We start from the raw sequence: 57,671 nt of genomic DNA, 5'->3' as shown, positions 1-57,671 counted from the left end.
AAAATACATCAGATAGATTAAATAAGATAAAAACATTATTAAAAAATCTAAAAAGTGAATGAGATTTCCTTTCTGATTCTATTAAAGAAGATATATTACCAAGATTAGATAGAATTAACAAAGATTCTAAAGAAAATTTAGATAGACTAAAAAATGGTACAGATCCTTTACCTTCTGCTTCTAGAGATCAAGGTGGACGTGGTGAAGCAGATCATTCATCAGGGCAACCAGAAAATATGCTATCTTAGAAAAAAAATAATTTAATAAAATAAAAATTAACAAACCTATAAAATATTGGAGGATTAAAAAATGAAAAAACATTTATTACCTATAATTGGTAGTTTAATTATCGGAGGAATAGCAACTGGTGGAACCATGTATGCTGTTAAAACAATAAAATATAATAATCAAGTAGAAAGATTAAAAGTAGAATTAAGAAATCAAATAAATGAAGCTCAAAATTTAATTAACCAAATCACAGGACATTTAAATTCTATCGCAAGTAAAAATAAAGAAATAAATGATGAGCTTGATAATTTAAAATCTAGAACAGAAGCAAATTTCAATGAAGCAAAAGAGCTTTATAAAAAAGCTGTTGCTTTAACAACTTATACTGTTAAAGATACTGAAAAAAAAGATGTTAATTATTATCTAGCTTATTTAGACACAGAAGCAAAAGAAGTGAAAGCTTTTGCATCAGTTACTACTCAGTTTAAAGATAAACAACAAGCAATCCCATCTGATTTTGATCAACTATTAGAAATTAGTGGTTTTAAGGTTGAGGGTAAAGAAATAATAAAAGCAAAAGAAGATTTTAGTAAAGAAACATTTGTTACAAAAGATTCAAAAATAGTTAAAATAATAGATGAAATAGTTAAAGTTACACAACAAGGTGGACAAAAATTAATTGAATTTTTCCAAGAACAGTTAAACGATCTAACAAATCTTAAAAAAGACCTAACTACATTGGATGAAGATGGCTTCTTCAAAGTTCTTAAAGAGTTTGAAAAAACACTTGAAAAAGATGCGTGAGTTAAATCACCAGCAAAAGAAAAACTTGTAAAAATCAAAGGATTCTTAACAAATATTAAATCTGAGTGAAACCTTCTTTCAGGGGCAATTACTTCAAAAATTCTTCCAGAATTAAGAAAACTAGATGAACAAGCAACTGCTATATCAAATAGAATTAAAAATGACGGTGAAAACCCACCTTCAAGACAATAACTAAAATTAAAAAACAAACAACTAAAACACATAAATATATTTCATATTAAGTTCATGATTGTTCATTATTTGATAAGAATATATCTTTATATATGAACTTACTATTGAAATTTATTTTATTTATAGTAATATTTTTAGGTATGATACACTTAAAGAAGTAAGAGGTGAAATTTATGGCAAGAAAAGATGCATTAACAGGTAAATCAGCATTATCAGGTAATTCTAGATCTCACGCATTAAATGCAACTAAAAGAAAATGAAACTTAAACTTACAAAAAGTTAGAGTGATGGATGAAAAAGGTAATGTGTTCAACATCAAAGTTTCAGCTAGAACTTTAAGAACTTTAAAAAAACAAGAAAAATTAGTTTAATAAATAATAATAAGATATGTCCTTTCTAGGTCATATTTTTTTGTTTTATAAGATATAATAATTATTGTTAAGCCCTTTTGGCGGAATTGGCAGACGCATCAGACTCAAAATCTGACGAGGAGACTCGTATCGGTTCGAGCCCGATAAAGGGCACCAATAAGAAATCAACAAACTTAGAGAAATCTAAGTTTTTTATATGTATGCTTTAGTATAAAATAATATTAAAGATTAAAGGGTATTAATATGAATTGAAGTATATCAAAAATTAGTGAAAATAAAATAGCTGTTATGCCTACCAAATTAGGTAATTTTAAAACATTTGCTCAAGCTGTTGATACAGCTGTTAAAATGGCTAAAAGTGAAAAATTATATTTAGATATATTTTCAGAAGACAATATTTTATTAGAAAGTTTAAATTACACTAAAACATTATCTATTCAAGAAATATTTCAAAAATCATTAAGTGATCTTAAATTAACTTATGCTGAAAAAACAGTAGCTAAAATAGAGCTAGATAAAAGAAAAAAAGATTATAAAGATTGTTATGATCTAGAACAAAAAGAACAATTAAAAGAATTATATATTAATGCTAAATGAAAATATAAACATAAAAAGAAACGTATTAAATATGCTAAATTTAGATATAAAATGGCTAAAAAGACATTTAAAAAAGACTTATAGTTGTTTTTAAAATATTGTAATTTTATAACATAGAAACAACAAAAAAATAACCTTAAACAATTAGCTTATATTTGTTATAATTTTAAAGTTATTAAAAGTTTAAAAATAACTGATTTTAAAGGGGAAGAACAATTTAAAATGAAACAAAATCAAACTACATCAAAAATAAAAAAGTGATGTATAAATTTTAAAGAGATTATTGTTAATAAAAGATTATTATTAATATTTATTTTAATAATAGCTTCTATTTGCGGTTTATGAATATGAACTTTTTCAAAAAGCAATAATACTATAAGTATTGGTGGAAGTGCTAGTGCTGATCCTATTATGCAACAATTAACAAATAAATATAGACAAAAAACTGGTCAATCATTTATTTATTCATCAACTGGATCTGGAGCAGGTGCTAGAAATGTTATTAATGAAACTTATAGTATTGGTTTTATTTCTAAATCTGAAACTGATAATTCTATTCCAGAAGAAATAAGAAATAACTTAGTTAGAAAAGATGGTAATGGTGATGGAGAGTTATTTGAACAAATAGAAGAAGGAAAATTAAATAAAGAAGAAACTTTTAAACAAATAATGAGTGATAAAAAAACTAAAGATGGAAAGCAAAGTTATCATTTTGTTGATTTTGCAAAAGACTCAATCGTTTTTGTTTATAACATTAAAGGAACGGGATTAACTGAACAACAAGAAAAAGATATTGCTTTTAATTTAGGGAAAAACGGAACCGTTGATAACAAAGCTAGTGAGGCATTAAAAGAAGTTTATTCAGTTAATGATCAAACTAAGTTAGTTAGTTGATTTGATTTCTACAAAGATATAACAAATAAAGAATTATCAAATATAAGCAAAAATGTGAAAGTTACCCCTTACTCAACAAACTCAGGATCAGGAACAAGAAGCTCATTTGAACACATTTCTGGTTTTAAAAACAATAATACAAAAATCGGAACAGCTGTTAATCAATATAATTCAAACGGTGCAATTTTTACTCAATTAGATAAATCTGATGGAGCATTTGGATTTGTATCAATGGAATATGCTCAACAAATTCAAAATCACAAAAATTTAAGAGCAGTTATTATTAATGGCGATAATAAACAATGAGATATAAATGAACATCCTGAAGATTATGAAGATTACCCTTTAAATAGACCGTTCATTGCTTTATATAAAATGACAGATGATAATAATAAAAATAGACAAATTTTAGAATTTATGCAATGAGTATCTTCATCAAATGAAGTTATTTCATCTTATCAACATCTAGGATTAGTTCAAAGATGAAAAGTTAATAATAATTCAAATCAAAATAATAGTTTAATTAACGAAAACAAAAATCGAATAGATCTTTTAAAAAAGCTAGTTTAGCACTGAGGGGAAGACATGTTATTTAAAAAAGAAATAAAAAATGATATTGATTTTAAGATTCCTAAACAACGTAATGGACTAGCTTTAAGTTCATTAAAAACAGGGATTTGAGCTTTAACACTATCAGGGATTTTAACATTGATCCTATTAGTGGTTTTTGTTGGTTTTAAAACAAAAGATATTTTTAGTTTTGAATCATTTTGAAAATTTGTTTTTGGTAAGAATTGAAATCCAGAAGCTAATGAATTTGGTATTGGAATAATTACATTAATGACAATAATTTTAATGAGTATATCAATGTTATTTGCTGTGCCGTTAACTTTATTTACTACATTATTTATTTCTGAATACTTATCTAAAAAATCTCAAAAAATAACAATGACTATTATTAAGTTATTAGCTGGTATTCCTAGTGTTGTTTTTGGATTATTTGCAAGAGAACAAATTGGTATTTTATTTAAAGCTATGGGAGCAAAAACAAATGATAACTTAATGGTAGCTTCTCTTACAATGGCATTTATGGCTATTCCTATTATGGTTAGTTTAAGTTATGATGCTATTCAACAAGTTCCTGCAGGTTATAGAGATTCATCATTAGCTTTAGGAATATCAAAAGAAAAAACAACATTTTCAATTGTAAGAAAATCAGCAACTCCAAAAATTATTTCTGCAGTTATTTTAGGAATGGCTAGAGTTATAGGTGAAACTATGGCTATTATGATGATTGCTGGTAATGCTACTGGATGATTTAATACAAATGATGGTGTATCTGGATTTTTATTCTCTTCAGTTAGAACATTATCTTCAACTATAGGATTAGAAATTTTAGAAAATAGTGGAGTTGTTCATGAATCTGGATTATATGCAATTGGATTATTCTTATTCTTATTAGTTTTTATAATTAATATTTCAATATTAATGGTTTCAAATAAAGATAAAATCTCAGCAAAAATAAGATTAATGTTGCATTCTAAAATCTCAAAAAATAAAAAAGTTGAATATTTAAAAATATATGATGCTGAATCATTAAATTTAATGATAAAAAATAGAAGTCAAAATCAATTATTTAAAAAGATGTATTCTTCTATTATGTTAACTTTAATGTGATTATCAACTGCATTTGTAATTGCATTTACATTCTGAATTATAGGAACAACAACGGTTCACGGGTTATCAGCTTTAACTAAATATTCTCATGCATTTGTTGAAATTGAAGGTCAATCAGGAATATTAGCAGCAATGCTTACTACATTATTATTAATTGTATGTACTTTATTAGTTTCAATTCCTTTTGCTTTAGGAGCTGCTATATATTTAGCTGAATTTGCAAAACCTAGATCATTATTTGCTAGATTCTTTAGATTCTTATTAAATATTACAGCTTCAACTCCTTCAATTATTTTTGGGATATTTGGATTATCGGTATTTATTCAAGTATTAAAATTACCGTTTAGTATTTTATCAGCTGCTCTTACAATGACTATAGTTGTTCTGCCGATGTTAATAAAAAACTTTGAAGATGCAATTACTGGTGTACCTAAAGCGTATCGTGAAGCTGCTTCAGCACTTGGATTAAGTAAAGTTGCAATTCTATTTAAAATAGTTATTCCTAATGCTATGGAAGCTATTATTACTGGAATCATTCTAGCTATGGCTAGAATTATAGGTGAATCAGCTCCAATTTATCTAACACTTGGAACAGCAATAAGAATGCCAAGCGAAGGATTTATGTCATCAGGAGCTACACTAACAACTGGTATATATATGTTAGCTAGTGAAGCAGGACCTGGACAAGGTGAACAAATTGCTTGATTAATGTCATTTACAGCTATTGTATTTGTTTTAACATTAAACTTTACAAGTGGTAGAATATCATCAGCTTTAGTTGGAGCTAAACATAAATCAGAACATAAAATTAAGACATTATTTATTAATCTAACTAAACGTCAAACTTATACAAATTCATTTAAATCTATAATTTTAAAAATTAATTTATCATTTAAAAAAATATTTAAATCAATTATTAAATTATTTAACATTAAATTATTTATTAAAAATATCAATCAAACTATAGAAAAAAGAAAAGAATATCAAAAAACCAAAAAAAGAGGTAAAAAATAATGAACGCAACTATTAATAAAAATTCAACTTATCAAAAAAAAGAAAGACCAACTGTAATAGAAATTAAAAACTTTAATTTCTATTACAATAACGGTAAAAAACACTCTTTATTTGATATTAATATGGATATTAAAGAACGTACTATTACTACATTTATTGGACCTAGTGGTTGTGGTAAAACTACTTTATTAAAATCATTAAATCGAATGAATGATTTAGTTGATGGTACAAGAGTTACTGGTGATATTCTAATTTTTGGTGAAGATATTTATGGAGATAATTCTGATATTACTAAATTAAGAACTGAAGTTGGTATGGTATTTCAAAAACCTAATCCATTTCCTATGTCAATATATGAAAATGTAATATATGGTCCTAAATCTCAAGGAATTAAAGATAAAGATGTTTTACATCAAATATGTCAAGAATCATTAGAAAAAGCAGCTTTATGAGATGAAGTTAAAGATATATTGCACACTCCAGCATTAGGATTAAGTGGTGGTCAACAACAAAGATTATGTATAGCAAGAGCAATAGCTATGAAACCTAAAATCCTTTTAATGGACGAACCAACTTCTGCTTTAGATCCAATTGCTACTTTAAAAGTTGAAGAATTAGTTTTAGATCTTAAAAAAGAATATACAATTGTAATGGTTACTCATTCAATGCAACAAGCAACAAGAATTAGTGATTACACTGGATTCTTTTTAAAAGGTGAATTAGTTGAATATAATAAAACTAAAAAGATCTTTACTAACCCTAAAGATTCAAGAACAGAAGATTACATTTCAGGTAGATATGAGTAGGTGTAAGTTATGATAAATAAAATTTTAGATAAAGATGTAGAACAATTACGTAATATGATCGAAGAAATGATCGAAGAAACTAAAATTCAATATGCAGAAAGTTTTGCAATCATTAGAGATAATAAAGAAGTTGAACTTGAAATGGTTATTGAACATGACAAGATCATTAACGATATGCAAAATCAATTTACTTCAGTTGCACTTTGAAAAATTGCAAAGCAAAAATTAATTGCAAAAGATTTAAGATTAGCAATTGGTGGAATTTTAATTACTCGTGAGATTGAAAGAATTGCTGATTATTCAAAATCTATTTCAAAATTCTTTACAAAATTTAAACCAAGCCAAGATCATGAACAAATGATTGTTGAATTATTTCAATTAGTAGTTGATATGCTTGATACTTTTTCTCATCTTTTCCATAATAATCAAAATGTTGATACAGCTAAAAAAATTACAGAATTAGAAATTAAAACAGATGCTAAATTTAAAGAATTTTACTCTATTTTAATTGAGCATATTCAAAAAGCAAAAACATCAGAACAAGCAAAAGAAGTAGCTGCATTATTAAAACAATTAATTAATTTAGAACGTGCAGGAGATCATTTAATCAACGTTCAAGAAATAGTTACATTTATAAATACAGGTAAATTTATTGAATTAAAAGAATATAAATAAAATATAAATCCTAGTTAGGATTTTTTATTTTATAGTGATGAAAATTTATTTTATTTAACTTTTTATATTTGTTAAAATTGTTATAGACAAAAGGAGAATTTTTATGGGATTTTGATCTAAATTAAAAGAAAAAATAACATCAACTTCATCTGAAACTAAAACAGAAAAACAAACCGAAAAAGAACTTAAAAAGAAACAGAAACAAAAAGAAAAAGAAAAAAAAGCAGAAAGAGTAATGGCTAAATCTGCTTTAGATTTTTCAAATGATATTAAAAAATTATCTAAAAAATATAAACAAGCTGATGATGACTTTTTTGAAGAATTAGAAGAAATATTAATTAAAACTGATATGGGTATGAAAATGGTTTTAAAAGTTTCAAATTCTGTTCAAAAAAAAGTTAAATCAAATTCTAGTTTTGAAGATATTAAAGAAATGTTAGTTGAATCACTACACGATGCTTATACTGATAATGATTGAACTAAAAGTAAATATAAGATTAATTTCAATGATAAAAGATTAAATATTTTTATGATGGTTGGTGTTAATGGAACAGGTAAAACTACTTCTTTAGCTAAAGTTGCTAATTATTATGCAGAACAAAATTATAAAGTTTTAATAGCAGCTGCTGATACTTTTAGAGCTGGAGCCGCTAAACAATTAGAAGAATGAATTATTCATCGATTAAACAATAAAGTCGATTTAATTCAAGCAAATAAACCTAACGCTGATCCTGTTAGTGTTGTATTTGATGCAGTTAAAAAAGCCAAAGAAGAAAATTATGATCTTTTATTAATTGATACAGCAGGTAGATTACAAAATAAAGTTAATTTAATGGCTGAACTTGAAAAGATGAACAAAATTATTCAAAACACACAAAAAGATGCTCCTCATGAAATTTTATTAGTAATTGATGCAACAACAGGACAAAATGGAGTTATTCAAGCTGAAGAGTTTAGTAAAGTTGCTAAAGTTAGTGGAATTATTCTTACTAAAATGGATGGAACGAGTAAGGGTGGGATTGGACTAGCTATTAAAGATCAATTAAATATTCCTATTAAAATGATTGGAATTGGTGAACAAGTTGAAGATATTAGTTTATTTGATATAGATCAATATATAGTTAATTTATCTAGTGGGTTTATGGAAAATGAAAAATAATATTATTGATAAAACAGTTAATTTATCTAACTTATTTGAAATATATAAACACTTATTAACTGATAAACAACAAGAGTATTTCACACTATATATTAATGAAGATCTATCTTTAAATGAAATAGCTGAAGAATTTGAAATATCAAAAACTGCAGTTCATGATTCAATTACTAAAACTATTAAATTATTAAATCAATGAGAAGAAAAACTTAATTTAAAAGAAAAACAAGATAAACTTATTTCTTTAGTAGAAAAATTAGAAAATAATAACATTAATAATTCTGAAATTATAAAAATAATAAAAGAGGTGATTTAATGAAAATATTAATGATAGGTGATGTTTATGCAAGTTGTGGTAGAAATATCTTAGCTGAACATTTACCTAAAATAGTTAAAGAACATAATATTGATTTTGTTGTTGTAAATGGTGAAAACACAACTCATGGAAAATCACTTTCAAAAAAACATTATGATTTTTATAAACAATTAAATATTGATGTTATAACTAGTGGAAATCACATTTTTAAAAACAAAGAAGTTTTAGAATATATAAATTCAACTTCTGATTTATTAAAGCCAATGAATATGAGTGATCATACTCCGGGTAAAGGTTATGTAATAGTACATAAAAATAATAAAAAAATTGCTGTTGTAAATTTAATGGGACAAAGCTTTATGGATCAGTGTGATAATCCTTATAAAGTTATGGATGAATTTTTATCTAAAAAATACCAATACGATATTTTATTAGTTGATTTTCATGCAGAAACAACTGCTGAAAAAATAGCATTTGCTTGAAATTATGATGGAATTATTACAGCATTTGTAGGAACTCACACTCATGTGCAAACTGCTGATGAAAGAATATTACCTAAATCAACTGCATTTATAACTGATCTTGGTATGACTGGAGCTATTGATTCAGTTATTGGAGTTGAACCTGATGATGTTATATTTAAACAAAAAACAGGACTACCTGTTAAGTTTAGACCTGCAAGCGGTAGAAGTGTATTAAACGCTGTTGTTATTGAAATTGATGATAAAACAAATAAAGCAATAGATATAAAAAGACTATCAATTAAACATTAATAACATAAGATTATAAACTTATATGTTAATTCATGATAGAATAAAAAATGTAATAAACTTAATATTAAATTCTTATTAAGAATCACAGAGAGATAAAACTTGATGAAGTGATGGCAACCTATTAGATTAGGTGCTCAAATAAAGGCCATATGGTAACAATAAGATTGTCTATTAAACACGACAATTTTATGTCGTGTTTTTTTATAAAAGTGTAAGAATTGTATTAAGAACAAGGAGGAAAAAATGAAAAGATTATTTACAAGTGAAAGTGTTAGCGAAGGGCATCCAGATAAGATTTGCGATCAAATATCTGATGCTATTTTAGATGCTTGTTTAAGTCAAGATAAAAACTCAAAAGTAGCATGTGAAGTATTTGCTACAACAAATTATTTATTAATAGCAGGTCAAATCACAACAACAGCTGTTGTTGATTATGAAAAAGTAGCTAGAGATGTTTTAAGAAATATTGGTTATACTAATGATGATTATGGTATTAATGCTGATACTTGTCAGATTGATATTAGAGTTGAAGGTCAATCTCCAGATATTGCAATGGGTGTTGATTTAGAAAATGATGAAATTGGTGGTGGAGATCAAGGTATTATGTTTGGTTATGCTACTAATGAATCTCAAACTTATCTACCTTTAGCAATCACAATGGCTCACGAATTAGTTTTTAATGCAACAAAACAAAGAAAACAAGGTTTATTTAAATGAGCTAGACCTGATATGAAATCTCAAGTAACTATTGATTATACTGATATAAATAATCCTAAAATTGATACTATCTTAATGTCAATTCAACACGATCCAGACTATAATGAAGCTGAATTTAAAAAATACATAAAAGAAAACATTATGGATTTAGTTGCTGATGAATTTAACATGAATAAAGATTATAAAGTTTTAATTAATCCAACAGGTAGGTTTGTAATAGGTGGACCTCAAGGAGACACTGGATTAACTGGAAGAAAAATTATTGTTGATACATATGGAGGCTATGCACGTCATGGTGGTGGTGCATTTTCTGGAAAAGATTCAACTAAAGTAGATAGATCAGCAGCATACATGTGTAGATATGTTGCTAAAAATATAGTAGCAGCAGGATTAGCTGATAAAGTTGAAATTCAAGTAAGTTATGCGATTGGATTACCTAGACCTATATCTATTTTTATTGAAACTTTTAACACTGAAAAAGTTTCATTAGATAAAATATATCAAGCAGTAGAAGAAAACTTCGACTTTTCAGTATCTGGAATGATTAAAACATTAAAATTACGTGAACCGGTATTTTTCAAAACATCAAAATACGGTCATTTTGGTAAAGCTGATTTTAGTTGAGAACAAACTGATAAAGCTGATATTCTAAAGGAGTATAAATAATGTTTTTAGAAGTAGTAGCAACAAGTCTTGCTGATATTAGAAAAATTAATAACTCAAAAGCAGATAAAATACAATTTTGTAAGAATTTAGATGTAAATGGACTGACTCCAAACATTGATGATATTTTAGTAGCTGATCAAATAGCTTTAAAACCAATTGATATTATGATAAGAACTTCAGATGATAATTTTATTTTCACTGAATATGAATTAAGAAAACAAATTCAAATGATTTCAATGATTTCAAAACTATCTAATATTAATGGTGTTGTAATTGGAGCATTAAACAATGAATCAGCTATTAATGAAACATTTTTAGAACAAGTAAATAAAGTTAGAGCAAATTTAAAATTAACTTTTCATCAAGCTTTTGATCAAGTTAGAGATTTCAAACAAGCATTAAATATTTTAGAAAAACATAATATAGATAGTGTATTAATAAGTGTTAGTGAAGATTTAGAAAAATCATTAAAAGATATTAAAGAATTAAAAAACGCTTATCCTAAAATTAAATTTGTAATTAATTTAGAAACTAATCAAAATATTAAACAATATATTAAAGCTAGAGATTATGTTCATATTTCAACTTCTGCTAGAGTGGATCAAAATTTAAATTCTGAAATTTCAATTGAAAATATTAACGCATTTAAGGAAAAATAAAAATGATAAAAAAAGTAAAAATAATTGGAGCTGGATTAGCTGGTTGTGAAGCTGCTTGATTTTTAGCTAATAACAATATTCAAGTTGAATTATATGAAGCAAAAACTATTAAACATAATGAAGTTCAAAAAACTGATGATTTGTGTGAATTAGTTTGTTCTAATACTTTTAGAAGCCAATCTTTATTAAATGCTGCTGGAATATTAAAAAGTGAAATGAGAATGTTAGGTTCATTAGTTTTAAAAATAGCTGATGAATGTAAAATTCAAGGTGATGATGCTTTAGCTGTTGATAGAGTAGAATTTTCTCAAAAAGTAACTCAAGCTATTAAAAATCATCCTAACATAACATTAATTTCTAAAAATGTAGATAGTATTGATGATGAAAATGATATTACTTTAATTGCTACTGGACCTTTAACTACTGACGAATTAAAACAAGATATACAAAGATTAATAGGAAAACAAAAACTATTTTTTATGGATGCATCAGCTCCAATTGTTAAAAAAGATTCAATAGATTTTAATAAGGTTTATTATGCTGGAAGACATAATAAAGGTAAATATATTTGTTGTCCTTTTACTGAACAAGAGTTTAATAATTTTGTTGATGAATTAGTTAATGCAGAACAAGTTCAATTAAAAGATTTTGAAAAATCTATCTTTTTTAAAGGTTGTCAACCAATTGAACAACTTGCTAAAACAAGTAAAAAATTACTTTTAAAAGGACCTATGTCACCTAATAATTTATTAGATGAGAATAACAATCAACCTTATGCTGTTGTTCAACTTCGTCAAGATGACGCTAAAGATAGTTTATATAATATAGTTGGATTTCAAACTAATTTAAAATGACCTGAACAAAAAAGAGTGTTTAGCTTAATTCCAGGATTAGAAAATTTAAAAATTGTTAGATATGGAGTAATGCATAAAAACTATTATATTAATTCTCCTAAGATTTTAAATTTTAAACTACAAACTAAAAGAAAAAGAAATGTCTTTTTTGCAGGACAAATTACTGGAGTTGAAGGTTATATTGAATCAGCTAGTTCAGGTATTTGAGTAGCAATTAATATCTTAGCTTTTATAAATAATAAAAAACTAAAACCATTATCAAACAAAACTGTTCTAGGAGCACTAACAAACTATATAACAAATGAAAAAATATCTAGTTTAAAACCAATGAAGTGTAATTTAGGGATTTTAGATCAAGATAATAAAAACTCTCAAGAACAATTTTATTCTTACAATAATTCATCTAAAGAATTAGCTCAATATATAGCTCAATTAAAAGAAATTATGAAAGTGAACATAAGATAAATTATGAAAATATTAAAATTAAAACCTCATTTTTCTGAAAGATTATGAGGTGGACAAAATTTAAAAAAATTCGGATTCGATATTGATGAAAATAAAAAAATAGGTGAAGCTTGAGTAATTTCAGCTCATGAAAACGGTTTAAGTTATGTTGTTAGTGATGATGAATATAATAATTTAAGTTTAAAAGAATTATTTGAAAATTATAAACATCTTTTTAATAACTTTAAAGGAGAATATCCTTTATTATCAAAAATTATTACAGCAAATGATAATTTATCAGTACAAGTTCATCCAGATGATAATTATGCTTTAACTCATCACAATCAACTAGGAAAACCTGAAAGTTGATATGTTTTAGATTGTGATGATGATGCTCAGCTTGTTTATGGACATAACGCTAAAACAAAAGAAGAATTAATTGAAATGATTAATAGCAATAATTGAGATCAATTTTTAAAAAAAGTTGATATTAAAAAAGGTGACTTTTTATATGTGCCTGCTGGTAAAGTTCATGCAATAACTAGTAATGTTACAGTTTTTGAATTGCAAAGATCTAGTGATATTACTTATAGGTTTTATGATTATAATAGAGTTGATCCAAAAACTGGAAAGTTAAGAAGATTAGACATAGAACATTGTTTAAATTGTACAACTATTCCAGATTCTCAAATTGATATTATTAATAAAAAAGAAGGTTTATTATTTAGTTCTGATGTGTTTTCATTATATGTTTTAGATTGTAAAACAACAAAAGAATTTAATATAGTTGAAAAGTGTGATTGATTACAATTAACAGTTATTCAAGGACAAGGAAAAATTAATGGCATTGATTTTAAACAAGGCGAATCAGCTATTACAATTAATGGTATTGAACCATTAAAAATAGAAGGACAAATCAAGATAGTTATTTCTTGAATTAAGAATAATGAATAATTTAAATAAAAGTTGAAATGAACTATTTGAAAAATTAAATTTAAATCAAGAAATTAATAATTTAATTGATCAAATCTATAGTGACAAAGAAACTATTTTTCCTAAAAAAGAAGATGTTTTAAAACTATTTGAACTAAGTGATTTAAATAATGTTAAAGTTGTTATAATCGGTCAAGATCCATATCATAACTATAATCAAGCTAATGGAATAGCTTTTAGTGTAACTAATCAAGTTAAAGCTCCTGCAAGTTTAAAAAATATCTTTAAAGAATTAAAATCAGATTTAAATATAGATCATTTTACTAATAATTCATTAGAAGAATGAGTTAAACAAGGAGTATTACTAATTAATACTTGTTGAACAGTTCAAGCACATAATCCTGGTTCTCATAATAATTTAGGTTGACAAAATATTACTAAAATCATTTTAGAAAATGTTATATTACATAATCAAGATGTTATATTTTGTTTATGAGGAAACTATGCAAAACAAGTTTATGAATCATTAAATATTAAACCTAAACACGTTATTAGTTCAGCTCACCCATCACCTTTTAGTTATAAAAAAGGTTTTGAAAACACTAAACCATTTAGTAAAATTAATAATATCTTAAAAGAGTTAAACTTAACAACTATTGACTGAAGTAAATAGTTAAAAACTAATAAGAAAAGGATTTTATATATGAAAAAAATAAATGAAATATCATTAGATAAAAACCCTATTAATGCTATTGTAAGAATTGAAAAAGCAATCATTTCTACAGGAAGTAGTGGTGCAAATTATTTAATATTACATTTAGCTGATTCAACTGGAAGAATTGAAGCTAGAAAATGAATCGTAACCGAAGAAGATAAACAACTTTTAAAACCTAATGCTATTATTTTGTTAGAAAACACAATAATATCTGAATATAGAGGCGTTTTACAATTAAAAATAGATGATTATAAAGTAATTGATGAAAGCCAGTTAAGTTTTTATAACATTAAAAAAGAAGATCTATTCATCTCAGCTCCATTAGATATAAATAGAGAATATAATAATTTATTAAAAATTCTTTCTTCAGTTAAAAACGATACATATAGACAAATAACTACTAAATTAATTGAAAAATACAAAGAACAATTTTTAACATTTCCAGCAGCTATGAGCATTCATCACAATGTTACAGGAGGATTATTCTGACATAGTTATACATTAGTATTAAATGCACTAGCTTTAAAACCAAATTACCAATATGCATCAATTGATTGAGACTTATTAATTTGTGGAGCTATATTACATGATATTGGTAAAGTTATTGAAATAGTCGATGTAAGCGGAAGCGATTATAGTTTAGAAGGAAAGTTATTAGGTCATATTTCTATAGGTAATGCTGAAATTAATAAAATAGCTCAAGAATTAAATTTATATAAAGATGAATCTAATAACATTAATAGTGAGGTTACTTTGCTTCAACATATGGTACTAGCTAGTCACGGTAAAAAAGAATTTGGATCACCAGTTGAACCGGTTTTAATTGAAGCACTTATTTTATCAATGTTAGATGATTTAGATGCTAAAGTATTTAAAATTAATGATGAACTTAAAAAAGTTGAATCAGTAAATAATTGAACTCAAAGAATTATTTCAGTTGATAATAGAATGTTTTATAAACATAAAAAATAGAAGCTTTAAAAGCTTCTATTTTTAATTATTTAAGAGATTCATAAACAGATTCAACATCTTTGGTTTCAACTTTATTTGCACTTAAGATAAATCCTTCGTTTTCTTTATATTTAGGAATAATGTGTTCATGATAATGGAATACTGATTGACCAGCAATCGCTTCTTGATTTGATAAGTAATTAAACCCTTGAGGATTTAATTTATCCTTTAGAATTTGAACTATTTGTTTTTTAGAAATAGCCACTTCTTTTAAATAGTTATCATCACATTCACTGAAGTTTTTAAAATGTTTTTTAGGAATAACTATACAATGTCCTTCGCTTGCTGGTTGTATATCTAAGAATGCAAACACATTATCATTTTCATAAACTTTATATGAAGGAATTTCGTTGTTTATTATTTTACAGAATATGCAATCCATAATTTATACCTCTATTAGTCAAATGTTACTTCATCATCACGTATGAATTTTGAAATTTCATCAAATAAATCTTGATATTTAACACTATCTGATTTTAGATATTGACTGTATAATTCGGTTTTAGCAGCATTTTTAACATCATCATTATTTGAGATAATTGATTTTAATTGATCTAATAATGTTTGTTTGTTTTCGGCAGATAAGTTTAAAATGTCAGCTGAACTTTTATCTGATTTAAATCAATCATACATTGAGTTTTGTTTCTCTAAAACATTTCTATAATTTTTAATGTTGTAATCATAAGTTATAAATGATTTTGTGAAGTCTTTATCAACGTTACTAAATAAATCTTTATTATTCTTATTTTCATCACTCAATTTTTTAGTTACATCTAAAATTTTGTATTCAGATTTTTTAACTTTTTTAAGTGTAATAGTTTTTTCTTCTTTGTTATTGTAAATAACTTTGATTTTACCTTCTTCTTGACCGTTTTTTAATTTAACGTATCATTTTTTATCTTTATGAGCTATTTCAACATTATTTGCATCAGTGTTAGGAATATCACTTATTACAACTTCTTTTTCATCATTATTTTTGTTAGTGATATCAAATTTTTGACTCATATCTGTTCAAGTGTTTTCTAATACTTTTAAACTATACTCACTATTTGATTGTTTTTGAATTTGAATATCACTTGTTGAGAAAATATCGTTTAGATAAATTGGTAATACAAATACAACATCTTTATTACCTTTTACATCTGAATCATAACCTTTACCATCGTTTGTTAGTATCATAGGTGTATTAATTTTTGATACAGCTTTTTTAGCATCATCAGATATTTTTAAATCCCCATTTAAGCTCTTAATAGTATCTTTGTCATTTTGAACAAATCCATTAAATCCTGACATAGCTAAGAATGGATCTGATCCTTGTTTACTTTCATTTTCAATATCTAAACCTATTGTCTTTTCGATTTTTGAATTAAGTTCTACTTCAAATCCTTTTGTTGTAATTATTTCGTAAATAGATTTTAATGAAAGTTTGTTGTTTTCTAATTTTTGACCATTTATGAAATAGTCATTAACTAATTTATCTATTTTATTTATATTTTTAGCTTCAGTTGATAATGATCAAATCATTTTAACATTTGAAACAGTATTAGATTGTTGGTTGAAGTTTGTTTGAATATTACTAATTAATTGACTAGCACCGTTTATTAGAAGTTTTCTTGATGAAGCTGTTGTGTTATCAAAAACATCTTCATATAATTTTGAATCTAAGTATGAGCTACCTAGTAAATTAGAGAATAATTTTGATTCAATTTTAGTTTTGAAGTAATAAGCAAATCTATATTTGATAATTCCTTCTCCGTTTGTTTCAAATGTTTTCTTTTCTTCATTTGTATATCATGTGATTTTATTATCACCATGACCATTACCCTTACCTTCGTCATCAACACTATTTGTATTTGTAATGTAGTCTTGAGTTTTAGATTTTTCATCATCTAAAATACCGATTCTAAAGTTATTTCCTAAATTAGTTAATAATTCAATAGAAGGAATTTGGTAAATACTTCTTTTAGTACCTGAATTAAGAACATCAAATTCCCCTGTCATTTGTCACCTTAATCATTTACTATCTGTTGATTTGTAGTATATAGCATATTTACCAGCTTTTTCTTTACCATTAACTCTTAATTTAATTGGATTTAATGGGTGAATTTTATCTCTATAAATTTTATCTGTTTCATCGATATCAGCACCTGATTCAATTCTTTTTGTTGTATATTCATTGAATAAATTGAATGTTGCTAAATTAGATAAAACTTCTTTATTTCTTTGAGTTCCAGCGTCATCAGAATCACCAGTTAAACCAAGGTTATTATTTAGATTAATTATAGAACTTTTGTAATTAGCTGCTGAAATTTTTTCATTCATCATGTCAATAATTCTATTTTTGTAATCGATATCTTTATAGAAAATATCTCTATTAGCAAAACTAAAATCATCACTGTTTGTTAAACCATAAATAATTTTATTTGCTAATTCATCAGTAATTGTTACATCTTTAAATCTTTGAACCGAACTACATGAAACAGCAGTAATAGCAGCACCAGAAATAAGAGAAAGAGATGTTATAAAACCTAATAATTTTTTCATATTAACTTTCCTCCTTTTCTTTCTTTAATTCTTGGTTTGGGTTAAAAATATCTGAGTTTAACAACGCTTTAAATCTTTTTCCATCATCTGATGTTAAATCGATTGCTTGATCTGGAATAAAGTTTTTCTTATTTACTTGATCTTTAGATTGAGTTTTTCAGTTTTCTAAGATTGATTTTACTCATTTTCTGTTATCTGATGAGAACTGTCCTATAGATGCAGTTTGCTCCATTTTTTGTCTGTCTAAGATAATTTTTGTTACTAAATGATCAAATTCAGCTTTAACGTCTGAACCTAATTTCTTATTATCAGCTTCAACATTTTCTTCTGCAGGAATTTTAATTATTTTATTTATAATTTCATTATTTTTAAACACTTTTGAGAATAATCCTAATAGTCAACTTGCTTGTGAACCTAAGTTTTTGTCAGATGAATCAGTTGCTTTAGATGCCTCATTTAAGATGTTTGTATTATAGAATGTTTTAGTTTTCGTATTGTCAATTAAAGAAGTGTTAACTAAGAATCTTTCGTAATTATTTTTAATATTATTGTTTAAGTATTCAATTTCTACTCCCATATTTGAAACGGATGTAGAGTTTTTCTTATCGCTTTCAGATCAATCTCAAACTTTGTCTGCAACTCCATTTACAGTTGCACTTTCAGCAGGAACTGCTTCGCCTTCTCCTAGTAATGTTTTAGGTTTGACTTCTTTTAACATAGAATTTACTAAGTAAGGAACTAAATCTTTACCAAATTCTGAAGTATATAGAGAATCTATTTTTTTCAATACTGCTGTTTGTTTATTAATATCAATTTCTTTTTTATCACTAGGTTGAATATTCATTAATTTGTATCCATCAACTTTAGTAATATGTAATCCATCACCATCAATATAAGCGATTATTCCATTATCTTTATTTAACACAGTAAACATATTTTTATTCATGTTTTTACCGTTGTTATCTTCATTTTCATCATTAGAAGCTTTTTGATTTATTTTTTCAAATAATTTAATAACGTTTGCAATAGTGGTTTTTGTTTCTTCATGACCATCAAGTGCACTAATTACACCACTTGCTTGACTCTTGTCTAGACCGTATTTTATTAAATCTTCTTCGTTTAATTTTTCAGTACCTTTTCAACTTCAAGTGTTTGAATTGTTATCTTGATTTGTTATGAAGTCGTATATTGAATATTTAGCTACATTAGAAAATGATGTATCACTGATTGTTAGTAAATCTCCAGTTTTATTTACTTTATGGTAAGTATTTTCTTTATCTCATTCAGTTCAATCTTTAAAACTTTTTGCTCCACCATTAACATCAGCTCTTATAGCACGAGTTGCTCCTCTGAAAATAGTATCAAAACGAGCTAATCCTGCAGTATCAGGAACTTCATTTTTATCTTCTTTTTGATCATCGTTTACGTATGCTTGAAGTGTTGCTGCAATTCCTTGGAATCTATTAACAAGTTCTTTTGTTAAATCATTTCCAGTTGATGAAGTAGGAATTAATGCTTCTAATGATAATTGTTTTTCTACATCTTCTTTTTTCTTAGAGTTTGCAAAAGTAAATATTAAGTCTGATACCATTACTGGTTTTTCAGTATTAAAGTAGTTATCTATAGAGAATTTTTGTGAATCAGTAATTGAACCGAAGTTTCCTTTAATATCATCTCTTTTTAGATCTTTTCCATTTAAAACAGGAATTTGTTTTACGATTTTAGATCAAGAACGAGGTCTTAAACCTTCAAAGTTTACAAAATTAGAAGGTCCATCATAATTACCTGTTTGAACGAAATTAGAAAATTCAATTATACCTTTATTTGATTTATCGTCTTTGTTTGAGAATCTTTTTAAAATAGTTTTGATTCAATCAGTTTTATCTTTTTCTTCTTTAATTTTATTTTTAATTTGTTCTGGTGAACTGTAAGTAATTGAAATGTTATTATTATTATCTTTTCCAAAATCAATTCCACCAACTGAGTTTACTAAATCTGTAAATGAAGTAATTGATGAATCATTTCAATTAACACTATCGTTGCTAAACACTTCTTTAACTGCATTAGCTAAATCTTCTAAAGTATTTTTATTTTTATAAACATCAACACCAGCAAATTTTTTAACAATAACATTAATATCTAAATCATTAGTTTGAATACCTTTTCTTCATAATGAATTAGAAATTGTTGAATTGAACATTAAAGTGTTTTTTAATCTGATAAAAGCACTATTTGAAGGATCATTTAAAATGTAGTCTGATAAAAAGGCGTTTTCTAAACTAGCTTGATCTTTTTTAACTCCTTTGAATTTATCTTCTAAGAATTTAATGTAGTCTTTATGTTTATCTTTAAACTCATTATCTCTTTTATCTTTTAAAGCACTATGAGCAAAACTATATAAACTGTTAGGAGTTGATCCGTCTTTTTTACCTAAAAGATTTTCAAGTTCAGTATTTAAACTATCATCTCAACCAACTTGTTTAGCATCATCACCTGTTGGTAATTTAAACTCACCTTTTTCAGCAATACCTTTTAAAAGTCCTACAGCTAAAATATTATAAAACTTGTTAATAAATCCTTCGTCTTGATTTACACCATTTCATTCTTTATATCAACTTAATAAAGCTTTTGCATCGATATCAAATTCTCCATCACCTTTAATAAATTGAGAGTTTGATCTTTGCTCTTCTTTTTTACATGAAACAACTCCTGTCATAGCTGTTGCTGCAAAAGTAAAAGTTGATAGTAATGTTATAAGTTTTTTCATCTATTTAACCTCCTTTGAAATTTAAGCAATACGAAAAACTTCTTTTTATAGAATCATGAATAATTATATAATAATATTATTTTGATAACTAGAAAATTTTAAATTTGTATACAATAAAAAAGATATAAATTTAAAATATAAATAAATGTAGGTGAAATTATGGATATATTTAAAAATATTAAACAAGAGTTTCCAGTTCTTAATAACAATAAAGAATTAGTTTATTTTGATAGTGGAGCAACAACATTAAAACATCAAAGTGTAATTCAAGCTGAAATGGATTATTTAAATTATATTAGTACTAATCCACATTCAACTGATTATAAATTAGGTTATAAGTCAATTGAATTTTTAAATGAAACTAGAAAACTAACTAAAGAGTTTATAAATGCTAAATCTGAAAAAGAAATTATTTTTACAAATGGAGCAACTCACGCATTAAATCAAATAGCTTTTGGATTAAGTCATTTAATAAAAGAAAATGATGAAATATTAACAACTAGTTTAGAACATTCAGCTAACTTATTACCTTGAGTCAATGTAGCTAATAAAACTAAAGCAGTTATTAAACCTTTATTTTTAACTAGTGAATATGGTATTGATATTGATAGATTAGATCAAGTAATTAATTCAAAAACTAAAATCATTACTTTTGCTCATATTTCAAACACTACAGGTTATGTAAATGATATTAAAGCTATTATTAAAAAAATTAGAAGCATTAAACCTGATGTAATAGTTGTAGTTGATGCAGCTCAATCAGCAGCTCACTCTAAAATTGATGTAGTTGATTGAGATGTTGATTTTCTAGCAATAGCATCACATAAAATGTATGGACCTTTTGGAGTTGGTGTTTTATATGGTAAATATGACTTATTAGATCAATTAGAACCTATTTTTTATGGTGGAGGAATGAGTTTAGAAATTTCAAAAGATTTTAAAGATTATAAACTAGCAAGCCTACCTAATAAACTAGAAGCAGGAACACCTAATATTTCTGGAATAGTTGCATTTAATAAAGCAATTAAATTTATTACTAGTTTAAACGCTGAAAAAATTGCTGAATATGAACATAGTTTAAAAAAATATTTAATCGAACAAATCAAATTAAACGATCTAGATAAATATATTACTTTTTATAATATTAATAATTATTCTCCATTATTAATATTTAATGTTAGAAATATTAACCCTCAAGATATAGCTCACTTTTTAGATATCAAATATGATATAGCTTCAAGAGCTGGAGCTCATTGTGTTAGAAGATTAGCTGATGTAATTGGAACTGAAATCACTGTTAGAATAACTTTTGGAGTTTATAATACTAAAACTGATGTTGATAAATTAGTAGATGCTTTAAAAAATGCTGATAAATTCTTAGATGCTTTATTTTAGTTATGATAGATATTAATAACGATAGTTTATTAAGACAAATATTAATGAAGCATTTTACTAATTCAGATAATAAAACTTTATTAGATAATCCTAACGCTATTAGTAAATTATTAAAATCAAATACATGTGCAGATCAACTAACTATACAAGTATTAATTGAATCAAATATTATTAAATCTATTAGATTTACAGGAAGTGCTTGTGTTGTTGCAACTAGTTCAACTGATATATTAATTAATGAAATTAAAGATAAATCAATTACTCAAGCTTTAGATATCATTTATAAATATAAAGATCTAATTGATAATGGTGATTTAACTAATATTAATGATTTAAATGAACTAGTAGTATTTAAAAATATACATAAACAAAAAAATAGAATATTATGTGCTAGTTTACCTATTAATGGTTTAATAGAAATATTAAAAGATTATGAATAAATTACAATTAAGAAAAATTATGTTAGAAAAAAGAAAAAATTTTTCTAATACATATATGAATAGTAGTAATTTAATTATTACTAATAAAGTTATTGAATTTATTAAAAATCATAACTTTAAAAATATTTGTATTTATCTTTCTACTAAATATGAAGTTGAAACTAGAAAAATTATTGATTATTGTTTTTTAAATAATATTAAAGTTTTTGTTCCCAGAGTTTTAGAAAATAATGATATGAAAATGATCAGATATTTAGATCATAATCACAATAGTTTAAATAAATTTAATATTTATGAACCTAGTAATGATCAAACAATAAATAGTAGTGATATTGATTGTATTTTTACTCCTCTAGTAGCATTTGATAAGAATCTAAACCGTATTGGTATGGGTAAAGGTTTTTATGATAAGTTCTTTAATTTAAATAAAAATAACTATTTAAAAGTAGGGTTAAGTTTTGATCAACAACTAATAAGTGATGATATTTTAAAAGATGATCATGATGTTAAATTAGATATTATAATTACTGAAAAATCTATTTATAATTAAATAGTGTAGTAATACGATAAAAATAAAAGAAAGGCAAGTAAAAACATGATTAAAGTAAACTTAGATTATGCTGGCTTAGATTTTAATAAAATTGTTGATGAAGATAAAATCAAGCAAGTTCATGAAATGATTGTTAATAAAACTGGAAAAGGAAATGATTTTTTAGGTTGATTAGATTGACCAGAAAATTACGATAAAGCTGAATATGAAAAAATGAAACAAGTTGCTGGTGAATTACGTAGTAAAATTGATACTTTAGTAATCATTGGTATTGGTGGATCATATTTAGGAATGCGTGCAGCTGATGAAATGATTCGTGGATTAAAACACAAAGACAAAGTTGAAGTTGTTTACGCAGGACACACAATGAGTTCAACTTATACAGCTCAATTAGTTGAATATTTAAAAGATAAAAACTTCGGAATTTGTGTAATTTCAAAATCAGGAACAACTACTGAACCAGGAGTTGCATTTAGAATTTTAGAACAAGAATTAGTAAATAAAGTTGGAATTGAAAAATCAAAAGAATTAATCGTTGCAGTTACTGATAAACAAAAAGGAGCATTAAAAAAATTAGCTGATGAAAAAGGATATCCAACATTTGTTATTCCAGATGACATTGGTGGAAGATTCTCAGTTTTAACTCCTGTTGGTATTTTTGGATTATTAGTTGCTGGAATTAATACAGATAATATCTTTAAAGGAGCTAGAAAAGCAAAAGCTGATTTAGTTGCAAACGATTCTTCAAATGAAGCTTACAAATATGCTTTTGTAAGAAATTACTTATACAACCAAGGTTACAGAACTGAAGCATTAGTTACTTATGAATTACAATTACAAATGATTGCTGAATGATGAAAACAATTATTTGGTGAATCAGAAGGAAAAGAATTCAAAGCCTTATACCCAACATCAATGGTATTTTCAACAGATCTTCACTCACTAGGACAATGAGTTCAACAAGGTCCAAGAAATGTTATGTTTGAAACTGTTATTAGAATTAATAAACCAGTTAAAGATATTGATATTTTACCTGACAAAGATAACTATGATGGATTAAACTACTTAGTAGGAAAAAGCTTACATGAAATTAACCAAACTGCTTTAAAAGGAGTAGTTCAAGCTCATGCAGTAACAGGACAAATGCCAAACATTATTTTAGAATTTGAAAAAATGGATGATGAACAATTTGGATACTTAGTTTACTTCTTTGAATTAGCTGTTGCAATGAGCGGATATCTATTAGATGTTAATCCTTTCGATCAACCAGGTGTTGAAGTTTATAAATACAACATGTTTAAATTATTAGACAAACCAGGTGTTAAATAGTATTACAAACTAAGAGCAAGAAATTGCTCTTTTTTATTTACATAAAGACATTTTTTAAGATTTTTTTCTAATACATAATTACTAAGTATAAGTGTATTTTTATATTTGATAAAATTAATTTCGATAGAAAGGATAAAAACAAAAATATGAGTAAATTAAATGAGTTTAAAATTAAAGCTGATGTTGATAAAGCAATTATTAACGAAGCTAAAAACTCAAAAAACGTAATTAAGAAACATATTCAAAAAGTTGGAAGCTTTATGGCTGGAATGATTATGCCTACTGTAAGTATCTTAATTGCTTGAGGATTAATTACAGCCATGTTTTTAGGTAAATATACCACTGTTGATGGAAAAGAAGTTTGAGTTGCAACTGGATGATTTAAAAGCGAAGCATTTGGTCAAATTGTAGCACCTACAATGAAGTGACTTATTCCTGTTTTAGTAGCTTATACTGCAGGAAACATGGTTTATAAAACTAGAGGTGGAATGTTAGCTGCATTTTTAGTAGTTTGTGCGATCATAGGAAATGATTTTTTATATAAAACATTAATGGCTGACTGAAAATTTGCAAAAGGAACAGTACGTCAAGCTGGTGCACCTAACCAAATAGTTGCAGCTATGATAATTTCTCCGTTATTTGTTTATATAACTAAAAAAGTTGAATTATTATACATAAATAGAGTAAAACCTGGATTTGAAATGTTAGTAAGAAACTTTTCTTTAGCTGGTTTTGCAATTATATTTGGTCTATCAATTTTCTGAATCTGACCATTTGTGATGTATTCAATTAGTTGAGTTATGGTTCAAATAATTGATCTATTTACAAGATTGCCTTGACTATTCCCGTTCATGTCAATATTTACTGAACCATTAAGATCGGTATTTTTAAATAACGCATTGAACTGAGGAGTAATGATACCAATAGGTTTACAAGAAGTTCAACAAATTGGATACAGTGGATTTTTCATGGTTGGTGGTAACCCTGGACCAGGATTCGGACTATTAATTGCTTATGTAGTTTGAAGAAAACAACAAAGAGGGGCTGCTTCAGGAGCTAGTGTTATTCAACTAATCGGTGGAATTCACGAAGTTCACTATGTTTATATTTTAAGTGAACCAGTTATGATTTTAGCAACCATTTCTGGAGCATTTACTAGTTTATCAATTGTTAAATTATTAGCAGGAGGAGCTACTGCAGCAATTTCTCCAGGTAGTTTAATTTCTGTTATTTCAGTAGCTGGAACAGGTTATAGAATAGCTATTAACGTACTAGCTGTATTTAGTGGAGCTATTGTTTCGTTTATAGTTGCATCTCTAATTATGAGATTTAAGAAAAAACATAACAACGAACCATTAATGCAAGTTCAAGTTGATGACAAAGGAGTTACTTTTGGTCAAGAATCTAAAAAAGAAGAAGGTAAAAAAGTAAGTAACTTTGATTGAAAAAACGCTAAAAAATTAGTTGTTGCTTGTGATGCTGGTATGGGATCTAGTGCAATGGCTGCAGGTATTTTGAAAAAATGAGTTAAACAAAACAATATTGATATTGAAGTTTCAAACTGTGCAGTAAAAGATTTAGATTCATCAGCAGATATTATCGTTACAATGCATAACTTTGCTGAAATAGCTAAAGAAAAATCAGAACATGCTTATATTTATGGTGTTAATAAATTCTTAGGTGACGGAATTTTTGACAACTTAAAAAATGAATTATTAGAACACAAAAAGAAAGAAGAAAATCATGATCAAAAATAAAGAAAGTGTATTTTTAATTGATAAATTTAATTCAAAAATTGAAGCTATTGAATTTGTTGGAAACAAAATGGTTGAATTAGGATATGTTGATAAACAATACATCGACTCTATGATTGAAAGAGATAAAACAGCAAGTGTAGCTATCGGAAATTATTTAGCAATTCCTCATGGTAATTCAGATGGATTTAAATATATTAAAAATTCAGGTATCTTAGTTGTTAAATTAAAAGAAGCTTTAACATGAGATGATGAAAAAGTTAATTGAATAGTAGCTTTAGCTCTTGAAGGTAATAATCAACTTGAAGCATTACAAAATTTAGCTATTGCTTTTAGTGAAAAAAGTGAAGTTGAATCAATGAATAAAAATCTAAATACACTTGATGAAATATTTGATTTTTTTAGTAATTTAGAAAGTGAGCAAGATTAATGAATATAGGATTAGTAGGTCTTGGTAAGATGGGTTCTAATTTAATTAGAAACATTAAATCAAAAGGTTATGATATTGTTGGTTATGATCAAAATCAAGCAATTTATAATGAATTAAACAGCGAAAACATTAAAACAGCATCAAGTATTTCTGATCTAGTTAATTCATTAGAAAAACCAAGAACAATCATTTTATTAGTTCCAAACGGTAAAATAACTCAAGAATGTTTTGAAGAAGTGTTAAAACATTTAGACGAAAACGATACTATTATTGATTCAGGAAACTCTTTTTACAAAGATTCTATAAACAGATACAACATAGCAAAAGAAAAAAATATTAATTTTGTAGATTGTGGTATTAGTGGTGGAATTAGTGGAGCTAGAAATGGAGCTTGTTTAATGGTTGGTGGAGAAGATAAAGCTCTTGAACCATTACATGATTTCTTTAAATCAATAGCAGTTGAAAATGGATATTTACACACAGGAAAACCTGGTAGTGGACATTTCTGTAAAATGATTCACAATGGTATTGAATATGGTATGATGCAATCAATTGCTGAAGGTTATGAATTATTAGAACGTTCTGATTTTGACTATGATTTAGAAAAAGTTAGTTTAATGTGAAATAACGGAAGTGTTATTCGTTCATGATTAATTGAATTAATGATCGATGCATTTAAAAATGATCCAAAACTTGAATCATTAACTGGTGAAATGGATATGAATGGTGAAGGATTATGAACTGTTCAAGAAGCCTTAGAACAAGGAACTCCAGCTCCAACAATTTCATTATCAGTTATGATGAGACAAAGAAGTAAATTTACTGATACATTCTCAGGAAAAGTTGTTTCATCTTTAAGAAAAGGTTTTGGTGGACACGCTGTTGTTAAAAAGAAAAAATAATCCGTATAATAACTTTATTAAATTGACAGAGATTTCTGTCAATTTTATTTTTATTGGTTATGTTTATCTATCGAAATTGTTTCAGTAATTATATAAATCGCGAGCAATTTGCGTGTATTTCCACACTTTTTGCTCACCTAAACCTGTAATTATTCAACTTACACAAGCAATTTGCGTGTATTTCCACACTTTTTGCTCGCCTAATTGATATTTTTTTGATTATAGGTTCATTTTGTTTAATATTTCAATGTTTAACAGTACAATGATTCAGTTTATCTAATCTTAAGTTAAAATTAAAATAGTTTATAAGGAGAAATTATGATTTTACAAAAAACTTTTAAAAATAATAAACCTACAATTTATTTAATAACAACTCCAATAGGTAATTTAGATGATATTAATAAAAGAAGTTTAGAGACATTACAAGGTGTTGATTTTATATTTTGTGAAGATACTAGAACTAGTAAAGTTTTATTAGATAAATATAATATTTCAAATAATTTAATTTCTTTTCACATGCACAATGAAGATCAAAGAATTAATCAAATAATAGATCTAGTTAATCAAAATAAAAGCTTAGCTATTATAAGTGATGCAGGAGTTCCTATTATAAGTGATCCAGCAGGTTATTTAATCAGTCAATTAAGACAGTTAAATATAAATTGTAATATTACTGCAATTGGAACAGGTTCAGCTTATATTCACGCTTTAATTTGTAGTGGTTTTAATAGTAAAACAAATTATTTTTATGGTTTTATTGAAAATAAAAATAAACAATCAAAAATTAAAGAATTAACTAATTTAATTAATAAATATAATGATACTGTCATTAGTTTTTATGAATCAGTTCACAGAATTAAACAAACTGTTGAATGTTTAAGTGAAATATTAGATCCAAATCATAAAATAGCTATAGCTAGAGAACTAACTAAAATTAATGAAGAAATTATCTATGGATCAATTAGTGAAATTAATAATTATGTTAATTCAGATGAATTTATTAGTAAAGGTGAATTTGTAATTGTAATTGATAAACAGAATCAAAAACTAATAAATAACGATTATTCAGATCAAGAAATTATTAAATTAATTGATGAAGAAATGAATTTAAGTGATATTAAATTAAAAAAAGCTTGTGAAATAATTAGTCAAAAAACAAATAAATCAAAAAATGAGCTATATAACATGTACATTTTAAATAAAACTTCCTAATACATTAATAGGAGGTAAAAATGAAATGAAAGAAATTAAAATAGAAAATACAAAAGAAATTATTGGTGGAGCAGGTATTACTGGTGCTCTTTTAGATGGTGCTGGAAAACTTGTTTCAAGCATCTTTAATGGTTATATTGGTGTTATTGGCACTATTACATCTTCAATTTTATCAATGTTTATTGCTTCAACGAATCCAGTTAAAGCAGAGTATAAGATAGGCAACAATTTAATAAAAGTAGATAACACAAGAAAAGTTGACTATGAAATAGAAAAATTAAAATATGATTCTATGCAATCTCGTTTTCCTGTTTTAGAATTAGGATCAGGTAAAAGCGTACAAAAAGTTGCTATTCCAAATAATTTTGGTGATTATAGTGTTGATTCAATTTTACAATACTCATTTGATGATCAAGGAATTTTTTAGTTTAATTTAGCTTTAACACTTTTTAAAAACCTAAAAATGTAATTAGAAAATAAAACTTACTTAAATTGTAATCATATATTGAAATGATTAATTATATGTAGTAATATCTTTATGTTGAAAAAAAGTTTCAACCGCTCTTTTTGTATGTCTTAAAAGAAGTTAACACTCACATACAAAGGCGAGTCTAGACTGGAGGAAGAAAGATGTTTGCAATCATTAAAACTGGTGGAAAACAAATTAAAGTTGAACCAGGACAAGAAATCTTCATTGAAAAAATCGAAGGTGAAGTTGATGCAAAAGTTGTATTTGATCAAGTATTAATGATCGATGGAACAGTTGGTAACCCAACAATCGCTGGAGCTAAAGTTTCAGGAACTATCGTAAAACAAGGAAAAGGTAAAAAAATCCGTGTTGTAAGATATCATCCAAAGAAAAACGTTAATAAAATTTACGGTCACAGACAACCTTTTACAAAAGTAAAAATCGATGAAATTACTACTAAATAATTATGATAAAAATAGTAATTAAATATAATGATAAAAATATCGAACAATTTAATATAAGTGGTCATGCAAATGCCGGACCTTATGGTCAAGATCTTGTGTGTGCTGCAATTACAGGAATTGTTAGTGGTGCTTTAAATGCACTTGATATTAATTATCGTGACAAGGTGAGGTTGGAAGTTTTAGATAATGAAGTTATTATTCAAGCACTTGACTTAAATGATAAATATCTACAAACTATGTTGAATATGTTAAAAATACAAATTCATACAATAACAACTCAATATCCTAAAAATACACAGTTTAAGGAGGTAAGTTAATATGAATATGCGTTTCTTATTAGGTTTACAGTTCTTTGCTTCTAAAAAAGGAGTAGGGTCAACTAAAAACGGACGTGACTCTGAATCAAAACGTTTAGGTGCTAAAAAATCAGACGGACAATTTACTAACGCTGGTTCAATTATTTTTAGACAAAGAGGAACAAAAATCCACCCAGGTAACAACGTAGGACGTGGTGGAGATGACACTCTATTTGCTTTAACTTCAGGAATCGTTAAATATGAAAGATTCGGAAAAAACCGTACTAGAGTTAGTGTTATAGCTAAAGAAACTAATTAATTTCAAAAGTTCTCAAATATGAGAACTTTTTATTATAATTTTATTTATACAGGAGAAAAACGACATGATGATTGTATTTTTAATATCGCTTTTAGTGATTTGGATTTTGTTTTTCATATTTGTTGTTGTGTTTAGATACCTATTGAATAGAAAAGATCAAAAATTAAAAGAATCAAATAGTGAAATTGATAAAATCTTTATTCAAAATAGAAAAAGCTGAATCATTGACAATAAAACAGTCATTTTAATAAAAGAATACGATTATTATGAAAACTTTAACAGAATTCCATTTTTTGGTGAATATAAAGAAACTAAAAAATTTTTAGAAAATACAAAAGTTCGTTTTACTTCTACTGAAAAACTTATTAATAATTTAAAATCTAGTGAAGATCAATTGTTGTTAAATTTTTTACATTGTGAAAAATTATTATTATTTGCTTTTGATGAACTAAAGTTAGAATACAATAAAGAAAGTATTTTATTCTTATCTAAATACTATAAACAATATTGAACTATTTTTAGAGAATTAATGGTAAATGATTTTGTTGAAAATATTTTAAAAAATGAAATTTCTTGTGCTATTAAAAATATTTCATGTGATGTAGAAGATGAAATTAAAAAGATTAATGATACTTTATTAGAGCAAACTTTAAACTTAATTAAAGAATTAAAAATTGATATTTATCAAGCTAATCTAACAATCAAAAAACGTTCTAAAAAGAAAGTTTTTTCAAAAAAATTTAATATAGTAAATCAATCTTATGCCTTATTAGAAATCAGTACTTTATCAAAAACAAAAGTTATTAAAAAATCTTATAAAAGTATTTTAAAAAGATATAATCCTAACTTTAAACAAGAATATGCTTATAATAAAACAGAAATTAATAAAGTTTATGATTTTATAAACAGACTTAAATCAATTACAAATTAAAATAATATGATATTAAGTTTGTATTTTATAATTAAATATATAGAAAATAGAAAGTTATAAAAAGATGAAAAAAGAGATAACTAATCAATATTCAAGTATTGCTTTAGCGATGATAACGATGTGAAATTCTAAATTTTCAAAAACTATTTATAAAAGAGAAGATGGATTTTCAGTTAATTTCAATCCTATTAAAGCTTTTTCTTGATTAAATCCAACAAATAGAAATTCAAATAAAAAATTAAAAATCAAAGAATACAAAACTCCAACTATTAATTTTTTTACTAATTCATTCGACGGAACTAGAATTGCTGGAAGTATATGATTAAATTCAAAACAATCTGATAAATGAGTTGTTGGTGTTCATGGTTATAATTCTAATAGAGTAGAAGTTTTATATTTATTATGACATTATCGCCAATTAGGTTATAACATCATTACTTTTGATTTTAGAAATCATGGTGTAAGTGAAGGAAAAGTTACTACTTGAGGTTATCAAGAAAAAGGTGATTTAATCACTATTATTAATTGATTAATTCAAAAATATAACGTTTCAACGCTAGGATTAGTTGGAACTAGCATGGGTGCATTTACAATTAATTACTTTTTATTAACTGAACCTAATTTAATTAAAAAAGCAAACATTAAATGAGCGATCTCAGATTCATCTTATATGTCAGTTAAACATTTATTAAAAAAAATGGTTACTAATAATGCTCCTAGGTTTTTACAAGGTTTAGTAAATGATATTTTAAAAGATATTTTAAAAGTTTATAAACAAGAATATCAAGTTAATTTAAGTGATTTAAACTTTAGAGAATTAATTCAAACTTCAAATAAATACATACCAGTTTTATATTTCCACAATAGATATGACAAAGTTACTAATTATTTAGATAGCGTTAGAATGTGTAAGATTAAAAATAACATTGAACAAGCTAATGAAAATAAAGTTATAATTTACGATCAAGGTGTTCATCATACAAAATCAATTATTGAATTTGAAAATGATTACATAGCTAGAAGCTTGAAATTTGTTAGAAGTCATGAAAATAGTGGAAAAAACAATTAAAATAATATAGAATAAAATAAATAAAATTAAAAGACAAGTTTTATAAAATTAACTTTTTCAGAGAGCTAATGTGTGGTGTGAATTAGCAAAGTGTTTTATAAAATATCACTTTTTCTTACCGAAAAAGAACGGCATTTAGCTTAGTAGAATTTCGCGGTGGAACCGTTAATACCAACAGAGATGGATCATAGTATATTTTATGATTTAATTAGGATGGCACCGCGGTTTAATCGCTCCTTACATAGGGCGATTTTTATTTTTAAGAAAGGATTATATTTATGGCTAATAAATTCAAAGATACATTATTAATTGGACAAACTTCTTTTGATATGAGAGCTGGTTTAAAAGATAAAGAACCTGTTTTTGAACAATTCTGAGAAGAAAATAAAATTTATGACAAAAAAATGCAACTAAACAAAGATCTACCTAAATTCGTTTTACACGATGGACCACCATATGCGAATGGAGATCTACACATCGGTCATGCATTAAATAAAACTTTAAAAGATATCATCATTAGATTTAAAAATGCAACAGGTTTTTATGCTCCTTTTATTATGGGATGAGATACTCATGGTTTACCTATTGAAACTGCTGTTACTAAAACTGGTGTTGATCGCAAAAGTATGGATAAAATTGAATTTAGAAAATTATGTGAAAAATATGCTTTAGATCAAGTTAAAAATCAATCAAACCAATTTAAACGTTTAGGTATGTTTACTGATTATGATGTTAAATATGTTACTTTAACTCATGATTTTGAAATGAGCGAATTAAGACTATTTCAAAAAATGTATGAAAAAGGATTAATTTATAAAGCATTAAAACCAATTTACTGATCACCATCAAGTGAATCAGCATTAGCAGATTCTGAAATTGAATATAAAGATGTTAAATCACCAACTGTTTATGTAGCTTGTGATATTGTAAATTCAGATAAATTTGATTCAGATACTAAACTAGTGATTTGAACAACAACACCTTGAACTTTACCTTCAAACCAATTAATCGCAGTTGGAGAAAGTATTAAATATAGTATTGTTAAACCTGAAAATGATGATAGAAAATTTATTATAGCTTCTGAATTAGTTGAAAGAGCAAGACAAGAAATTGGATGAGAAAATGTTAGTGTTTTAGATGAAGTTGAAGGCTCATATTTAGTTGATACACAATACGTTCATCCTTTATATGATCAAAAAATTAGTAAAGTTGTTTTAGGTCATCACGTAACTAGTGAATCTGGAACTGGTATGGTTCATATTGCTGGTGGATTTGGTGAAGACGATTATTTAATTGTAAAACAACACAAAATTGAACCATTTGCTCCAATTAATAATCAAGGTAAATTTACTGAAGAAATTAATCATTTAGATCCTGAATTAGTTGGTATGTTTTATGATGATACAAACAAAATTATCACAACAAGATTAGCAAATAAAAATAACTTATTAAAACTAAAATTTGTAACTCACTCATATCCACATGATTGAAGAACTAAAAAACCAGTTATTTATAGATGTACATTACAATGATTTGTTAATTTAGCACCAGTTAAAGATGAAATTTTAAAAAATGTTAATGAAATTGAAACTCATCCAAAATGAGCAAAAAGACGTCTATATCAAGTTTTAGAAGAAAGAACAGATTGAACTATTTCAAGACAAAGATTATGAGGAGTTCCAATTGTTGCATTTTATGATCAAAATGATAATTTAGTTTTAAATAATGAAATTTTACAATATGCAATTAATAAAATTGATGAATTAGGAACTCATGCTTGATTTAATGATGATGCTGATATTTTCTTACCTGATGAATACAAAAATAAAAACTTGAAAAAAGAAAAAGATATTTTAGATGTTTGATTTGATTCAGGATCAAGTGCAATTGCTATGATTGAAAGATTTAAAGAATTAGATCTACCATTTGATATGTATTTAGAAGGAAACGATCAATACAGAGGATGATTTAACGCATCAATGATTAACTCAACTATTTATATGTCAAAATCTCCTTATAAAAAATTAGTGTCTCACGGTATGACAACTGATGAAAAAGGAAATAAAATGTCTAAGTCATTAGGAAACGGTGTTGATCCAATTCAATTTTCAAATGATTTAGGTGCTGATATTTTAAGATTATGAGTAAGTTCAACTGATTTTACTGATGATCAAAAAATTGGTCCTGAAATTATTAAACAAATTAGTGAATCATATAGAAAAATCCGTAACACAATTAGATTTATTTTAGCTAATTTACATGATTTTGATCCATTAAAAGATTATCAAAATGATTTAGAAGAAGTTGATAAATACAGTTTAGCTAATTTAACTCAATTTAAAGATAAAGCAAATGATTTCTATCAAAACTTACAATTTAACCAAGTTTATAATTTAACAATGAATTATGTGACTAAAAACCTATCATCTTTCTATTTAGATTTCATTAAAGACATTTTATATATTCATGCTAAAGATTCAAAAAGAAGAAGACAAGTTCAAACTGTTTTATATGAACAATTATGATGCTTAATTGATGTTTTACGCCCTATTTTAGTTCATACAATTGAAGAAGCTTACCAATCATTAAACATTTCAGATAAACAATTATCAGTTCACTTATTAAATAATAGAGAACAAAAATTTGATCAAAACCAAGAATTTATTAACAAATGAGAAAGTTTAATGAATTTACGTGATGATGTAAATAAAGCATTAGAAATTGCAAGAGAAAATAAAACAATCAACAAAGGTTTTGAAGCTGTTGTAACAATTAAACTAAATGATGAATTTAAACATTTATCAGATCAAAAAGATCTAGCTCAAATCTTTATTGTAAATTCAATTAATTTTGTTGATCAAACTAATGAAGAATTTATTAGCTGTAATTTAAGTGAAATTAAAGTTGAACAAAAACAAGGTATGAAATGCCAAAGATGTTGACAAATATTTGATAATTTAATTGATGATGAAATTTGTTTAGAATGTGACAAAGTAGTTAAAAGTTTATAGTGGAGAAAATATGATATTTAAAGATAAAATTCTAGAATGAAAAGTTAAACTAAAACAGTATAATTTTGAATGAAAATATAAACTTTTTGTTTGTGTTCCTATTTTAATTTTTCTAATAGCATCTGATCTAATAACTAAAATTATCGTTGCAAACAAATTTAATCTAGGTCAAGAAGCTAAACTAATTCCAGGATTTATAAAACTTAAATATACAATTAATTTAGGTATGGCTTATGGTGGATTAGAAGACAAACAATACTTAGTGATTTCAATAGCAAGTATAATAACTTTCTTATTAATAATCTTTTTCATATTTTTAAATAATAAAAAATGATTAATTGCTTTAGTATTTATTTTATCTGGAAGTTTTGCTAATTTAATTGCTAGATCATGAGCTCCTTTAAATGAAAATTCAAAACCTGGTGGAGTTATTGACTTTTTAATATGAGATATGTCTTGAGTTAAAGCTAGTTATATTTTTAACTTAGCTGATTTATGAGTTAATGTTGGAATTGGAGTTAGTGCTTTAGTTATAGTAATAGAATTTATCCAATTTATTAAAACTAAATTTAAAAAACAAAAAGGTGAAGAAGAATGCAACAAATAATTTTAAATTCTAATGAAATATCAACTAGATTAGATAAACTTTTAGTTGAATTATTATCTGATAGAGATTTTTCTAGATCATATATTCAAAAATTAATTAAAGAAGGTAATGTTATTGTTGGTGATCAAGTAATTAATGCTAATAATTTTGTTGTAAAACCAAATACAGAAATAATTATTAATATCGATGATCCTAAACCAACTGATATTGTTGCTCAAGACATTCCTTTAGATATTGTTTATCAAGATGATGATATTTTAATTATTAATAAACAAAATAATATCGTAGTTCATCCAGGTGCTGGTAATTTTGATAATACTATTGTTAATGCATTACTTGGAAGCGGAGTTGAACTTTCATCAATTAATGGTGAATTAAGACCAGGAATAGTGCATAGAATAGATAAACAAACTACAGGATTATTAATTATCGCTAAAAATGATAAAGCTCATAAAAGACTAACTGAAATGTTAGCAAATCATGAAATTTATAAAGAATATTATGCTTTAGTTTGAGGTGTAATTGCTAAAAATAAAGGTATTATTGATGCTCCTATTGGAAGACATGAAAATGATAGAAAAAAATGGCAGTTACAATTAAAAATTCAAAACATGCTAAAACAAATTTTGAAGTTATCCAACGTTTTGATAACGCAACTTTAGTTAAATGCAATATTGAAACTGGACGAACTCATCAAATCAGAGTACACTTTAACTTTATTAAACACCCGATTTTAAATGATCCGGTTTATGGACGATTAAGTGAAAAAACTACTGATTTTGGACAATATCTTCATGCATACAAACTATCATTTAATCATCCAATCACAAATAAACGAATTGAAGTAATTGCAGAGCTACCTAAAGAATTTAATGATAAAATTAAAGAATTAGGAGGTGTTTAAGATGAATGAAAATAAAAAGATTTTAGAAAATTTCTTTATTAAAAATTACAATGCTAAATTATTAAAATCAAAAGTAAATTCTAATATAAGTTATTTATATAATTCTTCAAATAAATTTCAAATAGTTGTCATTAATTTTGATAAAAGTATTAGTGCTGATAAAGAATTAGATTATGTTGTTCAAAAAATGCAAAAAGCAGTTAATCAACCTGTACAAATTTTTATGATTGTTGTTGATGAAAATGCAAATAATGATCTTGTTGAACAAGAAAATAAAAAGATTTTATATTCATCAATAGAAAATTTAAAAGACAATTTAGAACCATTTTTTGAAAAAAGTAATTTATTAGATTTTAATCAACACCAACAACAAGAAATAAAAGAAGAGTTAAATGAACAAAATAGTTTTGAAGAAAATTTAAAAAGTCTTAATAAGTTTATTCAAAACATTAAATCAAATAAAATTTCATTCTCTTGAATAGTTTTAATTCTTTTAGTTTTACTTCCAGGATCAATTCAACTTTTTGCCCCTTATTTATTAAAAGATTCTCAAATTAGTTCAAATACTCTTTCATTAGTGTTTGGAGCAACTAACTGAAATCTAACAATTTTAGGTGGGCAATGATGAAGGGTCTTTACTTATGGATTTGCTCCTATGCAACAAATTGGATCTCCATTTTTAAATGTTCTTGTTTTAATTATTTTAGGAACAATGTTTTTCAACGCTTCTAAAATGTGTGAAATTTCAATAGGAAAAACTTGATCATTTGCTGTTAGCTCACTTTTAAGTTACTTGGTATTAGGATTATTTGCAAGTTGTGTTTTACCAGCAACTTATACAAGTGGAATTATAAGTACTATCGGAATCTTTTTAGGAATTTTATTAACAGATGCATCAGGTAAAAATACTCCTGTAGCTAAGTTCAGTCAATCTAAAGCTTGAAAATACATTATAATGATAGTTTTATTTTCATTACTATTTGGAAATGGATTAAGTTCATTATTAATCACTGGAGTTGGTATGGTTTTAGGAACTTGTTTTACGGGATTATTAAAAACTCAAGTTAAAGAATGAAAATGAATCGAAATCGTTCAAGTTGGATTAATAATAGCAATTATTACTATTCCAATTGTATTTATAATGATTACAAAATTTACAACAGCTGTTGATGCTAACATTTTAAACACTTTATCTTTTTACATCAAAAATAAATGATTTAGTACAGAATTCGTAAACTCTATTACTAATAAAATCGGATGAGAAGGAATCTTTAATGCCGCTGGTAATTGAATAACAGGATTTTAATATGTCAAAACGTCAAAATTATTTAACATGAAAACAGTACTTTATGTTAATCGCTAAAGCTAGTGCTATGAGAAGTAAAGATCCTACAACTCAAGTTGGAGCTATTGTTGTTAATAAATTAAATCAAATTATGTCAACAGGTTATAATGGTTTTCCAAGAGGAGTTAGTGATGATGAATTTCCATGACAACGCCAAGGTGCTGAATGAATTGATTTAAAATATGCTTATGTTGCTCATGCTGAAGTTAATGCAATTGTAAGTGCGAGAACTAATTTAACTGATTGTGATTTATATGTTACTTTATTTCCTTGTAATGAATGTACAAAAATAATTATTCAAGCAGGAATTAAAAAAGTATATTATTCTTTAGATAAATATCACGATCAAAAAGAATATGTTGCTGCAAGAAGAATGCTTGATGCAGCTAAAATAGAATATGAACAATTACCAGATATTGAATTAGAAGTTAAAATAAATTAAAAATCAGGAGATTACCTGATTTTTATTTACCAATAATATTTCTATATTATAATATCTATGTAATTAAAGCTTTTAACAATCAACAGATTGTTTTTATTTTACTAATAGAATGTGGTGAATTAATGAAAATAGGAATAGATATTATTGAAAATAAAAGAATTAAGTTAAACGATAATTTTATTTGTAAAATATTATCTGAAAATGAAATTAAAATATTTAAAACTAAAACTAAAGTTGAACAAAGAGAATTTTTATCAGGACGTTGAGCTGTTAAAGAAGCTATTATAAAAAGTTTAGATGATCCTATTAGTATGAATAAAATAGATATAAATTATATAAATTCAAAACCTATTATTTTAAACAAAGAATTAAAAAATATATCTATATCAATTTCTCATGAAAAAAAATATTCAGTAGGAATGGCGGTAAGAGTTGATGATTAAATTAATATGAGCACAAACTAAAAATGGAGTTATTGGAAACAATAATTCTTTACCTTGAGATATTAAAGAAGAAATGCAACATTTCAGAAGAACTACAACAAAAAAAGATTTAGTAATGGGTAGAAAAACATTTGCTTCTTTAAACTATAAACCTTTAAAAAATCGTTTAAATTATGTTCTTACAAATAATGTTGATAAATATAAAGATTTAGAAAAAGAATATGATAATTTGATTATTATAAATAGCGTTGATCCTATAATTGAAAAATATGCTAAAAATCAAGAAAATGAAATATTTGTAATTGGTGGTAAAATTATTTATGAATTATTTTTAGATTCAGCAGATGAAATAATTAGATCAATTATTAAAAAAGATTATCAAGGTGATACTTTTATGTGTGATCTTGATGTGAATAAATTTGATAAAATCTCTCAAGAAGATTATGAAGAATTTTATATAGAAAGATGAGTTAGAAAATAATGCAAGAAACTAAAAAAACTACTAAAAGCACTTCAACAAAAGCTAAATCAACAACTAAAAAAGCTAGTTCAACTAAAACTAGTGCTAAAAAAGCATCAACAAAATCTACAGCAAAAAAAACTAGTTCAACTTCTAAAAGTTCAGCTAAAGTCAAAACAAGTGCAACCAAAAAACCTGTAACTAAAAAAACAACTACAACAAAATCAACAACTAAAAAAGTAGTTAAATCAGCTCCTAAAAAAGTTGATCAAGTTATTGAAACTAAAGTTGAAACAACAACTAATGTTGTTGAAAATCAACAAACTTCACCTGTTGTGGTAAAAGAAAAGAAAAAAGATCATTTACATTTAAATAAATGAAAAATGCTTTACATGTGAGCACCTTTATTAAATATAAAAAGAAAAGCTTCAAAAATTGTTAGAAAAAATAGAAAATACCCTGACACTTATACTGAAGAATATTGCTACACATGAGTTAAAAAAGCAGTAAACAAATTATTATATGTTTTAGATGTTGATATAAAAGTTGAAGGAATTGAAAACTGATTAGATAAAGGTGTTGTTTTAGCAGTTAACCATCAATCAAATATTGATCCTGCAATTTTAATTGCAATTAATGATTTTTCAAAACAACAACCATTAGCTTTTATTGCAAAACAAGAATTATGAACTGATAAAAAATTCAAAAACTTTGTAAGATTAATTGATTGTATTCCTTTAGATAGAAACAGTCCTAGAAGTGCATTAGAAGCATTTAAAGAAGCTAGAGAATTAGTTGTAGATTACAAAAGATCATTAGTAATTTTCCCTGAAGGAACAAGAAGTCAATCTCAAGAAATGAATGAATTCCACCCTGCTTCATTAAAAGTTGCTCAAATGGCACATGCACCAATTATTCCTGTTTCAATTATCAACTCTTATCAAGTATTTGCAGAAAATAGACCAAAAAGAGTTGAGATTAAAGTTGTTTTTGGAAAACCTATTTTACCTTCAAAACATATTTCATTAAAAACTGAAGATCTAACTAGATTTGTTCAAAAAACTGTTCAAGAAAATTTAAATAAATGAGAACACGAAAAAATGAAATATGCTTTAAAAAAATTAACTAAAAAAAACATTAAACAACTTAAAGAAGAAGAATTAGAAAAACAGAAAAAAGCTAAAAAAACTAAGAAAAAATCAGTTAAAGATATCTTTAAAATAGTAGATTAATTATTAAACTAAACAATTTTGTTTAGTTTTTTATTTTTGTAATTGTAATTAAATTATTATTTCACTTAATGTTGTATGGGATCAAGCAAACTTACAAAAACTAGTTTTTTTATTTACAATATATTTGTAAGGGAGAAATCATATGAAAGAAATTAAAACAGATATTTGTATAATTGGTGGAGGAATTATCGGAGCTGCTATTAGTAGAGAACTTGCCAAGTATAATAAAAAAATAGTTGTATTAGAACAAAACCCTAGACTTGCTTTAGAAACTAGTGGTCATAACTCTGGACTTGTTCATGGTGGATTCGATCCTCGTCCTGAAACTTTAAATGCTAAACTAAATATTTTAGGTAAAAAACGTTATGAAGATTGAATTAGAGAAATGGATTTTCCTTATTTAAGAATCAATTCAACTGTTGTTGCTTTTAATGAAGAAGAAATGAAACATGTTCGCATGTTATATGAACGTGGATTAATTAACGGACTAGATCCTAGTGAATTAGAAATAATTGATGCTGAAGAACTACACAAACGTGAACCAAATGTAAGTAAAAATACAATTGGAGCTTTAGTATGTAATTCTTCTATTGCAATCGATCCTGTTGTTTTAACTAAAACTTTAATGAGAAATGCTATTAAAAATGGTGTTGATCTAAAAGTTAATTCAAAAGTTTTAGATATTAAAAAAGAAAATGATCTTTTCAAAATAACTACAAGTAAAGATGAAGTAATCACAGCTAAAGTTGTCGTTAATGCTGCTGGACATTATGCTGATGTAATGTCTAAATTAGCAGGATATGATGAATTTAATTTAGTAACAAGACGTGGTGAATATAGAATTTTAGATAAATCTCAAGCTGGTATTGTAAATTCAGTTATATTCATGGTTCCAACAATTCATGGAAAAGGAGTAATCGTAGCTCCTATGTTAGATGGTAGAACAATGGTAGGACCAACTGCTGAAGATAATGTTGCAAAAGAAGACACTTTATTAGTAACTCCTGAAATGTATGACAAAATAGGAGCAATTGGACAACAATTAATTCCAAATGTAGATATGACAAAAACTTGTACAGTTTATGCTGGATCACGTCCTATTGAACCTACAACAAATGATTTTTGAATTAAACCTGCAAAAGATGATAAATCATTTATCAACGTAGCAGGAACAAAATCACCAGCTATTTCAAGCTGTCCAGCAATCGCTGATATGGTATGTGACTTAGTAAAAGACGCATTTACTGATCTTGAAGTTAGAGCAGACTGAAATCCAAAAGAAGAAGCAATTCTTCCATGAAACTAATAGGAGGAAACAACATGGAAAAATACATATTAACATTAGATGAAGGAACAACAAGTGCCAGATCTTTAATAACTAATAAAAAAGGTGAAATTATAGCTGTTGAACAAGCCAAATTTACTCAATACTTTCCAAAAGAAGGATGAGTAGAACATGATGCTGTTGAAATTTGAAATACTCAACGTTCAACATTAATTCAAGTTTTAAATAAATCAAATATTTCACCAGAACAAATTGAAGCTATCGGTATCACTAACCAACGTGAAACTGTTGTAGTTTGAAATAAAGAAACTGGTTTACCAATTTATAATGCAATTGTTTGACAAGATCAAAGAACTGCTGACTATTGTCAAACATTTAATCAAAAAGATGTTGATATGGTAAAAGAAAGATCAGGTTTAATTATTAATCCTTACTTTTCTGCAACTAAAGTAAAATGAATTTTAGATAATGTTGAAAATGCTAGAAAATTAGCTAAAGAAGGAAAATTAATGTTCGGAACAATCAACACTTGATTAATTTACAGATTAACAGGTGGAGAAATATTTGTAACTGATCATACAAATGCTCAAAGAACATTACTATATAACATTCACACTAATACATGAGATGATGAATTATTAAAATTATTTGATATTCCAAAGAACATACTTCCAGAAATTAAATCAACAAGTGAAGTTTACGGATTAACATTCAAGGGATTATTCTCAAAAGGTGATCAACATCAAATTAAAATTGCTTCATCAATTGGAGATCAACAATCGGCGTTATTCGGTCAATTATGTGTTGAAAAAGGTCAAGTAAAAGTAACTTATGGAACAGGATGTTTCATTCTAACTAACACAGGTGATGAAATAGTTAAATCAAATCATGGACTATTAACAACTGTTGCATATTCATTTAAAGATAAAGTGTATTACGCACTAGAAGGTTCAGTAATGATTGCTGGAGCTGCTGTTCAATGATTAAGAGACAACTTAAAAATTATCTACAATGCTATTGAAACTGAATGATATGCAGGTCAAGTAAAAGATGATAGAAGAGTTTATGTTGTACCATCATTTACCGGATTAGGATCACCATATTGAGATTCATACTCACGTGGAGCTATTTTTGGATTAGATAGAGGAACAAAACGTGAACACATTGTAAGAGCAACATTAGAAGCCATTGCTTATCAAGCAAATGACGTTGTTGAAGCAATGGGAAAAGATATGAAAAAACCTATTGAAATCTTTAAAGTTGACGGTGGAGCTGCAAATAATAAATTTATGATGCAATTCCAATCAAACATTAGTCAATCAAAAGTAATTAAACCAACTAATGTTGAAACAACAGCTATGGGAGCGGCATTTATGGCAGGATTAGCTGTAGGTTACTGAAAAGATATCGAAGAAATTAAACAAACTTATAAAGTCGATTTTGAATTAACACCAGAAATTAGTAAACAAGAAGTTGAAAAACTAATTAAAGGTTGAAAAGTTGCTGTTCAAAGAACATTTAGTTGAACAACAGATATTGAATAGGAGATAGTTATATGACATCACAAAGCGTTATATTAACAGAGTTATTTGGTACAATGCTTTTAATTATTTTAGGTAATGGTATTGTAGCTAACGTTGTTTTAAAAGGTACAAAAGGTCAAAATGCAGGTTGAATTTCAATTACTGCAGGATGAGGATTTGCTGTGTTTGTAGCAGCTATGATTTCAAGTGCTCTTGGAGGAGTTGCTCATTTAAATCCAGCAGTAACAATTATGAGTGCAATTTCATCAAAAAGTTGAGGATTTGTAGATGTTAAGTCAGGATTAAATGGAGCAGGATTATTCTTTGTAGTTCTAATTGTTCAATTAATTGGAGCTATGTTAGGACAAATTGTTGTTGATGTTCTACACTTAAACCACATTAAATTAACAAAACAAGATGAAGATTTCCAAACTAGATTTTTAGCAATCCACTCAACTGGTGCTACTCAAAAATCAATTTCACTAAACTTCTTAATGGAATTTGTTGGAACTGCAGTATTATTATTTGCAATTATTGGAGTAGGAAAAACTGCATTTAGCTCATATGGTCCACTAGCAGTAGGATTAGCAGTATTTTCAATAGGTCTATCTCTTGGAGGAACAACTGGATATGCTATTAACCCAGCTCGTGATTTAGGACCAAGAATCGTTCATGCATTATTACCATGTAAAGAAAAAGGAAGTTCAGATTGAAAATACTCATGAATTCCAGTAGCAGGACCAATTTCAGCAGCTGTTGTTGTTGGACTAATTGGTATGACCTTATAAAAATAATGATAATAAAAAGATTGGTAATTATTACCAATCTTTTTTGTTTTTAATTATTAATTATCACTTGGTTCATATAAAGCGATATATGGTAGATTTCTGTAATTTTCATCACAATCAAAACCATAACCAACAATATAATAATCACCAATTTCAAAACAATTTCAATCAGGAACAAAATCAATGGTATGATAATCAGGTTTATCAATTAATGTTACAACTTTAACACTATTTGCCCCTTTATATAAAATGTTTTCTTTAACTTTATTTAAAGTTAATCCAGTATCAGCCATATCTTCAACAATTAAAACATCTCTACCAGATAGATCTAAACTACAATCTAATCTAACTTTAATTGCTCCAGTTGATTTTGTTCCATTATATGATGAAACTGCCATAAAATCCATTTGAATAGGTAAATCTAAGTTTAAAACAAATTCTGTATTAAAAATAGCACAACCTTTTAATAAACCAACTGTTACTAACGGACCATTAACAGGAGGATTATCTATATAATATTGTTTAACTTCATCAGCAACTTGTTTAATACGTTGTTCGATTTGTTCTTTTGTAAAAAGTACCTTTTTAATATTTTTTAAATAATTATTCATCTATTGTTTCCTATCATTTTCAATCTTTTAGTTTATCAGTATCACAAATAGCAACATAAGGTAAATTTCTAATTTTTTCTTGATAATCTAAACCATAACCAATTACAAATTCAGGTTCAATTGTAAAGCATGCTCAATCTGCTTGAATGTCAGCAGTTCTTCTACTTGGTTTATCTAACATAGTTAAAATTTTTACACTTCTTGCTCCACTGTCTAATAAGTAGTCATAAACATATTTTAAAGTTGCACCTGTATCAATAATATCTTCAACAATTAAAACATCTCGATCTCTAACATCAGTTTGTAAATCTAAAAGAATTTTTGGTTCTGTTTTTGCCATAGTAGTTCCTTTATATGATGAAACTACCATAAATTCCATTTCCATTGTTAAATCACAATTCATGCAAAAATTAGTAAAAAATGGCACACAACCTTTTAATAATCCAAGCACAAGTAATGAATTATCCACCATATTTTTGTCTGAATAATATTTTTCAATTTCTTTAGCGACTTCTTTTGTTCTTGATTCAATTTCTTCTTTTGTAAATAATATTTTTTTAACTAGTGGATGTATTTTTTGCATAATATTTTATTCTCCTTATTTATTTGTGTTTAAATACATTTCTAATATTAATTGAGCAGCTAAACCATCTTTGTTTTGTTTTTGTTTTTTTCTTGTTAGTCCAGCTTCAATCATGATATTTTTAGCCATGATTGTAGTTCTTCTTTCATCAATTCTAATGATCTGATCTTCTGAATAATTTGGATAAGTTTTTAAAAATAATTCTATTACATAATCAACCATTTCTGCACGTTCTCCAATAGTATTATTCATATTTTTTGGATATCCAAAAACAATAACTTCTGGAGTATATTCATCTAAAAATGGTTTTAATTTATCAACTGCTTGTTGGAATTCTCACTCATCGAATCTAATAGTAGATAAAGGACTTGCAATAATTCCTTTACTATAAGCTAATCCGATAGTTTTTGATCCAACATCTAATGCTATAACATTTTTCATAATTTACTGAAATTTATTATCCTTTTAATGTTTATGAAATGATAATATCACAATTTTATTTTTTTGTAACACCAAAACCAGTTTAAAAAAACACAAGAATAAATCTTGTGTTTAAGTTTTATAAAAATTAATTATTTTTTAAGATTGTAGAAAGTTTTTAAACCATCATAAACTGCATTTTTGTCTAATTCAGATTCAATTTGTAATAATCTGTTGTATTTAGCGATTCTATCACTTCTTGACATTGATCCAGTTTTGATTTGTCCTGTGTTGAATGCAACAGCTAAATCAGCGATTGTTGTATCTTCAGTTTCTCCTGAACGGTGTGATACAACTGCAGTTCATCCAGCTTTTTGAGTCATTGTGATTGCTTCAACAGTTTCTGATAATGTACCAATTTGGTTTAATTTAATTAATGTTGAGTTTGCAGCATTTTTTTCAATTCCTTGTTGAATGAATTTTGGATTTGTTGTAAATAAGTCATCTCCAACGATTTGAACTTTATCTCCAATTTTAGCAGTTAATTTATTAAATCCTTCTCAGTCAGTTTCAGCTAATCCATCTTCAATAGAAATAATTGGGTATTTGTTTACTAATTGTTCTAAATAAGCGATCATTTCATCAGTTGATAATGCTCACTCTTGTCCAGTAACTTCTTCAATTTTTTTGAAGTGGTATTTTTTATCTTCTAAGTATAATTCTGATGAAGCACAATCCATTGCGATCATGATTCCGTCTTTTCCTGCTTTGTATCCTGCTTTTTCAATAGCTTCAACTAATAAGTCTAAAGCGATTTCAGCTGGAGTTTTAGCTTTAAATGATGCTAAATCATTATTTTCATATGCTCAGTTAAAGTTTGGTGCAAATCCACCTTCATCTCCAACAGCAGTAATATCATTTTTAGCTTTTAATAATGATTTTAAAGCTTGGAAAGTTTCTGAAGATCATCTTAAAGCTTCAGTGAAAGTTGGTGCTCCAACTGGCATAATCATAAATTCTTGAAAATCAATAGCTGAATCAGCGTGAGCCCCTCCGTTAATAACGTTTAACATTGGAACAGGTAATCTACGAGCTTGAACTCCACCTAAGTATTTGTATAATGGTATATCTAATTCACTAGCAGCAGCTTTAGCAACAGCTAATGAAACAGCTAACATACCGTTTGCTCCTAATTTAGTTTTGAATTCAGTTCCATCTAATTCGATCATAACTCTATCAATTGTTAATTGATCTTGAGCTTCTAATCCAACTAAAGCTGGTGCAATAATATCATTAACATTTTTAACTGCTTTTAAAACACCTTTACCATTGTAACGAGATTTATCCCCATCTCTTAATTCTAAAGCTTCATTAATTCCTGTTGAAGCTCCACTAGGTGCTTTAGCACAACCATATCCACCAAATTCTGTTCAAACTTCTGCTTCAACTGTTGGTGTTCCACGTGAGTCTAAAATTTCACGAGCAACAATTTTTTCAATTCTTGACATAAATTAAATTCCTTTCATAAAAAATATCTAAACATACATACTATATTATATTATTTTGATTTGTTAATTCAATGATTTTAATTCTTTGTTAGATATTTAAATTTTCTTATTTATTTTCCTTTGTTTTGGTTTTATTTAAAGTTTTCATATAATTTTGAAATATTGTTAAAGTTCTTATTTTTACATCAATAATTATGATTCAAATTAAAGAAATTATATTGAATGTAAGAATGTTAATTATTAAGAAAAATCTAAAATCGGTTGAATTAATTATTAGTTTTTTCTTATTAAATAAATTTCAGCCAATTCCCATTATGCCAATAAGTGAAAAACCAAAAACACTAAATATTGGGATAAGCAAATTAACGTTACTTGTAAGTCTCAAATAAAAAATAAGAAATGATGAAAGCAACAGTATTAATTCTATTATTACAAAGGAATATTTAAACATACTAATATATCTCGATATATTTATCTCTTTTCCCTTTTTTTGCTTATTCTTTATTTTATTTGCTCACCTTAATATAAATTTGTTATAGATTTTAATAAAGAATTTCGTTAAAACATTTGTTTTATCATTTTTAGAGTTATTACATAAATACTCTTTCAAGTATTTTTCAATGTTTTCCAAACTTGTTTCAAACTTTTTAGCAACATTTTCCATATCTTCTGGATTATTAGACAAGACATATTCTATTACTTCGTAATATTCATCATAGTTGTTTATATGTGTATTTTCTTTTTCTCTATATTTTGTATTTTTAGAGTCTGTTATCACAAATTCCTCATTTTCTTTTTCAGCAACCGTATCTTCAATATAATTTTCTACTGTTGATTCTCTAATCGAATCAGGTTCAGATGGTACAGAAGATGATTTATATCATTTATAAAAAAGATTAATAAAAAATCATATAAAATTTCAAATAAAATGCTCAAAAACCATTATAGATATCCATATACAAATAAGATATAAAGTAACTAATTGAAAGTTATTAATTTCATTAATTTTAAGTACTATAAAAATAATTGGACAAATAAGAGGCAATATAACTTCTTTTATTAGCATTATGAAATTTATTTTTCTTTCAGTTCTAATCAAATCAGTAGAAGAAATAAATCAATATAAAAATAAACTTAAACCCAAAATATTATATAAAATGTACTGCAATAATTCGTGTAAAGGTGGAATATAATTTGTGTCTTCAAATTGAGGAAACTTAGCAAAAAACCAAATGTAAGCAACAACAAATACAGATAGTGTTGCTATAAGACAAAATATAAAAACAGAAAATGCACTCTTTTTAAATTTAAAGTTTTTTGGAATATTAGAAGTAAAAAGACAAGATATAGAAATGATAGGGACAACGTATATTATTCCGAATATTATCATATAGTGATTTGATAAAAAATAATTAATGGTATCCTCCAACCCTTTTATTGAAGTTATGTTAAACAGAGCAAAAATAGTTAAAAACCCAGATATAGCAAAAACAAAAAGATTAACAATAAAAATGTAAATGAATATACCTGATAAAGATAAGTACGTAAAATAAATAAAAAACCATCTTTGAAACCGGGACAAAATTATTAGACTAAATAGTTATGTTTATTATACACACCTCATAGTTCTTGAGGTGTTTTTCATTTGAATTTTTTTAATATTCTTTCATTGTTATATCACTCAATGAAATTTTTAATACATTCTTTTAGTTCACTAAAAGTCATTTCTTTTACTTTCTTTTCAAAGTTATAAAACATTTCTGATTTTAAAATTGAAAAGAAATATTCAGCTTCTCTATTGTCTAGAGAGTTACCTATTCTTGACATTGACACCACTCCACCTCGTTGCTTTATATACTCAAGATATTCATTCGATGAATATGTTACACCATGGTCTGTGTGAATAATAAAGTTTTTAGGAAATTTTGTTTTTCTAATGTGAGTCATAATTAAATTAGTGTCATTATATATGGATAAATTATAACTAACAATTTTCTTTGTTTTGTGATGAATTACGATAGATAAATAAACATGTCTTCCTTCTACATCTATTGGAGCAGGAATGTAACTAACATCACTTGCATAAATATCGTTTTGTAGTCCATTATAATCTCTATTAGCAATATTTGGATAATACACGTTAGTATTTTTTGATTCACGCTTTTTCTTGCACGTTGTTCTTACGTGACAGAAAAGACCTAATTTATTCATTGCTCTTCCTAGTGTTCTAGGGTTAATAATAATGCCATATGTCTTGAAAATATATGCTGATAGCCTTTCTCTACCATATCTTCCGTTTTGTTTTGCAAAAGCTTCTCTAATTATTTCTGCGTGTTCTATAACAGCTTCTTTCTTATCTTTTGATTGTTTCTTGATTTTGTAGTAAAAAGTTGATTTAGGTATTCCAAGAATTTTCATTATTTCCTTGTTAGAAATATTTTCTCCAAATTTTTTCTTAATTTTTTCTATCAGTTCATCTAGATTGTCAACCTTATTTTTCTTTAAAATATCTTCTTTAAAAAGGTCTGTTATTAACCATTCTAAAACTTCGCGATCAATCTCTTTAATCACTTCGTTTCTTTGTTTATCATATTCTTCTTTGTTCTTTCTAGGTCTACCTGATCCTTTACCTTTTTTAGGTGCTTTTCCTGTTTGTGATTCTTTTAGTTCCATACCTAAATTATAATCTTTATATTTTCTAGATAAATATCAGAAGGCTTCTTCTGAAAGTAAATAATTTTCAGAATTTCTAATTTTGCTATAAATATAACAAAATTCTTTTTTAGTAATATTTTGAGATAAATATTCTTTGTAGTGCTTAAATACTTCTAACCACTCACTTACACTTAGTTGCTTTCCTCTTTTCATAAATACTCCTTTTTTGAAAAAAAATAGACCCCCTAGGGGGTCTATCCCTTAGGGAGTCTAATAACTTTGTCCTACTCTCTTTTTAAAATTTTATTTTTATTAGATTCAGCACAGTATGATATGTAAAATCAAGAGTTTTTAGAATGGTATTCAACCGCTCTTTTTGCTATGGGGAATAACTCATTTCTAGGCAGTATTGACTGTTTATTAGAAATTTCTTTATCTTTTATCTCATTAATAAGATTAATTACTAAATCAATCAAATTCAAATATTCTTCTACTTCGTTTTTTAATGTATTTTTATAATAAGATTTCTCTATGTCATTAATCAATCTAATAGCATAAATAGGTTTATACTTTAATTTATCAAAGTCGGTTATAAAATTTGGTATTTTTTTAGTGCATATATTACATTTATGAATATCTTTTTCTTCTGATTCATTTGATACGATTTTATTTTTTAAATTTTCAAGAAATTTTATAGTTTCATCCATTTCTGAATTAATAAAACTTCTTCTATTTGCTAAATATTCTTTAAAATTTTTGATAGGTTTAAAAACACTCTTTTTACATATAAATATGATTAATGTTATTGCTATCCCGGATAGACCAATTTTTATTCAATTTGTTACATTATGAATAAATGAACCTCTTTCAGTAAATCCTTGAAGTTTTAAATCGCTGTTAATTATGCATTCTTTTCAAATATTGATTGGTGTATTTGAATAAAAATTTGTACCTAATAATCTATTTCACTCATCAAGTCAAGTTGGTGAATTCATACTTAGTGAATAATCAACTCCAAATTTTTGACCAACAATTTTGTACAAAACCATGTCATCAAGATTTATGTGTAAGAAAAAGAATACATATGTAAATATTGATATTAAAACTAGTAAGTGAATTTTATTTTTCATATATCTCCTTTCTACGTTTATGATTAAAACTGCATATTAAATTTTTCAGATTTATCGTTTATTTCAGATGTTTTTATTTATATTTAAGGTCTTAATTTGTATCGCACAATTTAATCAACAATAAAATATTATAGAGCAATATTTTATTGTTTAAAATGATAAATTACTAGTGTTTTAAGAATTTTAAAAAATAAACGATTTTAAAAACATTTACTTATTTAATTAATGACTTAATATAGAGTAAAATAAATATTAGTTACAAGGAGAGAAAATGAAAAAACTAACCATTAAAAAACTTATTAATAATTTAAATTTAGATTATCAAATCTTAGCTGGAGAAAATAACTTAGATAATGAAATTAAAAGTTATGGAATAAATCGTGCAGGTTTAGAATTAACTGGATTTTTTAGAGAATTAGAAGATCAAAGATATAGAAGAGCTGTTTTATTATCAACAAAAGAACAACAATATATGTCAATGTTTAATAAAGAAACTAGAATCAAAAAATATACCGATTTAATTAATTCAAATCCACCTTTAATTATTATTACTAAGAATTTTAATGATGAAGTTTTGATCGATATTGCTAAAAAACTAAATAAACCATTAATAAAGATTTTTTATGAATCAACAGCACAATTATTAAGAAGACTTTTTGATGTTTATGATAAATTTTTCTCTCCAACAATTGAAGAACACGCTACTTTATTAAATATCTTTGGAAAAGGTGTTTTAATTAAAGGAAAATCAGGAATCGGAAAATCAGAGATAGCTTTAGAATTAGTAAAAAACAACCACTTATTTGTTGGTGATGATAGAATAATTCTTACTAAAAAATCAAATAAAATTTTCGGAAAATCTCATCCTATTTTAAAAAACTTAGTTGAAGTTAGAGGGATCGGGATCTTTGATATAGCTAAAGCTAGTGGATATCAAATTATTATGGAAGAAACACTAGTTGATTTAGTTATTGAACTTGTACCATTTAAAGAAGATGGGATTGATTCAACTGAAAGAATTGGATTTGAATGAAATGAAACTGATATTTTAGGAGTTAAAGTTAAACATATTTCTATTCCAGTTAGTGCAGGACGAAGTATTACAAATATTATTCAAGCAGCTATTGGTCAATTAAAAATACATCAATCAGATCAAGCAGAAAACATAGTTGATTTACTAGAAAAAAGAACACTTAAATTTATCGAAGAATCAGAAGATTAGAAAGGAGAATCTAAATGCCAAACACGTACTATCAATGACTAGAACAAAATGGCGATCCATCAAAAGCTAGAAATCTTTTTGGTGTAGTACCTGCTTATCCTATTTTTATGTTCATTGGAATTATTTTAGTAATAATTGCTAGTATTGTTCATTTAAAAAGAAAAGGTATCCCATTAAAAGAATTTGAAACATCAATTTTTATAATTATTCCTGCAGGTATTTTAGGAGCAACTATTTTTGGAAAAATATTTCTACCTTTTTATCAACAACCAAATACTTGGTATAAAATATTTTTCTTTTGAGATCCTGGTATGTCTTTATTTGGTTCTTTATTATTTGGTACGTTATTTGGAATAGCATTCTTTTTAAAAAGATCTAAAGTAACTAAAATATCATTATGAGTTTATGCTGATTGTATAATTCCAAATATTTTATTAGGTCAAATGATAGGACGATGAGGTAATTTTTATAATCATGAAATTTTAGGATCTCAAGTTAATTATGAATCGCTTTATTATCTACCTGAATTCATTAAAAATAAGTTATTTTATTTTCCTAGTTTCGCTACTTTTCATAATCCTGATAATGTTAATGATCTATTAATTAATCATGATGGGTGATGAATAGTTGGAAGTGATGTTTATGACAAAATTAAACATTTTATAAGTAGTGAATATAACAATCAAACTTTTGATCAAGTTTTAAATCAAAAAATAACTTACAACCAACCATTATTTTTATTTGAATCATTTTTAAATTTTATTTTATGAATATTAATTACTTTTGTTGTTAGAAATATAGGTATGTGATTTTCAAAACCTAAACCTTGACAATTAGAACCAAAAGCATTTCCAGGTTGATTTAATAAACAATACAAATCATTAAAAGAAAGTGATATTAAAGATATTCAAACACTAGTTCCTGTTAAATATAAAAAAGTTATTATAAATAAAGATGATCAAGAAATTGAATTAAAACTATCATTTTATCAAGCTTGAAATAAAGCATTTTATTGATATGAACCTGATCAAAATAGTGTAAATCAAATTGAAAAAGAAATTTTTAATTATTTTGATTCAAAATACAATGCTGAACAACAATTTAAAAGAATCAAAATTCAACATAAAAATAAACTAATTAAAATTCAAAAAGATTATGATTTAAAATTATCTAGATTAAATAAAAATTCAACTCAATATAATGAATTATTAAATTTATTAAAACAAGATTTAGCTAAAGAAAAACAAATCTTTAAACAAAAACAAAACAATTACTATAAAACATATAGTATTTGAAATAAAATATTTAATGTAAATCCATATTCAAAAGAATTAGAAAAGTTACATAATCCACATAATTATTTAGTTATTAGATGTGGTGTTGCTACTGGGTGTTTTATTACAGGTTATTTAATTATTAGAATTATTTTAGAATCATTTAGAAAACCAACAGAATATTTTATTCAAAATCATTCAGTAATAAATTTTATTATTTTAAGTTTAATTTTATTAAGTGGAATTGCAATAATATTAATAGCGCAATTTATAGCGCCTTATAAATGAAGAGAGATAGGTTGATTATATGAAAAATCTTACTAATGAAGTTTATGACGTTTTAATAGTTGGAGCAGGTCCAGCTGGACTAACTGCAGCTATTTATACAACACGTGCAGGTTTAAAAACAGTTGTATTTGAACATTCAGCTCCAGGTGGAAAATTAGTTAAAACAGATCTAATTGAAAACTATCCTGGATTTGAAACAATTACTGGACCTGATTTAGCTATGAAAATGTATATGCAAGCTACAAGTTTAGGAGCTGAAATACAATTTTATGGTGTAAGTAAAATTACAAAAAATGAAGATCTATTTGAAGTAGAGTTATCAAATGGTGAAATTAAAAAAGCTATTTCAGTTATTTTAGCTAGTGGAACTGAAGAAAATAAATTAGGCATTCCTGGTGAAGATAAATTATACGGTAAAGGTGTAAGTTATTGTGCAGTTTGTGATGGTGCATTTTATAAAAATAAACCAGTTGCAGTTGTAGGTGGAGGTTATTCTGCTGTTCAAGAAGCTATGTATTTATCTCAATTAGTAGATAAAGTTTATTTAATTGTAAGAAGAGATGTATTTAGAGCTGATGCTAATAAAGTTGCAAAATTAAAAGCGCAAAACAACGTTGAATTTATTTTAAAATCTCAAGTTAAACAAATTAATGGTGAAGAAAAAGTTGAATCAATTTTAGTAAATACTCCAGAAGGAGAAAAAACAATAAAAGTTGATGCAATTTTCCCTTACATTGGATCAACTCCTGTAATTGAATCAGTTAAAGATTTACATTTAGAAAACGAAAAAGGATACATTCCTACAACTGATAAAATGGAATCAACAATTAAAGGATTATATATTGCAGGTGATGTTAGAGATGTACCTTTACGTCAAATTGCTATTGCTTGTGGTGATGGAGCTATTGCCGGTCAAATGGCTGTTGAATATGTTCAAGAAGTGAAGTAAGGTGATTTTATGACAGAAAAAAAGACAAAAAAATCAGCTTGCAATCTTAAGTTAAAACTAGTTAAAGATAAATCAATCATTGCTATTAGTTTATGAGTGTTATTAAGTTTATCTGTAGTTTTATTTTTAGTTTTAACAACTTCATTATTACGTCAAGACTGAATTGATGGTAATTCATTTTCTGATCCATCAAATAGTAATCACACTTCTTTAACTTATAAGAGTGTAAAACCAGAATATGGAAAAATAAGAATATATTCTCTGACAATGACTGTTGGAATGATGCTATCAATTGCTTATAGTTTAGTTAATTTTTATAAAAAAGGATTATCAATAAATGACTTATCACTTTCAGTAATTTTTATTATTCCTGCTTCATTGTTAGGTGCGTCATTTTTTGGAAAGATTGATCAAACAAATATATCATTTTTCGAAAGATTTGCATTTTGAGAAGGTGGATTAGCAATTCATGGTGGAGTATTTGCTGGAACTTTTGTAGGAATAATCTTTTTCTATATTGTAGGACGAAGAACTAAAACTTCTTTATTAGTTTATGGAGATGCAATTATTCCAAATATTTTATTAGGTCAAGTAATCGGAAGATGAGGAAACTTTTTTAATCACGAAGTATTAGGTCATCCAATTGCAAAAATAGCTAATTCAATTTCTAGAAATTATACTGATGCAGATATTGATCAATTATTTGGAGCATTTTTACAAAATAATGCTAGACCATTATGATTACCAGATATCATTTTAAAAAATTCATTATCAGTTTATAATGGACAAACAACAGTAATTAATGGAGTTGAATTATCAGAAGGTAATTTAGTATTACTTTCTCCAATATTTTTCTATGAATCAATTTTATTATTAACTTGTTGAGTTGTAATTACTTTTATTATTCCTAATATTTATAAACTATTTTCTAAACCAATTGATGCTAATAATAATGTAATTAAAATTGATTGATTATTTAGTTTTGTTCAATTTTTCAAACCTTGAGTTAAATCAACTGATCAAAAAATAAGTAGTAAAGATGCTTGAAAACAAGCTTTATCAAATAATACGAAATCAAATGCTGTTGAAGAATTTAAAATAAAAGCATCACAAGTAAAATTAGCTGATAAAAACTTTATAGTTAAAAAATGACAAACTAATCAACTTTTATTAGATTTAAATAATAAAAACAATTATGCTATTACTAAAAGTGGAGTAGCTATGTTTAGTTATTTTATGTTATGAAACGTTGTTAGATATGTTTTAGAATTAACTAGATCAAATGATAATTTATTTATTTCAAATAATAAAGATTTATCATTATCTATCATAGGATTATCAGTTGTTATTGGATTTATTGGAATAATTTGTTCTCAATATGTATTTTGTAGATTATTTAGAAAACCTAATTGATTATACGAAGTAGAATATTTTAGTATTGTTGAAGTTTAATAAGGAGAAAGATATGTCATTTGCTTTAGAAGTTAAAGAAGAAGTAGTTACTCATAGTTTTAATCACGATCAAAAACTAGCTTATCTTTCTGGATTTATTAGATATAGCTCTGATATTATCTTTTCTAATCAAGCTCAAAAAATAAGATTTTCAACAATAAGTAATAAAATAGCAAGAACATTATTAAGTTTTACAAAAGAGTTTTTTAATGGAGAAGTTGAAATATCAATTATTCAATCTCAAGTATTAAAAAAGAATAAAACATTTGTTTTAACTTTAATTGGGGACGTTGATAAATTCTTACAAGATCTAAAAATTTATAACAAAGAAAATCAAAAAATTTATGATTATCAAGTTGATGAATCAATTAAAGATAAAACTTCAATTCTAAGAGCTTATATTGCAGGAATTTTTACAGCAGTTGGATCAGTGAATTCTCCAAAAACAAGTAATTATCATTTAGAATTACAATTTAAAACTTTAATTGATGCTGATCGTTTTATGTTGTTAACTAAAGATTTAGGTTTTGATTTTAAATTATTAGAACGTAATGCAAATAGATTTATTTGTTATTTAAAAAGGTCAATTATGGTGTCTGATTTTTTAAAATTAATTGATGCTACTAATTCTGTTTTAGCTTTTGAAAATGAAAGAATTTCTCGTGATGTTTATAACAGTATCAATAGAGTTAATAATATTGATATTTCAAATCAAACTAAAGTTTTAAAAGCAGGTAAAAAACAAGTTGAAATGATTAACTATTTAAAAGAATCTAATCAATTTCATTTACTAAGTAAAAAAGCTCAAGTTTTAGCTGAAATAAGAATACAAAATCCAGATTATTCATATATTGAACTAGTTGAAGAAATGAATCAAAAAGGTTATAGTATTACAAAATCTGGAGTAAGTAATTTATTTAGAACAATGGATAAATATTTAAAGTAATTAGTTAGTATTTTACTAACTTTTTTATTTAGATATGAAAATATTTTTATTAATTTAGCACTGATTTATTTTTGATGATAAAGGTTATAATTTGTGCTAAACTTTAAATAGAGATAATGTTGAAACGGTGATAGGTATGAATAAGAAGTATAGTTATAAAGATATTTCAGCTTGATTTTTATCTAAAGAAAGCATGACTCACAAAAAGTTACAAAAATTA

General features: G+C 25.8%; 57 protein-coding genes, 1 tRNA gene, 1 pseudogene, 1 riboswitch and 2 other annotated features (2 of these 62 only partly in view). Of the genes and pseudogenes, 49 read left to right on the top strand and 10 right to left on the bottom strand.

The annotated features are described in order from the left end of the window. The 18 genes from MYE_RS02695 to MYE_RS02610 all read left to right on the top strand — a co-directional run. Positions 1–248: the 3' portion of a hypothetical protein gene (locus MYE_RS02695; RefSeq protein ID WP_042733427.1), read on the top strand. The gene continues 724 nt to the left of window position 1, outside the view; only the last 248 of its 972 coding nucleotides appear in the window; its start codon lies beyond the left edge, outside the window; the stop codon is at positions 246–248. Positions 249–309: 61 nt separating this feature from the next. Continuing rightward, positions 310–1,224, top strand: a complete 915-nt coding sequence (locus MYE_RS02690; RefSeq protein ID WP_042733426.1) for a hypothetical protein — start codon at positions 310–312, stop codon at positions 1,222–1,224. A gap of 173 nt (positions 1,225–1,397) precedes the next feature. Beyond that, positions 1,398–1,595 (top strand): 50S ribosomal protein L28, encoded by a 198-nt coding sequence (gene rpmB, locus MYE_RS02685; protein ID WP_004429574.1) that lies wholly within the window; start codon positions 1,398–1,400, stop codon positions 1,593–1,595. 71 nt (positions 1,596–1,666) lie between these two features. Beyond that, a tRNA-Leu gene (locus MYE_RS02680) sits at positions 1,667–1,751 on the top strand. Between the two features lie 87 nt (positions 1,752–1,838). After that, positions 1,839–2,276 carry a hypothetical protein gene (locus MYE_RS02675; RefSeq protein ID WP_042733425.1) on the top strand — a complete coding sequence of 146 codons (438 nt, stop codon included), beginning with the start codon at positions 1,839–1,841 and terminating at the stop codon, positions 2,274–2,276. A 138-nt stretch (positions 2,277–2,414) separates the two neighbouring features. Then, a complete protein-coding gene (gene ptsS / locus MYE_RS02670; protein ID WP_042733424.1) occupies positions 2,415–3,656 on the top strand; it encodes a phosphate ABC transporter substrate-binding protein in 1,242 nt (413 codons plus the stop codon). A 15-nt stretch (positions 3,657–3,671) separates the two neighbouring features. Further along, positions 3,672–5,777 carry a phosphate ABC transporter permease PstA gene (gene pstA / locus MYE_RS02665; protein WP_042733423.1) on the top strand — a complete coding sequence of 702 codons (2,106 nt, stop codon included), beginning with the start codon at positions 3,672–3,674 and terminating at the stop codon, positions 5,775–5,777. Further along, positions 5,777–6,583, top strand: a complete 807-nt coding sequence (gene pstB / locus MYE_RS02660; RefSeq protein ID WP_042733422.1) for a phosphate ABC transporter ATP-binding protein PstB — start codon at positions 5,777–5,779, stop codon at positions 6,581–6,583. Before pstA ends, pstB begins: the two co-directional genes overlap by 1 nt. A gap of 9 nt (positions 6,584–6,592) precedes the next feature. Beyond that, positions 6,593–7,258 carry a phosphate signaling complex protein PhoU gene (phoU, locus tag MYE_RS02655; protein ID WP_042733421.1) on the top strand — a complete coding sequence of 222 codons (666 nt, stop codon included), beginning with the start codon at positions 6,593–6,595 and terminating at the stop codon, positions 7,256–7,258. 103 nt (positions 7,259–7,361) lie between these two features. Continuing rightward, positions 7,362–8,417: a signal recognition particle-docking protein FtsY gene (gene ftsY, locus MYE_RS02650; RefSeq protein ID WP_042733420.1), complete on the top strand. Its 1,056-nt coding sequence runs from the start codon at positions 7,362–7,364 to the stop codon at positions 8,415–8,417. Continuing rightward, positions 8,407–8,730 (top strand): YlxM family DNA-binding protein, encoded by a 324-nt coding sequence (gene ylxM, locus MYE_RS02645; protein ID WP_042733419.1) that lies wholly within the window; start codon positions 8,407–8,409, stop codon positions 8,728–8,730. Before ftsY ends, ylxM begins: the two co-directional genes overlap by 11 nt. Further along, complete coding sequence (locus MYE_RS02640; protein WP_042733418.1) at positions 8,730–9,503, top strand: TIGR00282 family metallophosphoesterase; 774 nt, start codon at positions 8,730–8,732, stop codon at positions 9,501–9,503. The genes ylxM and MYE_RS02640 overlap by 1 nt, the downstream gene beginning before the upstream one ends. Before the next feature lie 69 nt (positions 9,504–9,572). Next, positions 9,573–9,668, top strand: a riboswitch (SAM riboswitch). Between the two features lie 78 nt (positions 9,669–9,746). Then, positions 9,747–10,886 carry a methionine adenosyltransferase gene (metK, locus tag MYE_RS02635; RefSeq protein ID WP_042733417.1) on the top strand — a complete coding sequence of 380 codons (1,140 nt, stop codon included), beginning with the start codon at positions 9,747–9,749 and terminating at the stop codon, positions 10,884–10,886. Next, positions 10,886–11,545, top strand: a complete 660-nt coding sequence (locus MYE_RS02630; RefSeq protein ID WP_042733416.1) for a copper homeostasis protein CutC — start codon at positions 10,886–10,888, stop codon at positions 11,543–11,545. The genes metK and MYE_RS02630 overlap by 1 nt, the downstream gene beginning before the upstream one ends. A gap of 2 nt (positions 11,546–11,547) precedes the next feature. Then, positions 11,548–12,864, top strand: coding sequence for a methylenetetrahydrofolate--tRNA-(uracil(54)-C(5))-methyltransferase (FADH(2)-oxidizing) TrmFO (gene trmFO / locus MYE_RS02625; protein ID WP_042733415.1), 1,317 nt, complete (start codon positions 11,548–11,550; stop codon positions 12,862–12,864). Positions 12,865–12,867: 3 nt separating this feature from the next. Continuing rightward, positions 12,868–13,797: a type I phosphomannose isomerase catalytic subunit gene (locus tag MYE_RS02620; RefSeq protein ID WP_042733414.1), complete on the top strand. Its 930-nt coding sequence runs from the start codon at positions 12,868–12,870 to the stop codon at positions 13,795–13,797. Next, positions 13,790–14,449: a uracil-DNA glycosylase gene (locus MYE_RS02615; RefSeq protein ID WP_042733413.1), complete on the top strand. Its 660-nt coding sequence runs from the start codon at positions 13,790–13,792 to the stop codon at positions 14,447–14,449. Before MYE_RS02620 ends, MYE_RS02615 begins: the two co-directional genes overlap by 8 nt. 30 nt (positions 14,450–14,479) lie before the next feature. Further along, complete coding sequence (locus tag MYE_RS02610; RefSeq protein WP_042733412.1) at positions 14,480–15,463, top strand: 3'-5' exoribonuclease YhaM family protein; 984 nt, start codon at positions 14,480–14,482, stop codon at positions 15,461–15,463. Between the two features lie 25 nt (positions 15,464–15,488). Here MYE_RS02610 and MYE_RS02605 read toward each other — a convergent pair whose 3' ends face one another. From MYE_RS02605 to MYE_RS02595, 3 genes are read right to left on the bottom strand one after another with little or no spacing between them, the layout of a single operon-like run. Further along, positions 15,489–15,884, bottom strand: coding sequence for an HIT family protein (locus MYE_RS02605; protein ID WP_042733411.1), 396 nt, complete (start codon positions 15,882–15,884; stop codon positions 15,489–15,491). A 14-nt stretch (positions 15,885–15,898) separates the two neighbouring features. Then, a complete protein-coding gene (locus MYE_RS02600) occupies positions 15,899–18,046 on the bottom strand; it encodes a hypothetical protein (protein WP_042733410.1) in 2,148 nt (715 codons plus the stop codon). Position 18,047: 1 nt separating this feature from the next. Continuing rightward, positions 18,048–20,813, bottom strand: a complete 2,766-nt coding sequence (locus MYE_RS02595) for a hypothetical protein (RefSeq protein WP_042733409.1) — start codon at positions 20,811–20,813, stop codon at positions 18,048–18,050. Between the two features lie 159 nt (positions 20,814–20,972). Between MYE_RS02595 and MYE_RS02590 the strand changes: the two genes are divergently transcribed. The 25 genes and pseudogenes from MYE_RS02590 (at position 20,973) to MYE_RS02470 (ending at position 44,413) form a co-directional block, all read left to right on the top strand. Next, on the top strand, positions 20,973–22,208 hold the full coding sequence (locus MYE_RS02590; RefSeq protein WP_042733408.1) for an aminotransferase class V-fold PLP-dependent enzyme: 1,236 nt from the start codon (positions 20,973–20,975) through the stop codon (positions 22,206–22,208). Positions 22,209–22,210: 2 nt separating this feature from the next. After that, on the top strand, positions 22,211–22,648 hold the full coding sequence (locus MYE_RS02585; RefSeq protein ID WP_042733407.1) for an iron-sulfur cluster assembly scaffold protein: 438 nt from the start codon (positions 22,211–22,213) through the stop codon (positions 22,646–22,648). Further along, the gene (locus MYE_RS02580; RefSeq protein WP_042733406.1) at positions 22,641–23,198 is read left to right on the top strand and encodes a 5-formyltetrahydrofolate cyclo-ligase; all 558 of its coding nucleotides are present in this window, start codon (positions 22,641–22,643) and stop codon (positions 23,196–23,198) included. Before MYE_RS02585 ends, MYE_RS02580 begins: the two co-directional genes overlap by 8 nt. 45 nt (positions 23,199–23,243) lie before the next feature. Then, positions 23,244–24,527 (top strand): glucose-6-phosphate isomerase, encoded by a 1,284-nt coding sequence (locus MYE_RS02575; protein WP_042733405.1) that lies wholly within the window; start codon positions 23,244–23,246, stop codon positions 24,525–24,527. Between the two features lie 146 nt (positions 24,528–24,673). Continuing rightward, entirely contained in the window at positions 24,674–26,284 is a 1,611-nt protein-coding gene (locus tag MYE_RS02570; RefSeq protein ID WP_052491421.1) for a PTS transporter subunit EIIC, read from the top strand. Beyond that, positions 26,271–26,711 (top strand): PTS sugar transporter subunit IIA, encoded by a 441-nt coding sequence (locus tag MYE_RS02565; RefSeq protein WP_042733404.1) that lies wholly within the window; start codon positions 26,271–26,273, stop codon positions 26,709–26,711. Before MYE_RS02570 ends, MYE_RS02565 begins: the two co-directional genes overlap by 14 nt. After that, on the top strand, positions 26,711–27,613 hold the full coding sequence (gnd, locus tag MYE_RS02560) for a phosphogluconate dehydrogenase (NAD(+)-dependent, decarboxylating) (RefSeq protein WP_168222649.1): 903 nt from the start codon (positions 26,711–26,713) through the stop codon (positions 27,611–27,613). Before MYE_RS02565 ends, gnd begins: the two co-directional genes overlap by 1 nt. Before the next feature lie 318 nt (positions 27,614–27,931). Beyond that, the gene (gene rsmI / locus MYE_RS02555) at positions 27,932–28,825 is read left to right on the top strand and encodes a 16S rRNA (cytidine(1402)-2'-O)-methyltransferase (protein WP_042733402.1); all 894 of its coding nucleotides are present in this window, start codon (positions 27,932–27,934) and stop codon (positions 28,823–28,825) included. A 25-nt stretch (positions 28,826–28,850) separates the two neighbouring features. Beyond that, positions 28,851–29,252, top strand: coding sequence for a hypothetical protein (locus tag MYE_RS02550; RefSeq protein ID WP_042733401.1), 402 nt, complete (start codon positions 28,851–28,853; stop codon positions 29,250–29,252). A gap of 119 nt (positions 29,253–29,371) precedes the next feature. Next, positions 29,372–29,448, top strand: a sequence feature (ribosomal protein L21 leader region). Positions 29,449–29,455: 7 nt separating this feature from the next. Next, positions 29,456–29,758: a 50S ribosomal protein L21 gene (gene rplU, locus MYE_RS02545; RefSeq protein WP_004429818.1), complete on the top strand. Its 303-nt coding sequence runs from the start codon at positions 29,456–29,458 to the stop codon at positions 29,756–29,758. Positions 29,759–29,760: 2 nt separating this feature from the next. After that, on the top strand, positions 29,761–30,075 hold the full coding sequence (locus MYE_RS02540) for a ribosomal-processing cysteine protease Prp (RefSeq protein ID WP_042733400.1): 315 nt from the start codon (positions 29,761–29,763) through the stop codon (positions 30,073–30,075). A 7-nt stretch (positions 30,076–30,082) separates the two neighbouring features. Beyond that, positions 30,083–30,373, top strand: a complete 291-nt coding sequence (rpmA, locus tag MYE_RS02535) for a 50S ribosomal protein L27 (RefSeq protein ID WP_004429822.1) — start codon at positions 30,083–30,085, stop codon at positions 30,371–30,373. A gap of 142 nt (positions 30,374–30,515) precedes the next feature. After that, positions 30,516–31,304 (top strand): hypothetical protein, encoded by a 789-nt coding sequence (locus MYE_RS02530; RefSeq protein ID WP_144402415.1) that lies wholly within the window; start codon positions 30,516–30,518, stop codon positions 31,302–31,304. Between the two features lie 76 nt (positions 31,305–31,380). Beyond that, positions 31,381–32,373 (top strand): alpha/beta hydrolase, encoded by a 993-nt coding sequence (locus MYE_RS02525; protein WP_168222651.1) that lies wholly within the window; start codon positions 31,381–31,383, stop codon positions 32,371–32,373. Positions 32,374–32,389: 16 nt separating this feature from the next. Then, positions 32,390–32,614, top strand: a binding site (T-box leader). Between the two features lie 37 nt (positions 32,615–32,651). Then, on the top strand, positions 32,652–35,384 hold the full coding sequence (gene ileS / locus MYE_RS02520) for an isoleucine--tRNA ligase (RefSeq protein ID WP_042733397.1): 2,733 nt from the start codon (positions 32,652–32,654) through the stop codon (positions 35,382–35,384). Positions 35,385–35,394: 10 nt separating this feature from the next. Continuing rightward, positions 35,395–35,991: a signal peptidase II gene (locus MYE_RS02515; protein ID WP_042733396.1), complete on the top strand. Its 597-nt coding sequence runs from the start codon at positions 35,395–35,397 to the stop codon at positions 35,989–35,991. Beyond that, positions 35,979–36,895 (top strand): annotated as a pseudogene (locus tag MYE_RS02510) (RluA family pseudouridine synthase). The gene MYE_RS02515 and the pseudogene MYE_RS02510 overlap by 13 nt, the downstream one beginning before the upstream one ends. Position 36,896: 1 nt before the next feature. Further along, positions 36,897–38,201, top strand: a complete 1,305-nt coding sequence (locus MYE_RS02505; RefSeq protein ID WP_042733395.1) for a membrane protein — start codon at positions 36,897–36,899, stop codon at positions 38,199–38,201. Between the two features lies 1 nt (position 38,202). Beyond that, entirely contained in the window at positions 38,203–38,682 is a 480-nt protein-coding gene (locus tag MYE_RS02500) for a deoxycytidylate deaminase (RefSeq protein ID WP_042733394.1), read from the top strand. A 122-nt stretch (positions 38,683–38,804) separates the two neighbouring features. After that, positions 38,805–39,125: a holo-ACP synthase gene (locus tag MYE_RS02495; protein WP_042733393.1), complete on the top strand. Its 321-nt coding sequence runs from the start codon at positions 38,805–38,807 to the stop codon at positions 39,123–39,125. After that, positions 39,118–39,606, top strand: a complete 489-nt coding sequence (locus MYE_RS02490; protein WP_042733392.1) for a dihydrofolate reductase — start codon at positions 39,118–39,120, stop codon at positions 39,604–39,606. The genes MYE_RS02495 and MYE_RS02490 overlap by 8 nt, the downstream gene beginning before the upstream one ends. A gap of 314 nt (positions 39,607–39,920) precedes the next feature. Beyond that, complete coding sequence (locus MYE_RS02485; RefSeq protein WP_144402425.1) at positions 39,921–40,817, top strand: lysophospholipid acyltransferase family protein; 897 nt, start codon at positions 39,921–39,923, stop codon at positions 40,815–40,817. Between the two features lie 142 nt (positions 40,818–40,959). Further along, a complete protein-coding gene (gene glpO, locus MYE_RS02480; RefSeq protein ID WP_042733391.1) occupies positions 40,960–42,123 on the top strand; it encodes a type 2 glycerol-3-phosphate oxidase in 1,164 nt (387 codons plus the stop codon). A 14-nt stretch (positions 42,124–42,137) separates the two neighbouring features. Next, on the top strand, positions 42,138–43,646 hold the full coding sequence (gene glpK / locus MYE_RS02475) for a glycerol kinase GlpK (protein ID WP_042733652.1): 1,509 nt from the start codon (positions 42,138–42,140) through the stop codon (positions 43,644–43,646). 11 nt (positions 43,647–43,657) lie between these two features. Beyond that, positions 43,658–44,413 (top strand): MIP/aquaporin family protein, encoded by a 756-nt coding sequence (locus tag MYE_RS02470; protein ID WP_042733390.1) that lies wholly within the window; start codon positions 43,658–43,660, stop codon positions 44,411–44,413. Positions 44,414–44,469: 56 nt separating this feature from the next. Here the strand turns inward: MYE_RS02470 and hpt (MYE_RS02465) are convergent, their stop codons facing one another. The 7 genes from hpt (MYE_RS02465) to MYE_RS04050 all read right to left on the bottom strand — a co-directional run bounded on the left by hpt (MYE_RS02465) (position 44,470) and on the right by MYE_RS04050 (position 51,320). Continuing rightward, positions 44,470–45,024: a hypoxanthine phosphoribosyltransferase gene (gene hpt / locus MYE_RS02465; RefSeq protein WP_042733389.1), complete on the bottom strand. Its 555-nt coding sequence runs from the start codon at positions 45,022–45,024 to the stop codon at positions 44,470–44,472. Between the two features lie 10 nt (positions 45,025–45,034). Next, positions 45,035–45,607, bottom strand: a complete 573-nt coding sequence (hpt, locus tag MYE_RS02460; protein WP_042733388.1) for a hypoxanthine phosphoribosyltransferase — start codon at positions 45,605–45,607, stop codon at positions 45,035–45,037. 15 nt (positions 45,608–45,622) lie between these two features. Continuing rightward, positions 45,623–46,048 carry a Holliday junction resolvase RuvX gene (gene ruvX / locus MYE_RS02455; protein ID WP_042733387.1) on the bottom strand — a complete coding sequence of 142 codons (426 nt, stop codon included), beginning with the start codon at positions 46,046–46,048 and terminating at the stop codon, positions 45,623–45,625. A 131-nt stretch (positions 46,049–46,179) separates the two neighbouring features. Continuing rightward, complete coding sequence (eno, locus tag MYE_RS02450; protein WP_042733386.1) at positions 46,180–47,535, bottom strand: phosphopyruvate hydratase; 1,356 nt, start codon at positions 47,533–47,535, stop codon at positions 46,180–46,182. Positions 47,536–47,641: 106 nt separating this feature from the next. Further along, the gene (locus MYE_RS02445) at positions 47,642–48,925 is read right to left on the bottom strand and encodes a hypothetical protein (RefSeq protein WP_042733385.1); all 1,284 of its coding nucleotides are present in this window, start codon (positions 48,923–48,925) and stop codon (positions 47,642–47,644) included. A gap of 197 nt (positions 48,926–49,122) precedes the next feature. Next, positions 49,123–50,403 (bottom strand): IS3 family transposase, encoded by a 1,281-nt coding sequence (locus MYE_RS02440; protein ID WP_042733154.1) that lies wholly within the window; start codon positions 50,401–50,403, stop codon positions 49,123–49,125. A gap of 71 nt (positions 50,404–50,474) precedes the next feature. Continuing rightward, a complete protein-coding gene (locus tag MYE_RS04050; protein ID WP_052491420.1) occupies positions 50,475–51,320 on the bottom strand; it encodes a hypothetical protein in 846 nt (281 codons plus the stop codon). Positions 51,321–51,591: 271 nt separating this feature from the next. Between MYE_RS04050 and hprK the strand changes: the two genes are divergently transcribed. The 6 genes from hprK to MYE_RS02405 all read left to right on the top strand — a co-directional run. After that, positions 51,592–52,542: an HPr(Ser) kinase/phosphatase gene (hprK, locus tag MYE_RS02430; RefSeq protein ID WP_042733384.1), complete on the top strand. Its 951-nt coding sequence runs from the start codon at positions 51,592–51,594 to the stop codon at positions 52,540–52,542. A 14-nt stretch (positions 52,543–52,556) separates the two neighbouring features. Beyond that, a complete protein-coding gene (locus MYE_RS02425; protein WP_042733383.1) occupies positions 52,557–54,140 on the top strand; it encodes a prolipoprotein diacylglyceryl transferase in 1,584 nt (527 codons plus the stop codon). Continuing rightward, a complete protein-coding gene (gene trxB / locus MYE_RS02420; RefSeq protein ID WP_042733382.1) occupies positions 54,124–55,053 on the top strand; it encodes a thioredoxin-disulfide reductase in 930 nt (309 codons plus the stop codon). The genes MYE_RS02425 and trxB overlap by 17 nt, the downstream gene beginning before the upstream one ends. Positions 55,054–55,062: 9 nt before the next feature. Further along, positions 55,063–56,505, top strand: a complete 1,443-nt coding sequence (locus tag MYE_RS02415; RefSeq protein ID WP_042733381.1) for a prolipoprotein diacylglyceryl transferase — start codon at positions 55,063–55,065, stop codon at positions 56,503–56,505. Positions 56,506–56,518: 13 nt separating this feature from the next. After that, positions 56,519–57,451 carry a DNA-binding protein WhiA gene (gene whiA, locus MYE_RS02410; protein ID WP_042733380.1) on the top strand — a complete coding sequence of 311 codons (933 nt, stop codon included), beginning with the start codon at positions 56,519–56,521 and terminating at the stop codon, positions 57,449–57,451. A 136-nt stretch (positions 57,452–57,587) separates the two neighbouring features. After that, on the top strand, positions 57,588–57,671 hold the start of the coding sequence (locus MYE_RS02405; RefSeq protein ID WP_042733379.1) for a Panacea domain-containing protein. The gene runs 369 nt beyond the window's last position; 84 of the gene's 453 nt are visible here — the first part of the coding sequence; it begins with the start codon at positions 57,588–57,590; the stop codon falls past the right edge of the window.

This window comes from Mycoplasma yeatsii GM274B, assembly GCF_000875755.1.
Classification (GTDB): Bacteria; Bacillota_I; Bacilli_A; order Mycoplasmatales; family Mycoplasmataceae; genus Mycoplasma; species Mycoplasma yeatsii.
Note: the sequence above shows the minus strand (reverse complement) of the source record. Positions and strands in the feature narration are given on the sequence as shown.